General features: G+C 34.7%; 59 protein-coding genes and 1 other annotated feature (2 of these 60 running past the window's edge). Of the genes, 8 read left to right on the top strand and 51 right to left on the bottom strand.

Translation table 11 applies throughout. The annotated features are described in order from the left end of the window. The 10 genes from prmA to gpr all read right to left on the bottom strand — a co-directional run. Positions 1 to 826, bottom strand: partial view of a 50S ribosomal protein L11 methyltransferase gene (gene prmA, locus V1503_RS15675; RefSeq protein ID WP_410628090.1) — the 5' portion only. Its footprint begins 116 nt before the window's first position; 826 of the gene's 942 nt are visible here — the first part of the coding sequence; the start codon lies at positions 824 to 826; its stop codon lies off the left edge, out of view. Positions 827 to 1150: 324 nt separating this feature from the next. Then, positions 1151 to 2272, bottom strand: coding sequence for a molecular chaperone DnaJ (gene dnaJ / locus V1503_RS15670; RefSeq protein WP_410628088.1), 1122 nt, complete (start codon positions 2270 to 2272; stop codon positions 1151 to 1153). A 321-nt stretch (positions 2273 to 2593) separates the two neighbouring features. Next, positions 2594 to 4429 carry a molecular chaperone DnaK gene (gene dnaK / locus V1503_RS15665; protein WP_214480320.1) on the bottom strand — a complete coding sequence of 612 codons (1836 nt, stop codon included), beginning with the start codon at positions 4427 to 4429 and terminating at the stop codon, positions 2594 to 2596. 50 nt (positions 4430 to 4479) lie between these two features. Then, on the bottom strand, positions 4480 to 5040 hold the full coding sequence (gene grpE, locus V1503_RS15660) for a nucleotide exchange factor GrpE (protein WP_320257144.1): 561 nt from the start codon (positions 5038 to 5040) through the stop codon (positions 4480 to 4482). A gap of 172 nt (positions 5041 to 5212) precedes the next feature. Further along, on the bottom strand, positions 5213 to 6244 hold the full coding sequence (hrcA, locus tag V1503_RS15655) for a heat-inducible transcriptional repressor HrcA (protein ID WP_214480323.1): 1032 nt from the start codon (positions 6242 to 6244) through the stop codon (positions 5213 to 5215). A 116-nt stretch (positions 6245 to 6360) separates the two neighbouring features. Continuing rightward, complete coding sequence (gene hemW, locus V1503_RS15650) at positions 6361 to 7497, bottom strand: radical SAM family heme chaperone HemW (protein WP_410628085.1); 1137 nt, start codon at positions 7495 to 7497, stop codon at positions 6361 to 6363. A 183-nt stretch (positions 7498 to 7680) separates the two neighbouring features. Next, positions 7681 to 9507 carry a translation elongation factor 4 gene (gene lepA / locus V1503_RS15645; RefSeq protein ID WP_214480326.1) on the bottom strand — a complete coding sequence of 609 codons (1827 nt, stop codon included), beginning with the start codon at positions 9505 to 9507 and terminating at the stop codon, positions 7681 to 7683. A gap of 1153 nt (positions 9508 to 10660) precedes the next feature. Then, entirely contained in the window at positions 10661 to 11011 is a 351-nt protein-coding gene (locus V1503_RS15640; protein ID WP_496113369.1) for a YqxA family protein, read from the bottom strand. Between the two features lie 316 nt (positions 11012 to 11327). Beyond that, entirely contained in the window at positions 11328 to 12527 is a 1200-nt protein-coding gene (spoIIP, locus tag V1503_RS15635; RefSeq protein WP_410628083.1) for a stage II sporulation protein P, read from the bottom strand. Between the two features lie 119 nt (positions 12528 to 12646). After that, complete coding sequence (gene gpr, locus V1503_RS15630) at positions 12647 to 13765, bottom strand: GPR endopeptidase (RefSeq protein ID WP_410628081.1); 1119 nt, start codon at positions 13763 to 13765, stop codon at positions 12647 to 12649. A gap of 184 nt (positions 13766 to 13949) precedes the next feature. On the opposite strand from gpr, the gene rpsT reads away from it, so the two are divergent. Beyond that, positions 13950 to 14216, top strand: coding sequence for a 30S ribosomal protein S20 (gene rpsT, locus V1503_RS15625; RefSeq protein WP_214480331.1), 267 nt, complete (start codon positions 13950 to 13952; stop codon positions 14214 to 14216). 346 nt (positions 14217 to 14562) lie between these two features. On the opposite strand, the gene holA is transcribed toward rpsT, so the two are convergent. Next, the gene (gene holA / locus V1503_RS15620; protein ID WP_214480453.1) at positions 14563 to 15582 is read right to left on the bottom strand and encodes a DNA polymerase III subunit delta; all 1020 of its coding nucleotides are present in this window, start codon (positions 15580 to 15582) and stop codon (positions 14563 to 14565) included. Between the two features lie 299 nt (positions 15583 to 15881). Between holA and V1503_RS15615 the strand changes: the two genes are divergently transcribed. After that, positions 15882 to 16016 carry a YqzM family protein gene (locus V1503_RS15615; RefSeq protein WP_214480333.1) on the top strand — a complete coding sequence of 45 codons (135 nt, stop codon included), beginning with the start codon at positions 15882 to 15884 and terminating at the stop codon, positions 16014 to 16016. A 164-nt stretch (positions 16017 to 16180) separates the two neighbouring features. Here V1503_RS15615 and V1503_RS15610 read toward each other — a convergent pair whose 3' ends face one another. The 3 genes from V1503_RS15610 to V1503_RS15600 all read right to left on the bottom strand — a co-directional run bounded on the left by V1503_RS15610 (position 16181) and on the right by V1503_RS15600 (position 20099). Next, positions 16181 to 18490, bottom strand: coding sequence for a DNA internalization-related competence protein ComEC/Rec2 (locus tag V1503_RS15610; protein ID WP_410628078.1), 2310 nt, complete (start codon positions 18488 to 18490; stop codon positions 16181 to 16183). Positions 18491 to 18624: 134 nt separating this feature from the next. Continuing rightward, positions 18625 to 19194, bottom strand: a complete 570-nt coding sequence (locus V1503_RS15605; protein WP_214480335.1) for a ComE operon protein 2 — start codon at positions 19192 to 19194, stop codon at positions 18625 to 18627. 296 nt (positions 19195 to 19490) lie between these two features. Next, a complete protein-coding gene (locus V1503_RS15600) occupies positions 19491 to 20099 on the bottom strand; it encodes a helix-hairpin-helix domain-containing protein (RefSeq protein ID WP_214480337.1) in 609 nt (202 codons plus the stop codon). A gap of 89 nt (positions 20100 to 20188) precedes the next feature. On the opposite strand from V1503_RS15600, the gene comER reads away from it, so the two are divergent. Next, entirely contained in the window at positions 20189 to 21007 is an 819-nt protein-coding gene (comER, locus tag V1503_RS15595; RefSeq protein ID WP_320256811.1) for a late competence protein ComER, read from the top strand. 100 nt (positions 21008 to 21107) lie between these two features. Here comER and V1503_RS15590 read toward each other — a convergent pair whose 3' ends face one another. The 8 genes from V1503_RS15590 to V1503_RS15555 form a co-directional block, all read right to left on the bottom strand. Continuing rightward, the gene (locus V1503_RS15590) at positions 21108 to 21848 is read right to left on the bottom strand and encodes a class I SAM-dependent DNA methyltransferase (RefSeq protein WP_410628075.1); all 741 of its coding nucleotides are present in this window, start codon (positions 21846 to 21848) and stop codon (positions 21108 to 21110) included. Next, the gene (gene rsfS / locus V1503_RS15585) at positions 21845 to 22201 is read right to left on the bottom strand and encodes a ribosome silencing factor (protein ID WP_214480343.1); all 357 of its coding nucleotides are present in this window, start codon (positions 22199 to 22201) and stop codon (positions 21845 to 21847) included. Before rsfS ends, V1503_RS15590 begins: the two co-directional genes overlap by 4 nt. Beyond that, positions 22188 to 22775, bottom strand: a complete 588-nt coding sequence (gene yqeK / locus V1503_RS15580; RefSeq protein WP_320256809.1) for a bis(5'-nucleosyl)-tetraphosphatase (symmetrical) YqeK — start codon at positions 22773 to 22775, stop codon at positions 22188 to 22190. Before yqeK ends, rsfS begins: the two co-directional genes overlap by 14 nt. Then, complete coding sequence (locus V1503_RS15575) at positions 22765 to 23334, bottom strand: nicotinate-nucleotide adenylyltransferase (RefSeq protein ID WP_410628072.1); 570 nt, start codon at positions 23332 to 23334, stop codon at positions 22765 to 22767. Before V1503_RS15575 ends, yqeK begins: the two co-directional genes overlap by 11 nt. Before the next feature lie 12 nt (positions 23335 to 23346). Next, positions 23347 to 23640, bottom strand: coding sequence for a ribosome assembly RNA-binding protein YhbY (gene yhbY / locus V1503_RS15570; protein ID WP_320207845.1), 294 nt, complete (start codon positions 23638 to 23640; stop codon positions 23347 to 23349). Beyond that, positions 23634 to 24476 carry a shikimate dehydrogenase gene (gene aroE, locus V1503_RS15565; protein WP_214480348.1) on the bottom strand — a complete coding sequence of 281 codons (843 nt, stop codon included), beginning with the start codon at positions 24474 to 24476 and terminating at the stop codon, positions 23634 to 23636. Before aroE ends, yhbY begins: the two co-directional genes overlap by 7 nt. A 339-nt stretch (positions 24477 to 24815) precedes the next feature. Next, positions 24816 to 25922 carry a ribosome biogenesis GTPase YqeH gene (yqeH, locus tag V1503_RS15560; protein WP_214480349.1) on the bottom strand — a complete coding sequence of 369 codons (1107 nt, stop codon included), beginning with the start codon at positions 25920 to 25922 and terminating at the stop codon, positions 24816 to 24818. A 4-nt stretch (positions 25923 to 25926) separates the two neighbouring features. After that, on the bottom strand, positions 25927 to 26442 hold the full coding sequence (locus V1503_RS15555) for a YqeG family HAD IIIA-type phosphatase (RefSeq protein ID WP_410628068.1): 516 nt from the start codon (positions 26440 to 26442) through the stop codon (positions 25927 to 25929). 591 nt (positions 26443 to 27033) lie between these two features. Between V1503_RS15555 and V1503_RS15550 the strand changes: the two genes are divergently transcribed. Both V1503_RS15550 and V1503_RS15545 read left to right on the top strand, forming a co-directional pair. Continuing rightward, entirely contained in the window at positions 27034 to 27174 is a 141-nt protein-coding gene (locus V1503_RS15550) for a sporulation histidine kinase inhibitor Sda (RefSeq protein ID WP_410629448.1), read from the top strand. Between the two features lie 657 nt (positions 27175 to 27831). After that, positions 27832 to 28194, top strand: a complete 363-nt coding sequence (locus V1503_RS15545) for a VOC family protein (RefSeq protein WP_410628066.1) — start codon at positions 27832 to 27834, stop codon at positions 28192 to 28194. Positions 28195 to 28374: 180 nt separating this feature from the next. On the opposite strand, the gene V1503_RS15540 is transcribed toward V1503_RS15545, so the two are convergent. After that, positions 28375 to 30165: a M3 family oligoendopeptidase gene (locus V1503_RS15540; protein ID WP_410628064.1), complete on the bottom strand. Its 1791-nt coding sequence runs from the start codon at positions 30163 to 30165 to the stop codon at positions 28375 to 28377. Between the two features lie 203 nt (positions 30166 to 30368). On the opposite strand from V1503_RS15540, the gene sigK reads away from it, so the two are divergent. Continuing rightward, positions 30369 to 31082: an RNA polymerase sporulation sigma factor SigK gene (sigK, locus tag V1503_RS15535; protein ID WP_214480356.1), complete on the top strand. Its 714-nt coding sequence runs from the start codon at positions 30369 to 30371 to the stop codon at positions 31080 to 31082. Between the two features lie 74 nt (positions 31083 to 31156). Here sigK and V1503_RS15530 read toward each other — a convergent pair whose 3' ends face one another. Together V1503_RS15530 and V1503_RS15525 are read right to left on the bottom strand one after the other, a co-directional pair. Beyond that, positions 31157 to 32047, bottom strand: coding sequence for a DUF4349 domain-containing protein (locus V1503_RS15530; RefSeq protein ID WP_410628061.1), 891 nt, complete (start codon positions 32045 to 32047; stop codon positions 31157 to 31159). A 586-nt stretch (positions 32048 to 32633) separates the two neighbouring features. After that, positions 32634 to 33098, bottom strand: a complete 465-nt coding sequence (locus V1503_RS15525) for a 2-thiouracil desulfurase family protein (RefSeq protein ID WP_410628059.1) — start codon at positions 33096 to 33098, stop codon at positions 32634 to 32636. A gap of 209 nt (positions 33099 to 33307) precedes the next feature. Between V1503_RS15525 and V1503_RS15520 the strand changes: the two genes are divergently transcribed. Beyond that, positions 33308 to 33730 (top strand): DUF4064 domain-containing protein, encoded by a 423-nt coding sequence (locus V1503_RS15520; RefSeq protein ID WP_320256802.1) that lies wholly within the window; start codon positions 33308 to 33310, stop codon positions 33728 to 33730. A 72-nt stretch (positions 33731 to 33802) separates the two neighbouring features. On the opposite strand, the gene V1503_RS15515 is transcribed toward V1503_RS15520, so the two are convergent. The 21 genes from V1503_RS15515 to mtnN form a co-directional block, all read right to left on the bottom strand. Further along, a complete protein-coding gene (locus V1503_RS15515; protein WP_410628057.1) occupies positions 33803 to 33931 on the bottom strand; it encodes a hypothetical protein in 129 nt (42 codons plus the stop codon). A gap of 493 nt (positions 33932 to 34424) precedes the next feature. Next, on the bottom strand, positions 34425 to 36113 hold the full coding sequence (gene argS, locus V1503_RS15510) for an arginine--tRNA ligase (protein WP_410628055.1): 1689 nt from the start codon (positions 36111 to 36113) through the stop codon (positions 34425 to 34427). Between the two features lie 256 nt (positions 36114 to 36369). Beyond that, positions 36370 to 36616: a binding site (T-box leader), on the bottom strand. A gap of 59 nt (positions 36617 to 36675) precedes the next feature. Continuing rightward, entirely contained in the window at positions 36676 to 36810 is a 135-nt protein-coding gene (locus V1503_RS15505) for a hypothetical protein (protein WP_410628053.1), read from the bottom strand. 284 nt (positions 36811 to 37094) lie between these two features. Next, positions 37095 to 37613: a TlpA family protein disulfide reductase gene (locus V1503_RS15500; protein ID WP_410628051.1), complete on the bottom strand. Its 519-nt coding sequence runs from the start codon at positions 37611 to 37613 to the stop codon at positions 37095 to 37097. A 135-nt stretch (positions 37614 to 37748) separates the two neighbouring features. Continuing rightward, positions 37749 to 37877: a CcmD family protein gene (locus V1503_RS15495; RefSeq protein ID WP_214480365.1), complete on the bottom strand. Its 129-nt coding sequence runs from the start codon at positions 37875 to 37877 to the stop codon at positions 37749 to 37751. 194 nt (positions 37878 to 38071) lie between these two features. After that, the gene (locus tag V1503_RS15490) at positions 38072 to 38809 is read right to left on the bottom strand and encodes a cytochrome c biogenesis protein (RefSeq protein WP_410628048.1); all 738 of its coding nucleotides are present in this window, start codon (positions 38807 to 38809) and stop codon (positions 38072 to 38074) included. Positions 38810 to 38812: 3 nt separating this feature from the next. Continuing rightward, entirely contained in the window at positions 38813 to 39496 is a 684-nt protein-coding gene (locus V1503_RS15485) for a heme exporter protein CcmB (protein WP_410628046.1), read from the bottom strand. A 1-nt stretch (position 39497) separates the two neighbouring features. After that, on the bottom strand, positions 39498 to 40196 hold the full coding sequence (locus V1503_RS15480; protein ID WP_320256797.1) for an ABC transporter ATP-binding protein: 699 nt from the start codon (positions 40194 to 40196) through the stop codon (positions 39498 to 39500). 15 nt (positions 40197 to 40211) lie between these two features. Beyond that, a complete protein-coding gene (locus tag V1503_RS15475) occupies positions 40212 to 40610 on the bottom strand; it encodes a hypothetical protein (RefSeq protein ID WP_410628044.1) in 399 nt (132 codons plus the stop codon). A 1-nt stretch (position 40611) separates the two neighbouring features. Then, positions 40612 to 40998 (bottom strand): hypothetical protein, encoded by a 387-nt coding sequence (locus tag V1503_RS15470; protein ID WP_214480369.1) that lies wholly within the window; start codon positions 40996 to 40998, stop codon positions 40612 to 40614. A 12-nt stretch (positions 40999 to 41010) separates the two neighbouring features. Beyond that, positions 41011 to 41529 carry a cytochrome c-type biogenesis protein gene (locus V1503_RS15465; RefSeq protein ID WP_410628042.1) on the bottom strand — a complete coding sequence of 173 codons (519 nt, stop codon included), beginning with the start codon at positions 41527 to 41529 and terminating at the stop codon, positions 41011 to 41013. Further along, positions 41519 to 43501 (bottom strand): heme lyase CcmF/NrfE family subunit, encoded by a 1983-nt coding sequence (locus tag V1503_RS15460; protein ID WP_410628040.1) that lies wholly within the window; start codon positions 43499 to 43501, stop codon positions 41519 to 41521. Before V1503_RS15460 ends, V1503_RS15465 begins: the two co-directional genes overlap by 11 nt. Positions 43502 to 43517: 16 nt before the next feature. Beyond that, on the bottom strand, positions 43518 to 43958 hold the full coding sequence (locus tag V1503_RS15455) for a cytochrome c maturation protein CcmE (protein ID WP_214480371.1): 441 nt from the start codon (positions 43956 to 43958) through the stop codon (positions 43518 to 43520). A gap of 12 nt (positions 43959 to 43970) precedes the next feature. After that, positions 43971 to 44945, bottom strand: a complete 975-nt coding sequence (locus V1503_RS15450; RefSeq protein ID WP_410628037.1) for a hypothetical protein — start codon at positions 44943 to 44945, stop codon at positions 43971 to 43973. Positions 44946 to 45689: 744 nt separating this feature from the next. Further along, positions 45690 to 47141, bottom strand: coding sequence for an ammonia-forming cytochrome c nitrite reductase subunit c552 (locus tag V1503_RS15445; RefSeq protein ID WP_410628035.1), 1452 nt, complete (start codon positions 47139 to 47141; stop codon positions 45690 to 45692). Between the two features lie 5 nt (positions 47142 to 47146). Next, positions 47147 to 47668 (bottom strand): cytochrome c3 family protein, encoded by a 522-nt coding sequence (locus V1503_RS15440; RefSeq protein WP_214480374.1) that lies wholly within the window; start codon positions 47666 to 47668, stop codon positions 47147 to 47149. Positions 47669 to 48461: 793 nt separating this feature from the next. Then, on the bottom strand, positions 48462 to 48602 hold the full coding sequence (locus V1503_RS15435; protein ID WP_214480375.1) for a YrzI family small protein: 141 nt from the start codon (positions 48600 to 48602) through the stop codon (positions 48462 to 48464). A 378-nt stretch (positions 48603 to 48980) separates the two neighbouring features. Beyond that, complete coding sequence (locus V1503_RS15430) at positions 48981 to 49217, bottom strand: YrhC family protein (RefSeq protein WP_320256790.1); 237 nt, start codon at positions 49215 to 49217, stop codon at positions 48981 to 48983. Between the two features lie 217 nt (positions 49218 to 49434). After that, positions 49435 to 50571 (bottom strand): bifunctional cystathionine gamma-lyase/homocysteine desulfhydrase, encoded by a 1137-nt coding sequence (locus V1503_RS15425; RefSeq protein WP_410628030.1) that lies wholly within the window; start codon positions 50569 to 50571, stop codon positions 49435 to 49437. Position 50572: 1 nt separating this feature from the next. Continuing rightward, the gene (locus tag V1503_RS15420; RefSeq protein WP_214480378.1) at positions 50573 to 51496 is read right to left on the bottom strand and encodes a PLP-dependent cysteine synthase family protein; all 924 of its coding nucleotides are present in this window, start codon (positions 51494 to 51496) and stop codon (positions 50573 to 50575) included. A 329-nt stretch (positions 51497 to 51825) separates the two neighbouring features. Continuing rightward, entirely contained in the window at positions 51826 to 52521 is a 696-nt protein-coding gene (mtnN, locus tag V1503_RS15415) for a 5'-methylthioadenosine/S-adenosylhomocysteine nucleosidase (RefSeq protein WP_320256789.1), read from the bottom strand. Between the two features lie 448 nt (positions 52522 to 52969). On the opposite strand from mtnN, the gene V1503_RS15410 reads away from it, so the two are divergent. Beyond that, a complete protein-coding gene (locus tag V1503_RS15410) occupies positions 52970 to 53176 on the top strand; it encodes a YrzA family protein (RefSeq protein ID WP_214480380.1) in 207 nt (68 codons plus the stop codon). Positions 53177 to 53460: 284 nt separating this feature from the next. Here the strand turns inward: V1503_RS15410 and V1503_RS15405 are convergent, their stop codons facing one another. The 5 genes from V1503_RS15405 to V1503_RS15385 form a co-directional block, all read right to left on the bottom strand. Further along, positions 53461 to 54276, bottom strand: a complete 816-nt coding sequence (locus V1503_RS15405) for a YrrS family protein (RefSeq protein WP_214480381.1) — start codon at positions 54274 to 54276, stop codon at positions 53461 to 53463. Between the two features lie 78 nt (positions 54277 to 54354). Continuing rightward, positions 54355 to 56121, bottom strand: coding sequence for a peptidoglycan D,D-transpeptidase FtsI family protein (locus tag V1503_RS15400; protein WP_410628027.1), 1767 nt, complete (start codon positions 56119 to 56121; stop codon positions 54355 to 54357). Between the two features lie 49 nt (positions 56122 to 56170). Then, positions 56171 to 56647 carry a transcription elongation factor GreA gene (gene greA, locus V1503_RS15395; protein WP_214480383.1) on the bottom strand — a complete coding sequence of 159 codons (477 nt, stop codon included), beginning with the start codon at positions 56645 to 56647 and terminating at the stop codon, positions 56171 to 56173. A gap of 185 nt (positions 56648 to 56832) precedes the next feature. Continuing rightward, a complete protein-coding gene (gene udk, locus V1503_RS15390; protein ID WP_320256787.1) occupies positions 56833 to 57468 on the bottom strand; it encodes a uridine kinase in 636 nt (211 codons plus the stop codon). A 1-nt stretch (position 57469) separates the two neighbouring features. Further along, a protein-coding gene (locus tag V1503_RS15385; RefSeq protein WP_410628024.1) for a peptidase U32 family protein crosses the window boundary here: on the bottom strand, positions 57470 to 57671 show its 3' portion. 1070 nt of this gene lie beyond the right edge of the window; 202 of the gene's 1272 nt are visible here — the last part of the coding sequence; the start codon falls outside the window, past its right edge; the stop codon is at positions 57470 to 57472.

Genomic DNA, 57671 nt, shown 5'->3' with positions numbered 1-57671 from the left:
TACCTGACGTAATGAACATGCCACCTGGTTTTAAAAGGCGATAGGCATCTTTAACAAACCTAAGTATAATTTCAGCTAATATGTTTGCAACAATGATGTCTACTTTGGTTTCAATTCCATCTAATAAGTTATTTTGCTCAACTATGACATTATCACTTACTTTATTCAATTTCGTGTTGATTCTTGCACTTGCAACTGCTACTTCATCTAAATCATAAGCCAACACTTTGTCAGCACCTAGTAAAGCTGCTGCTATACTTAGTACTCCAGAACCTGTACCTACATCAAGTATTTTGTCATCTTGCTTTACTGTTCGCTCAAGTGCTTGAATACACATGACAGTTGTTGGATGTGTCCCGGTCCCAAATGCCATGCCAGGATCAAGCTCAATAATTAGCTCATCACTGCTCACTGGCGTATACGTTTCCCAAGTTGGTACAATCGTGAACTTCTCAGAAATTTTAACAGGATTATAATACTTTTTCCAAGCAGTTGCCCACTCTTCTTCATTTACTTCACTAATTGTAATTCTGTTACTTCCTATATCAATATCATATATTAATAACGTATTAATAGCTTCTTTAATTTCCTCTACTGTTTCCCCTAAAAAGCTGTTAACAGGTAAATATGCTTTAATGACTACGCCCTCTTCAGGATAATCATTAGGGTTGAGTTGGTAGATTTCACCGTATGCAGTTTCTCTTTCCTTTGTTAAATCGTGTAGATCTTCTATAACTACACCACCTGCACCTGCTTCATGTAAAATGTTAGAAATAGGTTCGACAGCTTCCTGTGTCGTATGAATAGAAATTTCAGACCATTTCATATCTACCAACTCCATTAATAATTATTTAGATTCTTCGTAATCTTCGATGTTAATTGTTACTTTTTAGTTGAGTACTTACTCTTTATAGGAACGTTAATTAAGTAAGTTATATTATCATAACAAAAGATTCATTTACAATCATGAAATGAATCAATAATTCCATTGTTGAATACCTTTTGATGATATTTAGTTCCCTTAAATCATACCCTTGATAGATAATATAACAGTTATAATAAAAGTCTAGGTCATATTTACAGCTTGTAAACATATTAATCAGGTGAGGTAAAAACCCACCTGATTAATATGTTTAATTTGAATCGTGGGTTAATCCCCCTTAAAAGCTCTCTTAACTTTTGCAAAAAAGCTGTCATCATGTTCGTCAGGAGCTTCCTGATTCCCCAGCTCATTAAACTCTCTTAACAATTGTTTTTGTTTTTCAGTAAGCTTTGTTGGTGTAATAACTCTAACTTGAATATGCTGATCACCTTGACCATACCCACGAACATTTGGTACACCTTTACCACGAAGACGGAACTTTGTTCCTGTTTGAGTACCTGCTGGTATTTTTAGCTTAACTTTTCCGTGAAGAGTAGGAACTTCAATTTCGTCACCCAGAGTACTCTGAGCAAATGTAAGCGGCATTTCACAATAAATATCGTCACCTTCACGCTCAAAAAATTCATGTGGTTTCACATGAAAGACAATATAGAGATCACCCGCTGGTCCACCGTTTATACCGGCTTCCCCTTGACCTGTTACACGTAGTTGCTGACCATCATCAATTCCAGATGGAATTTTCACGTGTATTTTTTTTCTTTTCTTTACTTTTCCAGCTCCATTACAAGTTGAGCATTTTTGGGTCACTTTTTTCCCTGTACCTTCACAATGATGACAAACACGTCTATTAACTATACGGCCAAACGGTGTATTTTGTTCAACACTTAGCTGACCACTACCATTACAATGTTTACACGTTTCAGGTTTCGTTCCTGGTTTTGCTCCCGAACCATGGCATGTTTTACATTCTTCTTCTCTTGGAATTTCAATGTCAGTATCTTTACCAAAAACTGCTTCTTCGAATTTTAATGTCATTGTATATTGAAGGTCTGCCCCTTGTTGGGGAGCATTTGGATCACGACGGCGTCCTCCGCCACCAAAGAATGTACTAAAAATATCTTCAAAACCACCGAAACCACCAAAGTCACCACCACCACCAAATCCTTGATTTGGATCTGTATGACCAAACTGATCATAATGGGCACGCTTTTGATCATCACTCAAAGTTTCATATGCTTCTTTTACTTCTTTAAATTTATCTGCAGCGTCTGGTTCTTTATTAATGTCAGGGTGATATTTTTTGGAAAGTTTGCGGTAGGCTTTCTTAATTTCATCTTGTGAAGCACTTTTACTAATCCCTAGCACCTCATAGTAATCTCTTTTACTCATTTAAAAATCCACTCCCGGTTCATTCACATAAAGATAATTCTATCATCTATCATAAGAAAAGCGCAAGCGCTTGTTTATCACCGACAAGACTAATGTCATTTCAGTTGAAGGAGCTTTTTACCTTCTAGTGAAATGGCGAAGTGACCTCAATGGGATAGGCGCTGGAGCTAGACAATTAGAAATGCATAAGCGCCTTGCTCATCCCCGATAAGCACAAGCGCCATTTTCCATTCAACTGATCATAATGGGAATTAAATATAGTTTCGGCTTCCTTATAAAAAAGTCAAAGTCATATTATGACTGACTTTGACTTTGTGAAGCTTATTTATCGTCTTTTACTTCTTCAAATTCCGCATCTACTACATCGTCACCTTTAGGACCTTCATTGTTACCAGCTTCAGCACCTTGTTGAGCTTGAGCTTGTTGAGCTGCTTCCTCGTAAAGTTTCATTGATAGCTGTTGAACAATTTCTTGAAGAGCATCTTTCTTAGCACGGATTTCTTCTAGCTCATTACTTTCTATAGCTGCTTTCAGAGCATCCTTCGCTTCGTTTACGTTGTTCACTTCAGCTTCATCAACTTTTCCTTCTAGGTCTTTCAAAGTCTTTTCAGCAGTAAATACTAGCTGATCCGCTTCATTACGAAGTTCAACTTCTTCTTTTCGTTGTTTATCTGATTCAGCATTGTCTTCCGCTTCTTTAACCATGCGTTCAATTTCATCATCAGATAGCCCTGTTGAAGATTTAATCGTAATCGTTTGTTCTTTATTAGTTCCTAAATCTTTTGCACGCACATTAACGATTCCATTTTTATCGATATCAAATGATACTTCAATTTGTGGTACACCACGTGGTGCTGGTGGAATATCTGTTAATTGGAAGCGACCTAATGTTTTGTTATCTGCTGCCATAGGTCTTTCTCCTTGTAGCACGTGAATATCAACTGCTGGTTGATTATCTGCTGCAGTTGAGAAAACTTGTGACTTACTAGTTGGAATTGTAGTATTACGATCGATTAATTTTGTAAATACTCCACCCATCGTTTCAATCCCTAAAGATAACGGTGTAACATCCAATAATACTACGTCTTTAACATCTCCTGTTAAAACACCGCCTTGAATAGCCGCACCAGAAGCAACTACTTCATCAGGGTTAACACCTTTATGAGGCTCTTGTCCTACAGCTTTTTTAAGAGCTTCTTGAACAGCAGGAATACGAGTAGATCCCCCAACTAAGATAACTTTATCTATTTCACTTGCAGATAGACCTGCATCAGACATCGCTTGACGAGTAGGTCCCATTGTACGTTCAACGAGATCTGCGGATAACTCATCAAATTTCGCACGCGTTAAGCTTACCTCTAAATGTAACGGTCCTGCTTCACCAGCAGTAATAAACGGTAATGAAATTTGAGTTTGTGTAACACCTGATAAATCTTTCTTAGCTTTTTCAGCTGCGTCTTTTAAACGCTGTAAAGCCATGTTGTCTTTTGAAAGGTCGATACCATTTTCTTTTTTAAATTCAGCAACTAAATGGTCAATAACTACTTGGTCGAAGTCATCTCCACCTAGACGGTTATCACCTGCTGTAGATCTAACTTCAAATACACCATCACCTAGCTCTAAAATAGATACGTCAAATGTACCCCCACCAAGGTCATAGACGAGGATAGTTTGGTCTTCCTCCATTTTATCTAATCCATAAGCAAGAGCTGCTGCTGTAGGCTCGTTAATAATACGTTCTACTTCTAAACCAGCAATTTTACCAGCATCTTTTGTTGCCTGACGTTCGGCATCGTTGAAATATGCAGGAACAGTAATAACAGCTTTAGTAACAGGCTCTCCTAAATACTCTTCTGCATAAGATTTTAAATGCTGTAAAATTATAGACGATACTTCTTGTGGTGTATACTTTTTACCCTCTACTTCTACCGTGTAATCTGTTCCCATATGACGTTTAATCGAAATGATTGTATTTGGGTTTGTAATTGCCTGACGTTTAGCAACTTCACCAACTTGTCTTTCACCATTTTTAAATGAAACAACTGACGGAGTCGTGCGATTACCTTCTGGATTAGGAATTACCTTTGCTTCTCCACCTTCCATCACAGCAACACATGAGTTAGTCGTCCCTAAATCAATTCCAATAATTTTACTCATTTTCTTCGTTACCTCCTAAAAATTATAAATATGTAATAAATCTTTATTTGCTACCCATTCACTTTTACCATCGATGGTCGAACAACTCGGTCTTTAAGTTTATAACCCTTTTGCAGCTCTTCTACAACAGTATTTGGGTCATGCTCAGCATCTTCTACTTGCATGACAGCTTGATGTAGATGCGGATCAAATGACTCTCCAGCAGCTTCAATTACTTCTACACCTTCTTTTTGTAGTGCATCGAATAGCTGACGGTAAACCATTTCCATACCTTGTAGTATAGATTTTGTTTTATCATCATCTGCTTCTACTTGGAGTGCTCTTTCAAAATTATCTAATACTGGTAAAATATCAGACACTAAATTAAAGGCTCTATATTTTTCAGCTGCTTCACGATCAAGACGTGTGCGGCGACGGAAATTATCAAAATCAGCTTGTATCCTAAACGTGCGATTTTCTGCTTCATCAAGTTTTTTCTCTAAATCATTAATTCTTGGGTTTACACTTGATTCCTCGCTCGTTTCTTCAGGATTCTCATCTGATTGATTGTCATTATTTTGAAGATCAACTTTATTTTCTTCAACTTGGTCAACATTTTCACTTTCATTTATACCCTTATCTTCAGTTACATTACTATCATTAACCAATGATTTCACCTCCCTTAAAATAAAACAAACCTCACCTAAAACTAATTAAAAGTTGGAATACAGGTCTTATTTTCTATGAAGTGGTCATACGAAATGGATGGGATCATACTCCCATCCTTATTCAATATTTCCACTGTTAATTATTTTGATACAGCTTAGTCAATACCTTTGATAAGTCAGTAGAAAGTAATGATAACAAGCTAATCACACGTGAATATTCCATCCTTGTTGGGCCTAAAATAGCTATAGATCCAAGCTGTTCGCTACCAATGGAGTACGTTGCTGTTATCAAGCTACAATTTTCCATCGCAGACAGCTTATTCTCTTTGCCAATTTTTATGCTTAATCCAACATTGTTAGGCCTAATCAAGTCATAAAATTCTTTTTCTTGATCAATCATCGTAAGTAGCGTACGAACTTTATGAATATCGTGAAACTCTGGTTGACTTAGCATATTTGTCTTACCGCTAAAGTAAACCTCATTTTCTTTCTTTAAAGATAGTGAATTCAAGATTTCATTTAATAATCTGTCATAGCTATCCACTTCAGTACGTAATAAGTTCGATACTTCCATGACGATTCTATCATGTAACTCGATTAATGGTACACCAACTAATCTCTCGTTTAACAAATTAACCATTTTTTCAATATCACTAGGGTCGATAGAACTTGTAAATGATATCGTGCGATTTTCTACATGACCTGTGTCTGTAATGATAATAGCGACAGCAGTCTCACTATTGATCGGAACGATTTGAATACGTTTTAATTTATGTTCAAAGACCTTTGGCCCTAAAGCAATCGCTGTATAATTTGTCATTTCTGACAAAATTTGAGATGATTTTTTAATGATTTTTTCCAATTCATAAATATGGTCTGTAAAAATCGATTTCACATTCCCTACGTCTTCCTTGGTTAACAATTGAGGTGACAGTAAATTATCTACATAATAACGGTAGCCCTTTTCAGATGGAACTCGTCCTGATGAACTGTGTGTTTTTTCAATAAAACCTAACTCTTCAAGATCAGCCATTTCATTTCTAATTGTCGCTGAACTATACATGATTTCATCTTTTTTCGACAACGTTCTAGAGCCAACTGGTTGGGCAGATTGAATAAAATCATCAACGATAACTTGCAAAATTAATAACTGACGGTCTGTTAGCATCTGTACTCACCTCTGTTAGCAACTGTCATCACCTCTGTTAGCACTCTGTCTACCCGAGTGCTAAATCTAATAATAAATTACCAAAACAAATGCGAGATGTCAATCATTTAGAATACTTATATAAATGCTTGAAACACTTCATTACCTAATAACATGCCTCTATGAGTTAATCTAATATAATGTTCATCTTCTTCTAACAAGCCTTTTCGTTGTTGCTCAATAATTTGACTATGGAACCTATCATGAATATCTTCATTAAATTTATTGAAAAAGGCTCCTTTTGACACCCCTTTTATTTTACGCAACCCGAGAAACATTTCTTCTTCCATTTTTTCCTGTTGCGTTACTTCATGACTCTCTGTCACTCCTTGTCCATGTCTAGCCACTTCTGTGATATATTTATTTAGTGGGCCTGCATTGGTTATTCTTTTCCCATCAATATAACTATGAGCACCAGCACCAAATCCATAATATTCCTCATTATTCCAATATGTTAGGTTATGCACACTCTCCATACCAGGCTTAGCAAAATTACTAATTTCATATTGGTTATATCCATGTTTTTTCATTTGTTCTATGACATGCTCAAACATTGTAACTTCCTCTTCTTGAGATGGAAGGTGTAATTTCCCTTTTTTTTGCAAGTTAAAGAAAACAGTTTTTGGTTCAACAATTAAGGAATATGCCGAAAAGTGGTCTACATTTAGAGAGAATGCCTCTTGTAAAGTCTCTTCCACTTGAGAAATTGTTTGTCCTGGTAAACTATACATTAAATCAAGGTTAACGTTGTTAAATCCTATCTCTTTAGCCCAATCTACTGACTTAAAGATATCTTCTTTGCGATGGGCTCGCCCGATCTGTTGTAAAATCTTATTATCAAATGACTGCACTCCAAAGCTGATTCTATTTACGCCAGCATCGTATAACAATTTTATCTTTTCCTTTGTTAATGTTTCACCAGGGTTCGCTTCAAACGTATATTCTAACTTATCATTCACTGGATTAATATATCGCTTAATACTTTCAAGTAACCTTTCAAGTTGTTTAATATTTATGGCTGTCGGTGTCCCTCCGCCAACAAATATCGAACGAATATCATTTGAAGGGTAGCGCTCTAGAGTTTGTTGTATCTCTTCTTCTAAAGAATTTAAATACTCATTTACTGGCTGCCCCTTTAAAAAAACTTTATTAAAATCGCAATAATGACATATATGCTCACAAAAGGGTATATGAATATACACTCCAGATGCCACTTCATCACTACCTTTTCCTTTTTAAGTTCAGCTTAATAATTCGTAAGCTGTCATACCACTCTGTCTGTTAAATTTATCTATTCCTAACTTCAACTTGAGTATATAGAAAAGCCGCAGAATTTTCTGCGGCAAGTAATATTATAAAGTACATTTACCTATGTGTTCAAATGGGTTGTAGATTTGTTATTTTTCTTCATCCATCTTTAACACTGCCATAAATGCTTCTTGCGGAACTTCGACAGATCCAACTGACTTCATCCGTTTTTTTCCTTCTTTTTGCTTTTCAAGAAGCTTCCGCTTACGGGATATATCCCCACCGTAACATTTTGCCAATACGTTTTTCCGCATAGCTTTAATAGTGGAACGAGCAACTACTTTAGTACCAATTGTAGCTTGAACAGGTACTTCAAACTGTTGTCTTGGTATTAATTCCTTCAGTTTTTCAACGATAATCTTCCCACGTTCATATGCAGAATCACGGTGAACAATAAATGATAATGCGTCTACTTGCTCTCCGTTTAATAAAATGTCCATTTTTACAAGCTTTGAAGCTTTGTAACCGATGAGCTCATAATCAAACGAAGCATAGCCCTTCGTGTTTGATTTTAACTGATCGAAGAAATCGTACACAATTTCTGACAATGGAATTTCATAAATTATACTAACTCGATTTTCATCTAAATACTGCATATCGATGAAGATACCGCGCTTATTTTGGCATAGATCCATGACAGCACCTACAAAATCATTAGGAACCATGATCGTTGCCTTAACATATGGTTCTTCTACTCGTTCAATACTTTGTGGATCTGGCATATTGGATGGATTATCAACTCGCACCTCGATACCATCTGTTAAATAAACTTGATAAATTACACTCGGTGCTGTTGTAATTAAATCAATCCCAAATTCTCGTTCAATTCTCTCTTGGATGATTTCCATATGCAATAGACCGAGAAATCCACAGCGGAATCCAAATCCAAGTGCTTGAGAAGTTTCTGGTTCAAATTGCAATGCCGAATCATTAAGCTCCAATTTCTCTAATGCCTCACGAAGATCATTATATCTGGCGGTATCTATTGGGTATAATCCACAAAACACCATTGGATTCAAGCGTCGATAACCTGGAAGCGGTTCTACTGCACTGTTTTTGGCATCAGTAATTGTATCACCTACACGGGTGTCACCAACATTTTTAATAGATGCTGTTAAAAAGCCTACGTCACCAACACTCAGTTCGTCCTGTAAAACGGCTTTAGGTGAGAATACTCCTACTTCGTTAACTTCAAACTCTTTTCCAGTTGCCATCATTCTTATTTTTTGACCAGGCTTTACTGTTCCTTCAACGACTCGAATATATGCAATAACTCCTCGATAGGAATCGTATAAAGAATCAAAAATGAGAGCCTTAAGCGGTGCTTCTGGATCTCCAGTTGGTGCTGGGACAGTTTGAACAACTTGTTCAAGTATATCTTCAATACCAATACCAGCTTTAGCAGAAGCTAAAACTGCATCAGAAGCATCCAAGCCGATAACATCTTCTATTTCTTGTCTTACTTTTTCAGGGTCGGCACTCGGTAGATCTATTTTATTTATTACAGGTAGTATCTCTAAGTCATTATCCAGTGCTAAATATACATTTGCCAATGTTTGAGCTTCAATACCTTGAGCTGCATCAACTACTAATACTGCACCTTCACATGCAGCTAAGCTTCTAGAGACTTCATAAGTAAAATCAACATGCCCTGGTGTATCAATCAAATGAAAAATATATTCTTCCCCGTCTTGGGCATTATATTTCAATTGAACGGCGTTTAATTTAATTGTAATTCCACGCTCTCGTTCAAGATCCATTGAATCTAACAATTGATCTTTCATCTCACGTTGGGCTAAAGCACCCGTCTTCTCCAATATACGATCTGCTAATGTTGATTTTCCATGATCAATATGCGCTATTATAGAAAAGTTCCGTATTTTTGATTGCCTATTTACTCTTTCTTTCTTGTTCATTTTAATTCACTCCTACCATTATCGGCACAACATACACTAGCATTGATTATATCAATTGCCAAACATACATTCAACAGGAAAAGCACAAGCAGCTTGTTTATCCCCGACAAGCACTGGAACTATTGCATATGAAAGCGTACTTTGCCTTCAGATGCAATAGTGAAGTGACCTCGAGGGGATAGGTGCTGAAGCTAGACATCAGGAAAAGCAGAATGCGACTGTTTATCGGCGACAAGCATAAGGCGAAACGGCTGGAAGGTCGCTTTATAACCTTCTGGACGGATTGACTTATGACCTCGAGCCGATGGCGCCTGGAGCTAGACTACAGGAAAAGCGGAAGCGCATCGTTCATTCCCGACAAGCACTGGAGTAAAATCACATGAAGGCGGTGTTTGCCTTCGGGTGATTTGGCGAAGTGACCTCGAGGGAATATGCGCTGGAGCTAGACTACGAAAAGCGCAAGGCGACTGTTTATCGGCGACAAGCATAAGGCTAAACGGCTGGAAGGTTGCTTTTTAACCTTCTGGACGGATTGACTTATGACCTCGAGCCTATGGCGCCTGGAGCTAGACTACAGCAAAAGCACAAGCAGCTTGTTTATCCCCGACAAGCACTGGAACTATTGCATATGAAGGCGTACTTTGCCTTCAGATGAAATAGTGAAGTGACCTCGAGGGAATATGCGCTGGAGCTAGACTACAGGAAAAGCGCAAGGCGACTGTTTATCGGCGACAAGCATAAGGCTAAACCGCTGGAAGGTTGCTTTTTAACCTTCTGGACGGATTGACTTATGACCTCGAGCCGATGGCGACTGGAGCTAGACTACAGGAAAAGCACAAGCAGCTTGTTTATCCCCGACAAGCACTGGAACTATTGCATATGAAGGCGTACTTTGCCTTCAGATGAAATAGTGAAGTGACCTCGAGGGGATAGGTGCTGAAGCTAGACATCAGGAAAAGCAAAAGCGCATCGTTCATTCCCGACAAGCACTGGAGTAAAATCACATGAAGGCGTTGTTTGCCTTCGTGTGATTTGGCGAAGTGACCTCAAGGGGATAAGGAAAGATCGGAAGGTACTTATTAATTCGCCACAAAGAAAAAACCATTCTTAATGTGAGATGGTTTAGTAATTGTACTTGACATGAAAAGCACGGTTACCGTGATTTACCTTCCATAATTTTCGCAAAGAGAGTATCAATCATTTGTAATATTTTCTGAAATGTATTACTTACCGCTTCCGCAATTGTTTTCCCCATTGATGAAAATAGATTAAAGGCTTTGATTTCAGCTAATTGCTGTTGTTTTTGTTTCAAATCATGACTCGTTGCTTCCAAACCTAGAACACTTGCCTCAAATTCCCCATTAGAGGTTTCTACAATTTCTAATGCACCTCGAAATGAAGGATCATCATACCCTTTCATCTCAATAATCCCACTATTGGCCTTCTGCATTCCTATCAAAACACCAAAAAGAAGGACCGTACATAAAAGAAAGCACTTCATCATGAATTTCCACATGATACTCACCCTCACAGACTTATTACGGAAGCACCGCTAAGCTCATATATAATAATCTAACTTCACCAGGATTAATGGTCTCACACTTAAGAACGTAAAACACTAATAAGGCTGTTTCCTCATCGATTTATCATGACATAAATACGTACATAACTAGAGTACGCGGCATCTTTTTTTCTTTACAACGCTAACTAACAATGTAAAACCACTTTTTTATTACTAATTTGATGACAATAGCAATAAAGTTTACAAAGAAATTTCTTTCATGAGAACGATGATTTAATGAACAATTAGATTGCATAAATTACTGTGCAGTTGTATCTGATTCGGTAGATACTTTCTCAGCTTGCCAATAATACTCACTGAAAACATCAGCAATAGCTGCTGCAGTACGGTTCAATTCCTCAAAGGTGTTGTCCACGCCGCCAAATTCTATAAGCATAACATTGTCCGATAGGTCCTGATTATACATGCCATTTTGTCCTTCTCCACTCCATTCAAATACCCCTCTACTTAGACCAGGATATTTTTGCTGTAACAATTGATGTAGGTCATCAGCGAGCTTAAGGTTACGTTCATAACGAGCATTATTTCCTCCAATAACAAAAGCGGTCTTAGCATATGATTTCCCATTAATCACATGTGTTGTTTGTTCTTTCCTATTAGCATCACGATGTATATCTATAAAATACTGCAAATCACGGTTATTTGTCATTGCACTTTGCACTAAAGGTTTGGATTGGTCATATGCCTGAAAGAACTTCAACTTGTTAGCGATTAATTGCCCCATTATGTCTGTCTGATCTAGCTGAACGCCTATCCCTCTTTTTTCCAACTCAGATGCAAGACGCTCACCAACTAAGGTAACATTAACTTCGGAATGATAAGCTTTATCCGGATCAGTTACCCCTTCAAGATGAGGCAAGTACGATTCACGACTATGTGTATGATAAATATAGACAACGTCTTTGCCGTTTGTTGTTAATACTGGGGGAGTTACTTTTTCAGTTCCTTCAGTTCCACCTTCCATTTCTTCCATATTTTGAACAGAAGCATCTCTTTCTGCTAATAATACCTCTATCGGAGGCGCTGATTCATAAGGTAAATTTGTATAATTAGTTCCATCACCAGCGACAATTATTTTACTGTCATACAATGCATAACCAGGTAATTCACTACCAAGCAAGCTCCGTGGGTCATCAAGGTTAATGCTCGTTGCCATTTCAAAAAGTAGAGAAGGGAAATTTGTTTCTGGTTTAGTTGATAAAATTTGAGAAAAATAATGATTTTCAAGTGATAATAAGTAAAGTAATGATTCACTAGTAAGGCTAGTTGTTAAATCGTTGATGGAAGATGACGAAATACGATATTTTGGCTTTAGCGATGTCAGTATTGCAGTAACCGAAAATATCATCATGCAGCCTAACATCATGATGATTATTGTTTTTTTTATATTAGATCCCTTTATTGTCATAACCATTCCTTGACCTCGCTCAAATCTCATGGGCATATCCCTCCAAAGCTTGTCTACTTAATCAGTATGAACAAACCTTGAGAAATAGAACCTTCCCCACCTTGAAGTGCATGTTTAAAGCTCAGTTTCTTTCGTACCATAGAACTTCCTCAATGTGTATACGCTCCTGCATTATCCTGATCAACCTGATCATGTAAAGCAGCATTTAAGCCTGATGCAATAACATTTGCCATATCTTCAATAAATACATCTACTTCTTTCGGAGTGACCATTAAGTTATGCCCTAGTGGTGATAGCACCTCATGAATTAATTTTCGCTTCTCATCTTCGTCTAGAGTACCAACCATCCCCATAAACGTTTGTCGATGCGTATCTTCCGGTAAATCTTCTTCTGTCAGCTTTCGTCTTTCCCCAAACGTCATTCCCGCAGGTGCGAGTGAACGAGATGGACGGCTTCCCTCTTTCATTTCTCTGCCAAAGTGTTTCAATATAAAGTCAACGGTGTCACTAGTAATTGAAACTGCATCAACAACTGTTGGGATACCAATTGCTATAACAGGAATGCCCAACGTTTCAATACTCAGTTCTTTACGCTTATTACCCACACCAGACCCAGGGTGAATGCCTGTATCAGAGATTTGAATTGTAGCATTTACACGTTCAATTGACCTTGCAGCTAATGCATCAATTGCAATAACAAAATCTGGTTGTGACTTTTCGATAACCCCATGAATAATATTACTCGTTTCTATCCCAGTTAAACCCATTACACCTGGCGCGATGGCACTTACTGATCTAAAGCCACCCTGGATACTTTCAGGTTGCAGCTTAAATAGATGTCTAGTTATTAACAAGTTTTCTACTGCTATAGGTCCTAACGCATCAGGAGTAACATTCCAGTTTCCTAAGCCAACGACTAAGCAACTAGCGTCTTTTTGAATGTTTAACTGCTGTAAAAAATTACTGAATTCATTAGCGAAAACTTCTTCAACATGCTGTTGTAACTCAGTATCCTGTTGTCTGATCCCTTCTGCTTGAAGAGTGACATAACATCCAGCTTTTTTTCCTACCGCCTTAGCACCGTCATTATTTATATCAACTTTCGTAACCTTTACACCGCCGATATCATTCTCTTTTACTACCACTCCATTGATTGATGATTGTTCCTTTGTCGCTTCTTCCCTCGCATTGCTTTCTAATGCCATTTCATGAGCTTCTATTGCTAAATCGGTTCGCACAGAATACTTACTTACGTCTAATTGAGACAAAAAGAATGCACCCCTTTTTTTCAAATCGATTTATAATCTAGTTTTACCACCAGTCAATAGAAACATTCATTGTCGAATAAGTATTGCATTATTAGTCCTCGTTTGATAGAATATCATGTGTTCTAATGTAAGTGATATGTCGAGTTTACATCATCTCGATTGTTATTTTTGGGAGGTGAAATACATGCCAAATATTAAATCAGCTATTAAACGTGTAAAAACAGGCGATAAGCGTCGTGCTCATAATGCTACACTTAAATCTGCAATGCGCTCTGCTGTTAAAAACTTTGAAGTACTTGTTGACAACAAAGACGTTGAAAATGCGCAAGCTGCATTTGTATTAGCTTCTAAAAAGCTAGATAAAGCTGCAAGCAATGGGATTATCCATAAAAATGTTGCATCCCGTCAAAAGTCTCGCTTAGCAAAAAAATTAAACAGCATTACTGCTTAATAACATGCGATCCTTTTAAAGGGTCGTTTTCTTTTATAAAGGCTCTTTGCTCAAGGTTAATAAATAGCCATTTATAATACTTTGAATGCTAGTTTAAGCATAGGGGTGCAGTCCCCATAAAAAACAAGCTTGACCATCTTATACACGATGTCAAGCTTGTTTTTCGTAAACTTTGTTGCTAGCTGCACTAAACATGATTGGGAAGTATGTTTTATAAGATTTTTTAGCCTTTATATCAGAAAAGATGCCACGAGTGATGCTGTATTTGTGTTTATTTCCTAGAAAAACAGCCATCGTTAAAAATACTCTATGAATGTATGTTATGTAGAATCAGCTGTAAATGCGTTTAATGTATTTGCTCTTGTAATGACATAATAAATAGTTCTAAAATCAATTGTTTATCTACATTACCAACTTTCATATTGTAGTCTGCTTCTGCTAGTTGACCGATAATTCCTTTTAATTCTTGATCCCCAAAGAGCTTAGCCTGTCCAGCAGCAAGCTTTACGCGATATGGATGAACTTTTATAATAGATGAAATTTTTTGTTGGTTATAGCCTTGCCTAGCTAATTCTTTCACTTGATATATTAAGCGAAACTGGTTTGATACTAAAGACAATATTTTTATCGGTTCTTCCTTTTGCTCGATTAAATCAAATAAAATTTGCATTGCTTCAGCTGGTTTTCTCTGAACAATAAAATCTATTAGTGTAAATATATTTTGTTCAAGTGTTCTAGCTACAAGTAATGTTACTGTTTCATGTGATATATTTCCACCAGGTCCTACGTATAATGCTAATTTATCAATTTCAGTTGTTAGTAGCATAAGATTCGTACCTACTAAACGTAGCATTTCTTCCACGGCCTCATTTTGAATGAGCACTTGAAATGATTCTGCCCTTTCCACTATCCATTTTTGAAGCTCTTGTTCTGTCAACGTGTTAGCTACAAGTAATTCCGCTTTTTTCTTTAGTAATTTAGTAAGCTTTTTTCTCTCATCTAATTTTTCATATGGAGCATAAAATACTATAATTGAAAAATCTGCTGGCTGATTTATAAAAGATTCCAGTTTTTTTAAATCATGTTCGATTTTACTCTTCTCACTAGTCAAGAAAGTAGGATTGTTAAATATGACGATTTTTTTGTCACCAAAAAACGGATATGTTTCTGCATCTTCTATCCCAGCTTCTATAGGAGTTTCCTCTAAATTATATGTAGACAAGTTAAATTCTCTTTCTTCATTCTTTAACCCGTGAGATATAAGTAATTTTTTTGTCTCATTGAGTAAATATGTCTCTTTTCCATATAATAAGTATAAGTTGTTAATATTCTCTTGTTTAATTTTCCTCCATATGTCAAGTGCCATTTTTTCTCTCCGATCTACGTTCGAAATGGTTCTCTTCATATGGTAAAAGTATTTTCCCACTTTTACAAGTGGCAATGGGAACCGATCTCCCAAAACGACCAATTCCCAGTTTATATGAACGTTACAGCATAAGCCCCGAGTCACTTATATTGTAACGATATTAATTTGTATGAATATCATTCCCGTATAAATTAAGAACTATTTGTGACAACTCTTGTCATTGTAGGAAAACAAACTAATGAATGTAGATTTTTTATGAACTTTCGCTTATACTATTATTGAATTAGGGGGGGTATTTTGTGAATCAATTTGAAGAAAATGTCCAAAGTAAGCGAAACGATGCTGTAGATTCAGGAGTTGGGTTTATCGTATCTTTCGGATTTTTTGCAACTATGTTTATCATTGCTACTGTAATCAAACTTGTAGGTTCTTAATAACCACCTCATCACACTTGAGACTGTCGTATGACAGTCTTTTTTTGAGGCTGTGTTCGCATTGATTTTTTTCGTACATAGAAATAAACAGCTTACTTTAAAATAACTGTTAAGACTGCTTAGAAGAGATAATATTGGAGCGGCCTACGTTTTCTTAATTTATGTTATGGTAATGTTGTGTAAAAGGTTCCAGTTTCATTTGTATATGTGTATATGATTGCTCCGTGTTTATCTGTTCTAAATATACGAATATTTCTTATAGCTAAACGATCTATTACCTTTTCATGCGGATGATTAAATTTATTATTTTTGCCAGCGGATATTAATGCAATTGATGGGTTGATGACTGAAAGGAATTGTTCTGTAGTTGAAGTATCGCTACCATGATGACCAACTTTCAATACGTTACTTGATAAATTCGGAAAGGATCTAATAAGTGACAACTCTCCTTCCGCCTCTAAATCTCCAGTAAAAAGCCAATTTAAACCACCGATAGAGGTGAAAATCACAATTGATTGATTGTTCTCATCTATTTCTGTTCCACTTGGTGATAATACATAAAATGTATACCCATGATCTAGCCATTGATCACCTTTTTTCACTAAAGTTATATGTGCATTTGAAGATAGTGCTTTTGCAACTAATTCCTTTTCAAAATTAGTGACAAGCTTTGTATTAGACAATACTACTTCGTCTATGTCGATGTTTTCAAACAACGTAAACGCTTCTCCTGCATGATCCATGTCACTGTGAGTTAAAATTAATTTATCAATTTTTCTAATACCCTTTGCTTTTAATAAAGGTAATATTACATCTTCACCTACTTGAAAGTTGTTACTCTTCTGTTGCCATAATTCTTGAGTAAATGGAATAGAACCTCCTGTATCAATTAAATAAACCGACTTTCGATTTGGAAGTGTAATTAATATACTGTCGCCTTGACCAATATCAAGCATTATGACTTCCCCTTGGCTGCTAAAAAAATACCAGTTCCAGTTAAACAATACTACAATGAAAAATATACAAACCGGAACGGTTAACCTTCTCCAAGTCCCTTCTTTCTCTAAATATGTAAAGAACAGAATAATACTAAATGCATACCCAAACATAACGATTGTAGTTGGTCTTCCAAATGTAAGAGATGATATTGAAATACTGGATAACAAAGAAACAAACTCATTTGCATTATTTAGAGCAAAAGAAAGGCATAAATCAAGCAACTTACCTATTGATGGATAAATGAAAAAACTGGTTAATGTTATAAATGACAAAGGGAGAATAAACAAAGAAAAAAATGGTACGAATATAAGGTTTAGAAGGATACTAAGGGGAGATAATTCATAAAAATTATATACAATAATTGGTAATGATGATAATTGAGCAATTACTGACACACATAATAATTGGGATATCCTATTCTTTCTGCGCCCGATAATTTTGCTGGCTGAAAAAATCAATGAATAAGTAACGATAAATGACAACTGAAACCCAACTTCAAGTAACTGATACGGATCGATGAGTAACATACATAAACAAATGATACTTAGAATATTGATGATGTGGACTTTTAATGACAATTTAAAGGCTAAGAATACACACCATGCCATTAAACCTGCCCTCATTACCGAAGGTGATCCTCCTGCTACAATAATGTATACAGGGATGATAATTAGTAGTAAATTAGTCATTGTTTCACGTGTTATGCCAATCCTCAAGCCTATTAAATATATGAAACCTGTCACAAACCCAACGTGTAGTCCTGAAATGGCTAACAAATGAACGATACCTAATTTCTGATAAGAGGATAACACTTGTTCATCTATAGCATGTCGATATCCATATATTAATGCTGTAACGAACCCTGACGATGCGGTAGAAAGATTGTCCATCGTAAACTTGATACCTTTTTGTCTCATTGATAACATGTGATCATACACCGTCATACCATCTGTGGAGCATTGAGTTAATTGAATGCTTTTTGGTTTAAGAATCCAATGCACTCTGTGGCTTCGCAAATATGATTTATAATTAAATTCATAAGGATTTCTACCATTAGCTGGTTCTTCAAGTGTCCCTTCTAAATAGCACTTCATACCTATTTGTATAGAAGATAAAGCTTCCTTCTCCATTTTAGAGCTTATTTTATATCGTAATAACAGTTTTTCCTTATTTGGAAGTTTGACTGTTGTCGTTAACTGGTTACCATTAATTTGAATATCCGAAGTAAATTTAATAATAAATCCGGTAGCTGTTGAAGAGATGTTACTTTTATTTTGTTCATCTATATAAGTTGAATAAAGGAAGAAAAAAATGTACAGTGCGAAGAAAATAACGGCTGTAGTAAATTTCTCTCTAATAAATACGTAAACAACATAAAGGAGTAAACAAAACAATACGGTAGGATGTAATGTGTGATATGAGGTTAATATCCCTAATACAGCTGCTATTAAAGCATATATGTAACTTTTGTTCATAAATACCTCCTTAATACGAAGGTGTTATTAATAGCTCATAACATTCTAGCTCTTAGATACAAATACAGGTGGAGAGCGGTCTCCACCTACTACGTTCTCCATTTGTGTCTGACTGATTTTCAAGGCTTGGCTATTTACACATATGAGGTAAACAGCTTATTTGTCTCATCATGTAGCTTACTAATTTCTTTATTATCTAAACCTTCATCAGCCAACCTCTTAATTAACGAGGTGACGAATAACAGTTTTTCTTGATTTTTTAAATCAATAATCATTTCATCTACTTCAACTTGATCGACCAATATATTAGACTCTTTAAACATTTCTAGTGCATACGGATGGTTTTTATAATCGTTCGCATAATATACTGCCTTTATTCCACTTTGTATAAGCGCTTTACAGCACTGTAGACATGGAAAATGTGTAACATAAATTTCAGCACCTTCTGTAGGAACCCCAAATTTAGCACATTGTAAAATAGCATTCATTTCTGCATGAATCGTCCTCACACAGTGGTTATCAATTACATAACAACCCTCATCAATACAATGTGTGCCACCTGCTATAGATCCATTATATCCACCAGCAATTATCCTCTTATCCCTTACAATTGTGGCACCTACAGCAAGCCTTGTACAAGTACTTCGCAATGCTAGTAAATGACTTTGTGCCATAAAATATTGATCCCATGAAATGCGTTCCATAAAGACTCCCCCAATATGTTCAATATATCAATAGTGTAATGAAAGATGTGTAGATTCGTCAATTTTCGATATCATGCTTTTTGAATACTAATAACAATCAATCGTAGAAAGTATTTTTATAAACAGTAAGCTTCTCAACAGCTTTTTCTGTTGTTTTTTGTGGTTGTTTTTCTACTAAGAAATTCGAGCCAGTAATTCTACTTTAAAATGCTGATCATTGCGTAACAACCTCGTATAATTATTTAATACAGCAATCATAAAATAATTTATGATAAGGTCATCACAATTTCATCCATTTACCTCACTACTACGTATTCAAGCAACTTTTCTAATGATTTTTCACCAATTCCAGATATTTTTAACAAATCTTCAACCGCTTGAAATGAGCCGTACTCCTCACGATACGATATAATCGCCTCAGCCTTTTTACCTCCAATTCCTGGCAAAGATTCTAATTCAGCCATCGTGGCACGATTTAGATCTACTTTATCTTTTTCTTTTTCCATTAATGAATATTGTAAATCATACCCCTCCTCCCCTTGCTTAGGTACATAAAGAACCATTTCATCATAAACCAATTGTGCCAAGTTTACTTTAGACATGTCTGCTAACTCTAATGCTCCTCCTGCCTGTTCAATAACATCCATTACCCGAGAGCCTTCTGCCATTTCATAGACGCCCTCCGATGTGACGGCTCCTTTTATATCGACATATATCACATGAGATACTTCCGTGCTACTTTCTGCAATCGGTTTGTCTTGTTGCTCCAAAAAAGATGGTAAACTACTGTCAACGATAGCTGTTTCATCAGGTCTCGTTATCATATTAACAACAATACCAGTCAAAATAATTAAAATTATTAAAGCAACAAACCAATACTGCTGATATTTTCTTAGAAATTCCATTATTAAGCTCCTTTCAATTCAGTCATAAATTAAAAATAAAAATCATATTGTATATGAGAGATATTGTTACGTCAGGAGGGGATATTACAATGAATGTAGGGATTATCGGTACCGGAAATATGGGCAAGGTGTTAATTGAGGCATTTATTGAATCAAAAGCTCTATTACCATCAAAACTGTGTATATTCAATCGAACGATTGAAAAAGCAGAAAAAATTAAGATAAACTTCCCTGAAATAACAGTTACTTCTGATGCTGAAGATGTCATAAACCAGTCAGATATCATTTTTATTTGTGTTAAGCCACTACAAATTCACCCCCTTTTACAACAAATTTCACCTTGTTTAACACATAATAAATGTCTCGTTTCAATAACTAGTCCAATATCAGTACATCAAATTGAATCTATGGTAAACTGTCAAGTTGCAAGGGTTATTCCAAGTATTACAAATCGAGCGTTTTCTGGAATTTCATTAATATCCTTTGGCGAAAGTTGTAGCCAGCATTATATATCCTATATTAATTACTTATTTTCAAATATATCTGAACCCGTTCTCATTGAAGAACAAGTGACCAGAGTAGCATCTGATATAGTAAGCTGTGGACCAGCATTTTTCAGTTATTTAATACAGAGATTTATCGATGCGGCTGCAAATGAGACGGAGATTACGAGAGAGCAAGCAACTACTTTGGCGACAGGAATGATAATTGGGATGGGTGAGCTTTTACAAAAAGATATTTTCACTTTACAAACGCTTCAGGAGAAGGTATGTGTAAAAGGCGGTGTTACTGGGGTAGGTATCGCAGTATTAGAAAAAGAACTAGGCGACATGTTTGAACATTTATTTCAAAGCACCCATGACAAGTTTTGTGAAGATATAGAGGATGTTCATAACCAATTCATTTAATTATTCTACATTTTAAGCAAAATCCCTTCAAAATTTTTTCATTTGGTTTCAAAGGGTCAGACTGTATTCAGTCTGACCCTTTGATTGTATGTAACAAGTTTTATTTTTTTGCCACAAAAAATATTCTTTCTGTCTGTTCATTCACTGGTTCAACGGTAAAATCTCCACTGATAGACAGTACAGTAAATCCTGCTTGAACAAGCCACTGTTCATATTGATCTATTAAAAACGTACGTTGCGTATGAGTTTCATCATAGCGTGCATATAACTCTGTATCTTCTTCCCTCACAAAAAAGGCTAGGTCGTGCTCTACACTATTCGCAAGTTCACCATCAAAACACTGCCAAATATAACTAATGTCTTGTTCATGGTGTGCAAAAGTGTGTGTTGCTATATAGTTACTGATTTTACTTACAGAGTGAACATCAAACATTAACAAACCACCATCTTCTAGTTGATTATATACATGGTGGAAGGTTTGTTCAACGTCTTGTTGTTCTATTAAATAATTTAAAGAATCACAGAATATAAGAACGCAATCAAATAACGGGAACCCTGATAATTCCTTCATATCTTTTTGTATAAATGAGATCGAATGTTTATTGGACAATGACTTCTCCAAAGCTACAGCTAGCATATCCTCTGACATATCTACACCCGTAACATCGAATCCTTCATCTGCTAATCGGATGGATAATTCCCCCGTACCACAAGCCAAATCAAGTATTTTGGGACCAATTCTATACTTTGTTATATTTTCTTTCGCGAACTTCAGCCATAAATCATAGGGGGCATCTTTCATTAAGCGGTCATAGTAATATGCAAAATGATTGTATGTCATTGACTTAGCTCTTGTTGTAGGTCTACCCTCTGTGCATCTCCCCAAAGCTTTTCAAGATTATAATAGCTTCTTTCATCCTTGTGAAAAATGTGCACTACAACATCTCCAATATCTATTAAAACCCATCGAGCTTCATCATAGCCCTCGAGTCGTTTAACCGTATAGTCTTGTTCTTCAACAAGATCTTTAATTTCCTTTGCAATTGCTTGTATTTGTTTTTCAGAATTCCCTTGGCAAATTAAAAAATAATCAGCAATAAGTGAAATACCTTGCATATTTAAAGCTACAATTTGCTCTGCTCTTTTATCATCTGCACCTTTGGCAGCAAGTAATAACAAGTCATGATTTGTCATATTTTTGGTCCTCCGTTTTTTTCATAAGTAAATCGTTATACGTTAATAATGTATCCGGATAAATTAACTGTTTTTTGTTCATTAAAAACATCATCGTGTTATGCAAAGCCTGAATGACAGCATCATCTAAATTTTGAGAAGCTATAGCTCTTACTTCTTCTACACCAGGAAAATGCCTGCCAGGTTCAATATAGTCAGCCAAAAAGATAATTTTTTCAAGTAAAGTCATATTTTCTCTACCAGAAGTATGATATTTTATCGCATCAATGATAGCTAAATCTTCAATACCTACTTCTGTTTGTACTAGATAAGCCCCTACTGGTGCATGCCATAGTTCATTATGAAAGTGCAATAAATTTTGATTCATTTTTTGCTCAATGATGATTTTTTTCATTTCTTCTTTCGATCTAAATTTTGCATAGTCATGAAAGATAGCAGCTAATTCACACTGCTTTTGATCACAATCGTACCGCTTTGCTAATTTAAGTGCAGTTTCCATAACGCCAATCGTATGTAGATAACGATGCTCAGTTAATTGTTCTTTTACAATTTGTAAAGCTTCTTCACGTTTCATATAACCTATTCTCCGCAATATATTGTCTAACCTTACTCGGCATAAGATAGTGAGTCGTCTTGCCTTCTTTTAATCTCTGTTGCAGCAATGAAGAAGAAACATCAAACTGTGGAATTACTACTTGTAGTATAGGGTAATTCGTGTTCAAATCATATTGCTCCCTTTTGACACCTACAAATGTTACTAACTCCAGTAGATCATTGATTTTATACCATTTAGGCAAATATTCCACCATATCAGCACCAATAATGAAATAAAACTTGTAATCACTATACTTTTCAATCAATGTCTTCATTGTATCATACGTATATGATACTCCTTGTCGGTCAATTTCAATCGTATTTAGCTTAAATAACGGGTTATCTTCAATTGCGAGTCGCAGCATCTTAAGTCTATCTTCACTACTTGATATATATTTATGTTGTTTATGTGGAGGTGTATACGTTGGCAAAAACCAGACCTCTGATAAATGTAGCTTATCTAAAACTTCATTTGCTATTAATAAATGTCCATTATGAGGAGGATCAAATGTCCCACCAATAATTCCTACTTTTTTCATACGTAACTAACCCTATGAAGGCAGTTTAATTTGCTTGTTATCTCTTGATTCTTTATATAATACGATCGTGTTACCTATTATTTGAACTAATTCAGCCTTTGTACCATTCACTATATCTTCAGCAACTACGTTGCGATCATCTTCACAATTTTGTAGTACACTTATTTTTAATAGTTCTCTTGCTTCTAGTGCTTCACCAATTTGTTTATTCATGTTTTCATTAACCCCACCTTTACCTACTTGAAAAATTGGAGTTAAATGATGAGCTTTTGAACGTAAAAATCTTTTTTGTTTTCCTGTTAGCATGTTGTTCCTCCTAGTTTATTTAACACAATATTTTTCATGCGATCTGTATTTGGAAACATACTGGTCCACGTTTCAAACGCTAGGGCGCCTTGGTAAACAAACATATCTACGCCGTTTTGGACCACTGCTCCATTGTTTTGTGCTTCTGTTAACAATTTTGTTTCAAGTGGATTATAGATAATGTCAGATACGAAATGGTTCTTATTAATGTTTTTTGTACTTATAGGTACAGCATTGGTTTGGGGGCTCATACCTACAGATGTAGTATTAATAATAATGTCATAATGATGTATGCGTGTTTCGGCTTCATGTAAAGTCAACGCCGATGATTGTACATCAAACTGACATTGTTTTACTAACTCTACTGCGGTAGTCATCGTTCGATTGCAAATGTCTATGGTCTGCACTCCATGTTTTGCGAGTGAAAAATAGATCCCTCTAGCAGCTCCACCTGAACCAATGATTAATATCTTTTTGCTATTTAATTGTGATGTAACCATATTAGCTAAAGCACGAACATAGCCTGGTCCATCGGTATTATATCCAATTAATCTTCCATTATTATTTACAACTGTATTTACAGCGCCTATTTGCTCAGCTAGTTGATCAATATCATCTAAGTACTTCATGATACTTACTTTATGTGGTATTGTAACATTAAAACCAGCAATTTGTAGAGCTTTACACCCTAATATTGCATTCTCTAAATTTTCTGGTTCAACATGAAACGCTTGATACTTTGCATCTATCTCTAAATTAGCAAAAGCATCATTATGCATTTGTGGTGACAATGAATGAGCAACTGGACAACCAATTAGTCCAAATAATTTTGTCACTTTTCCTCATCCCCTATTAAAATCTATTTTTAAAGCAGGCTGTATTTGCATTTGTTGTTTGTCGTCGTAAGAAATTGCCACATACATAACAAGCGTTCGTAGCATCCTTTTCTGTAAAACAATGACATGAGCAACAAAGTTTACGAAAAAAGACCCTAAATTAAAGTTTAAACACAACATAGTCTATTAGCATCATTTTATCTTGGTTCAAAAACTGTTCTATTTCAGTAACGAATACAACAAAGTTTGTGAAATATACTTAATGTTTAAAGATTTATATTCATTTCGCATTAACTGTTTCATGTGCAACTTCACATAAATTAAAGCAATTGTCAATGATTATATTAGTGACTTTCTAATTGATACACCCACACCTTTCGGTACATGCGCACAAATTGTTAAGCCTGGCTCATCTATAGTTATCCAACCTAAACCAGAAAATACTATATCCATTTTTCTTTCTTTAATCGTAAATTCATGAGCGATTAGGGGTGGAAATTCATCAACATGTTCCTTTCGCGGAGGTTGTAAAAGGTCCCCAGCATGCTTTTTATATAAATCATCTGCATTTTCAAGCTTTGTTCTGTGTATTGCTAAATCATTGGAAACGTAACAAACAAATGATGTTCTATTTCCTTTTATAAAGTCAAAGCGTGCTAGACCTCCAAAATATAAAGATTGGCCCTCATTAAGCTGATAAACCTTTGGTTTGATTTCTTTTTTAGGCGAAATAATCTTTAAATCTCGCTTATCAACAAAATGAGCCATTTGATGATGATTTATAATTCCAGGTGTATCGTATAGAGAAGAGCCATCATCTAATGGTACTTCTATCATATCTAATGTAGTTCCAGGAAATTGAGAAGTTGTTATGACATCCTCATCTCCACTAAACTCTTTAATTACTTGATTAATGAATGTAGATTTACCTACATTTGTGCAACCGACAATATATACATCTTTACCATTTCTATATTGTTCAATCATTTCTGCAACTTCACGCACACCGTGACCTTTTGTAGCGCTAATTAAATACGTGTCAATCGGCTGCAAGCCTAATTCTTTAGCTGATTGCTTCATCCAATTGATCACCTTAGTATGTTTCACAGACTTTGGTAATAAATCAACTTTATTACCGACTAGTAGAATATTTTTATTGCCCACAAACCGGTGTAACCCAGGTAACCAGCTGCCGTTAAAATCAAAGATGTCAACAATTTTCACAACTAATCCATCTGTTTTACTAATTCCATTTAGAATATTTAGAAAATCATCATCTGTTAAGGATACATCTTGAATTTCATTATAGTGTTTTAACCGAAAACATCTTTTACAAATAATATTTCCTTTATTTAGTGCACCCTTTGGTGCATAACCGATTCCATCAGGATCAATTGTTTGAATGGTTACGCCACAGCCGATACAGCTAATCCGTTCATTTTCCACTTATTTATTCCTCCCAATAAAGCATGCCTTTTCGCTTCATCCAAGCTAAAAGTTGTCTTTCAATTTTACGATTAATTCTAGTGAAAAAACCATCTGTTTGTGCAACAGGTACGACAAGAATCGTGTGATAGCCTCCTCTATTCCCACCTAATATATCTGTTAATAGTTGATCTCCAATAACAACAGTTTCTTCTTTTAAAATCTCCATGCTTTTTTGCGCTTTTCCAAATGCACGTTTTAAAGGTTTCCTTGCTTCAAATATGAATGGAATATGCAAAGGATCTGAAAAAGATTTTACCCTTTTTTCATTATTATTTGAAACGATTGTAACTTTAATGCCGCTTTCCTCCATATCATTAAACCATTCAATTAACCTCGGTGTTGCATTCGGACGGTCCCATTCCACTAATGTGTTATCTAGATCCGTTATCACACCTTTAATTCCTTTTTCCTGAAGGTGTTGCGCTTTAATATCTAATACACTTTTCACGTGTTCATTAGGTAGAAAATGTCTAAGCAATTCAGATACCACCTTAATCTTTTGATTGTCTCTATATAACCTTATTATCATACCTAATTTTGTGTTTAGTTTCAAAACAATCTTTTATTGACATTTTGTCAAATGTTGTTTTATTCAATAATTAGCAAAAAACTTTTCGACAAAATATTCCCAATAAAAAATGTGGATAATTTTATACACATTATACATACTGATTTAACGCCCCTAAAGAAACTTATGAACAACTTACCCACAGGTTGTCCACCTCAAACTGTGGATAACAGAACGGTTGTTCTCTACATTTATTCATGTTAAAGTGAAGATAATCTAATCAACTTACCATAATATGTTTACTCCACATCATTTAGAACTCCAAAAACTATTTTCCTTTAAGCGTTTGTAAAAACGATGACTACTATACCTACTTACATTTAATAAAGGCTGTTTTCACATTGATGACCGCTGTTCGTCTTTAGAAAATCACAACCAACATCTTTTAAAGATGAAAGTCGCATTCGCATCACCTTGCTGTTTTACTAGGCTAAAAGTTTACAAAAGAGCCTAAAAAAAGATGACTTGTTTAGGAGGTGACATGCCAATTTGGCAGCTGATATGAAACGTTTATCAGATGAACTTTTAATTCAATCTTATATTAAAGCGATGGACCTTAAACTTAGCAATGAATTTATCCATTTAATTAAACTCGAAATAAATCGTAGGTCATTGAACAACAAAATAAAAATTCCCTCATAAGAGCAAGCAAACTCCTAGGTCTTAGTTGAACCACTAAGATGCCATTCACTTTCTTGGAAAGTAGAAATTTTGAAGCTGTGTAAACAGTAAGATTTCTTAATATAGGAATATTTGATTAATGGCTCATATATAATCTCGGACGTTGACACCCCTATAAAATCTAGCTAGGATAGCACTTCTTGCTAATCTCCTCTCTCTTTGCTTTTGATGCTAACTTTGGATTTTTCTTTTCGCAATGGGCTGTTTTCAAATTGATTGTTGTTTTTCGTATTAAGGAAAAAACACGTACACAACTAGAGACATCTTTTCTTCTCTATAGACTTTGAGTGTAACTTACAACACGTCAGTTACTTACTCAAATGTAAGTGTAAAAAAGCAACAATGTAATACGAAAAGAACCTTAAGTAATATCGGCCACCTAAATGAATTTAATTTTACACAGTAACCATCGATAATGTTAAAGACATAGAAGTAAAAACATTAGAATGGTTTGAAGAAAATCATGACAACAATAAGTAATACTTATCAAACATCATAAATAACAAATATTTTACTTATCGTATATAGATTTATAAAATAAAAGAGAATTTAGCAACTTCTATGATTATAAAGTTGTAGAAAATATATAAATTTTTATTAATAATGGGAGTGGGTTTTATGATCCTTGGTTTACATCACGCTCAGATAACTATTCCAAAAGGGGCTGAAGAAGAGGGAAAAAACTTTTATTGCGGGATTCTTTGTTTACCTGAGAAAGAAAAGCCTGAATCGTTAAAAGGACGTGGAGGGTTTTGGGTAACAGTAGGAGATAGAGATGTACATATAGGTACAGAAGATGGTTTTGACCGCTTATCAACAAAGGCTCATTTAGCTTATCAGGTAGAGAATATATCTTATTGCCGAAACGTGTTAGAACAATATAACATTCAGATCATTGAAGGAGTACCTATTCCAAATTTTGAGCGTTTTGAATTTAGAGATCCGTTCGGAAACAGAGTAGAGATGATTCAAGAAATTTAGGTTCCTTTTTAATTCATATTAGTATTTAGATGAAGAAAACAAAGAGCTTAGGGGTTTCCCCTAAACTCTTTGTTGATAAGAATTCGCTTGGTGATTAATTGCGATTACGATGAGAAATGATTGTGTTTTCTCGATCTGCACCTCAATTTCAACACGCTGAACTTCAACAAAACCCCTATGTTATTCAGTTAATTCCATAAATTGCTTGACATCTTCAATAGAGAGTTTTACTGCTTGCTCCCAAAAATCTCTTTGTGTCAAATCAATTCCTAAGTGTTTATGTGCCAACTCTTCAACAGTCATCCTTGCTGTATCTTGTAAAAGAGCGATATACTTTTCTTCAAATTGTTTACCTTCTTCTTGAGACTTTTTATAAATTCCAAGTGAGAATAAATAACCAAATGTATATGGAAAGTTATAAAATGGCACTCCTGTAATATAAAAATGTAGCTTAGAAGCCCAAAAATGCGGATGATATTGCTCTAATGAGTCACAATAAGCTTCTTTTTGTGCTTGAAGCATTAGTTCATTTAGTCGTTTTGTACTAACCATACCCTTTTTACGCTCTTCGTAAAACGCAGTTTCAAACATAAATCTAGCATGTATATTCATATAAAAGGCTACACTTCGCTGAATTTTATCCTCAAGTAAAGCAATCTTTTCTTCCTTTGAATTTGCCTGCTGCACTGCTGCATCTGCCACAATCATTTCAGCAAAGGTTGATGCTGTCTCAGCAACATTCATTGCATAACTTTGATTTAGTGGATGTACATCACCCATCGCATGTTGATGGAAAGCATGTCCTAGCTCGTGTGCCAAAGTTGATACATTTGATGGTGTACCAGAGAAAGTCATAAAAATACGAGATTCATCACTATCAGGAAAACTTGTGCAAAAGCCACCTGGTCGTTTTCCTGATCGATCTTCTGCTTCAATCCATCTATTATTAAATGTTTTTTGTGTAAAATTAGTAATTTGTTCCCCAAACAAGCCAAATTGTTTTAAGATGAACTCTGCACCTTCTTGATAAGTAACTGTTGAGTCAGTTTTACCAACAGGTGCGTCCAAATCACTCCAGCTTAGTTTTTCTACATTTAACAGTTTTGCTTTTCTATTTAAATAGTCGACAAATGGTTGCTTAAGATCTGTAATAACTGACCACATCGTATCCAATGTTTGTTTGCTCATACGATTAATGTCAAGCGGTTCTTTTAAGACATCATCCCAACCTCTTTTGTTGTATACTTGTAAGCGAAAGCCTCCTAAATGGTTTAATATTTCGCTATAAAAATCAGCTTGCTCTCCCCAAGCTTGCTCCCATTTTTCAAACATGCTCTCCCTTGTATCTTTATCCTTACTTGAAAATTGATTGGCAGCTTGACCTATTGATAAATTTTGGAGTTTTCCATCTACTTCAAATGGGATTTTCATCTTACCAACAGCTAAATTATACATTTGTCCCCAAGAGTGATAACCGTCAACAGATAAAGAATTTATAAGCTCTTCTTGTTCAATGGGTAGCTTTTCACTTGCACGTTTCCTGCGTTCAGTTAATACATATGACAGTTCTGCTAATAATGGATCTAATAGTAATTGACCCCACACTTCATCACTTATTGACACAAGATGTTCATCAAAGTGTGTAGTAATCGTTGCAAAAGCTGCATTCAATTGGGTAATTTCACCACGTAATATGTTAGCTTTCACATCAGAAGTATCTTGTGCCTGAAGACAGCTTACAAATGCACCCGTCTGTCTAATTTTCTTTGCAACTGATTGAAAGAGATGAATAAGATTATGTAAACCTTCTACATCATTCCCGCCGCTAGGTGATTCAAATGCCTGTACGGCATTTTGAAACTCCTTCATATTTATTTCAATTTGTTCAATATAATTTTGTAAGTCCTCAGAATCACTTCCACCTTTAAAAATAGACTCTAAGTCCCATGTATCTAAATAAGCATTATTCATTCTGACATACCTCTCCTCTATAAAATTATTATATCTTCATATTATTTTATTCTATAAAAAAATTCAAATAACTTAATTCGCTACTAATAGCATTTATAATTGTTTAAATTGCCTTTTTTGCTGGGACAGACACAAAATCCACATCACGCTCATAAGAATTATTAATAGGCTTTTGCCTAGAGAATGAATGTGGAGGTGATTGGGTGACAGAAATTTTATCTGCATTAGGTTATTTCATAAAGGAGTTAGTTTTTTTAGTATCACATGTAAAAAACAATGCCTTTCCACAACCGTTGTCTCCCTCTGAAGAAAAAAAATATTTACAGCTCATGGCGAATGGTGACGAACATGCAAGAAACATATTAATTGAACATAACTTACGTTTAGTTGCACATATTGTGAAAAAATTTGAAAACACTGGTGAAGATGCAGAAGATTTAATTTCCATCGGTACGATAGGTTTAATTAAAGCAATCGAGAGTTACTCTTCAGGAAAAGGAACAAAACTTGCGACATATGCAGCTAGATGTATTGAAAACGAGATACTTATGCATTTAAGAGCTTTGAAAAAAACTAAAAAAGATGTCTCACTTCATGATCCAATTGGGCAAGATAAAGAAGGTAATGAAATTAGCTTGATTGATGTATTAAAATCAGAAGCTGAAGACGTGATTGAAACGATTCAATTAAATATGGAGTTAGAAAAGATTAAAGAATATATCGATATACTTGATGAACGAGAAAGGGAAGTCATTATTGGACGGTTTGGTCTAGATCTAAAAAAAGAAAAAACTCAACGGGAAATTGCAAAAGAATTAGGTATATCTCGAAGCTATGTTTCTCGCATTGAAAAAAGAGCATTAATGAAAATGTTCCATGAATTTTATCGAGCTGAAAAAGAAAGAGGGAGAAAATAAAACAACGAAATTTATTACACCTACGATAAGCCTACAACTATAGAGTAATATTTTCGTTGTCCTTGCCACTGTGATTATTTTTGTTTATCTTTTTGCAGTTTTCTATTTTTGAATATCTTCCCTATATAAAAAACACCAATAAATATAGTAATGATCAAGAGCCATATTGGAGAGTAACCAATAATAAGCACAAGCATTGTAGAGGCAAAACTGATCAGTCCATTAATACTTTCTACAAATTCTTTTTTTACTTTATCCCAAGTGTTTAACCCGTCGTTATCAATATTAGCTATAACGACTTTGTTTTCAATCATTGACACAGTCACTGTCGATAGACTAGTTTGGTTATCTAAATATTTAATCCTACCAACAAGATGCTCGATTTCCTCTTGAACTCTCTCTAAGTCTTGTGAGATGGCAAGTACATCTTTTGTCTCCTTGGCATCTTTTAAAAATTGTAATAATCTATCCTCTACAATCCTTTTTGACTTTAATCTTGATTGTAAATCGACATATTCTTCTGTCACATCTTCGCCAGAGATATTTTTTGAATAAACTTTCACGCTTAATTGTTCAAGTTTATCTAGAAATGAGTAAAAGTTATTTTGAGGAATCCGTAATACTACTGCACCTTCAAGCTGTTCTTTATGTTCGTTATACACATTTGATTGAACGATATAACCCCCGATAGCTTCAGCATCAATTTGAATTTGCTTAAACGTTCGTTCATAATCCTCCACTTCCATCCTTATATTAGCTTGATAAATAACCATTCTGTCTTGGTTTGGATTATTTGTTATCTCTGTTTCGTTTGGTGCAGATTCTTCTGATGTGGTTAAGTCCATTGCTATTTCAGCTGTATTTTCATTTGATAAACTTGCTTTACCTTCATTGTACGAGCTACAACCAAATAATAGTAAATTGATAAAAACAACCATACAAAGCTTTTTAAATATATGCTTCAAGACTACCACCCTCACCTGTTATTGATAGACTATCTCGTAAACTCTGTTGTTAGCTATATAAAAAAATCTATGATGAAGTAGTGGTGTTAGGTTTACATCGTTTTAAAGAAAGTAAACCAAAATCTAGTTGTTGGTGTTTTTTTACTATTTAAGAAAGGGCTATTTTCATATACTTTGTAGCTTTTTTCACTTTTATTTGAGTAAATGGTGCATTTGATATGATTTATAGATTTTTGAGAAGTAAGGAGACCACGAACGCAATAAGTATACGTGTCTATATCTAAGAATCAAAAACAACAGTCAATGCGAAAACAGCCTAAAAAACAACGAGCTATTAGAAAACAGTCTATTAAAAGCATAGACGAATTTTCGAACCATTTTGTTACATTTATACATCTGAAAAGGTTGTTGTCGCGTTGAACACTATGATATAAGCAAGCATTCAGGGTATATTTCATCTTTAATAACGATAATAGCTGTATCATCCCTCGAGCCGTTCTAAATTAGTACAATTAGCAAAAAAGTTTCGAAAAAAGCACCTACAATCATGGTTTGATATATTAAGCTACATTTCTAAAGCAAGGTTTTATTTCTGATTGAGTAGTTCACCGAAGTTATTTTCTGAGACGACTTTGAATCCATGGCTCTCCAACAATGCAGCTGTAACTCCGTTACCAGCTATTTTCATCCCATTAAAATCCCCATTGTAAATGTATGTGGAACCACAAGAAGGGCTATTTTCCTTCAAGACTACAGTAGATGCTTTATATTGTTTAGCGATTTTTAACGTATCGTAAGCACCCTTTATAAATTGTTCAGTAACATCCTGTCCTGAAATTGATAGTACTTTTGCATCTCCACTAAGAACATCTTTGCCACAGCCACCGACAATTTCAGCTGGTTCCCTAGGAGTAGCTAAGCCTCCTAACACTTCTGGACATACCGCTACAGCCTTTTTCTTATCAACTAAATCTTTTATTATATGATGTAAACTATGATTTCCATCATAACGACACTCATTTCCTGCTAAACAAGCGCTTACTAATATCATTTATATGCGGCCTCCCTATGAAAATGTTCATCCTTACTATTTATTTTACCACATGAACTTGTCATGATTTTAAAAGTGATAACACATATCAATATTTATACTGTAGAGGTTGTAATTTATAAATATATGAAAAAGTGTTATAGTTAACTGAAACTTTACGTAAATATGCTCGTATTTATAAAGTGATAACAATAAGGGGGAACCTACTAGTGAAGCGAACAGGAGAAATAGTTTTAAGTATAATCGGAGCCGTACTTAGTGGCTTTTTAGCAATTATAGGAGGGGCATTTACTTATTTAATGACCAATGAAGCATTTTTACAGGAGTTAGAGGCACAATTTGCTACTGACCCTCAGCTTGCTACATTCAATATCGCAGACTTAATGGAAATTATAGGTAATACTGGATGGATTGTTGTAGCTGCCGGTATGATTGGTTTAGTATTAAGTATCATTGCAGCCTTTTGTTTAAAAGGAAATAATAAGCCAAAGCTTGCTGGGACTTTATTAATTATTGCTGCATTATTAGTCGCCTTAATGACTGTGTTATTTGCATGGCCAATCGCTCTACTGTTCTTAATTGCAGGGATTATGAGTTTAGTACGTAAGCCCAAGCAAAACATATACGATTAAGATTTTTAGCCTTATGACCGATTTCCATTATAAAAAAAGAATTAGGTGTGACCACCTAATTCTTTTTTATAATTAAATTTCTTCACTAATTTCAGTACCAATTACTATGCCGACAACAACGGTAATCGTGATGCCCATTACGATTGCAAACATACGCTCACTCCCCTTTGTAAAAGAATGACCCAATATCTCTATATTCAATTTACCACATATTTAACTTTAATAAATTTAGTAACTGTGAAAGTTCTGTTACTGATTTTTCAGCATTCTTGTTAAATACAATAATACTATTACAGCTAGTAGAAAGGGGGAGCATGAAACCTATGGCTTTGTGCTCACTCTTCCTGATCGTATATACCCGCCAATAATCTGTTAGTTTCGAAAGGCTCATGTCGAACAATCTTCTGCTATATATAATTCATAGGCTTTTCTCGTAGACTTATGAAATTCTAACAAAAGGGAATTAAAGCTATTCTCATCGTTGTATAGAAAAAAAGATGCCACAAATGATAGTTGTATACGGGAGTGCATTTCCTAGTACGAAAAACAACAATCGATGTGAAAACAATCAATCTATATGTTATTATCGACTGTCGAGCCGCGAATTCAAGTTGTAAACTGAATAACCATAAAATGCAAAACAGTCAATTTTTTAACTTAATATTTTAATTACGGAGTAATAGTTCTACAATCATTACATTTCCTCTGGAGCTTCAATTCCCAACAATCTTAAGCCTTCTTGTAAAACGATCATTACTGAAGTTACTAGTCCAAGTCGAGATATCAGCTCGCTATCTTTGACTAACACCTTCACATTACCGTAATATTTATTAAATTCTTGTGCTAGGTCAATTAGGTATTTTGCAATTTGGGATGGTTCAAATTTTTCATAGCTTCTCTTAATTACATTTGGAAAGTCTATTAACAATTTAATGACTGACCAACTAAGTTCATCAGCTAAACCTTCTATATTGTGTACCTGTTCTTGTCCCGATTTTCTTATCAAAGAGTTAGCTCTTGCATGAGTGTATTGGACGTAAGGTCCTGTCTCCCCTTCAAACTTTAACATCTCTTCCATTGAGAATTCTACATTATTTAATCGTTCATTTTTTAAATCGTGAAAAATAAGTGAACCGATAGCAACCATTTTAGCTACTTTGTCTTTATTTATTAGTTTTGGGTTTTTCATTTCTATACTGTGTTTAGCTAGACTGATTGTTTCGTTTATAACCTCCTCAAGTAGAACAACTTTTCCTTTTCTCGTCGACATCTTCTTACCGTCTTTTAAAATAAAGCCAAATGGAATGTGAACGAGATTGTTCGACCATGTAAAACCTAGCTTTTTTAAAACAGCAAAGACTTGATTAAAATGCAGACTTTGTTCATGGCCAACAACATACAATGCCTTGCTAAACTGATACGTTTCTTTTCTATATATAGCAGCTGTTAAATCTCTCGTTGCATATAGAGTTGCACCGTCAGATTTTTTGATTAAACACGGTGGATAATTATACTCACTTAGATCAACAACATCTGCACCTTCTGATTCGGAAAGTAACCCAGACTTCACAAGTAAGTTCAGCGTTTCTTCCATTTTATCATTGTAAAAAGCTTCGCCATGATAAGAATCAAACTTGATACCTAGTAAATTATAAATACTCGAAAATTCTTTAAGTGATTCATCACGAAACCAATTCCATAGTTCGATTGCATGTTCATCTCCATCTTCAAGTTTCTTGAACCACAATCTTGCTTCATCTTCCAAGTGTTTATCTTTTTCAGCCTCATCATGAAATTTGACGTACAATTCCAATAACTGTTTAATTGGATTCTCTTTTACTTTCTCTTCATTTCCCCAGTGTTTATAAGCAACTATTAATTTACCAAATTGTGTACCCCAATCCCCTAAATGATTAACTTTAATGGATTGAAATCCACATTTTTCTGCTATAAGTGCCAGTGAATTTCCTATAACTGTTGATCTTAAATGTCCCATAGAAAATGGCTTAGCGATATTTGGGGATGAAAAATCAATAACTACATTTTCACCATTTCCAATATTTAAAGTTCCAAAATGATTACCTTGCTTTAGGATTATAGCCATTACTTCTTTACTAACTTCCTTTTTATTTAAAAAAACATTTACATATGGACCATCAGCTACAACTTTATCAAATAATGTGTGGCTAACCTGTTCAGCTATTTCTTTAGCAATATGATTTGGAGATTTTCGAAACTTTTTGGCTAAGGAAAAGCACGGAAAAGCAATATCACCCTGAGTATGAAACTTTGGTCTTTCAATTATCTGTAACGTCTCTTCATAAGTTATAACATCCTTTAAAACTTGTGAAATTTCCTTAGCATATATTTCTGAATAATTCATTTTCTTCATCTCCTACCTGTTATTTTCATCAGTACGTTTACTGTCCAAGTCTCTATGTCTACTGTCCATACTAGGGAATGTGAAATAGTGTTTCAAAAGGGTATACCTACAGTAATGTGTGGTTAACTATGTAACTAGAGCAGATCATATTCTTTCCGGAACTCTTGTAGCTTGATTCTTAATAGCAGGAAAAATATGAATTACCTTTTTTATTTGGTACACCCCTTCTGATAAAACTAAAAAAATCCCGCCTCTTAAAAGAGACGAGATTTTCCCCGCGGTACCACTCTAATTGTTCAAATTGAACCATCTTAATGTCATTGATAACGGTTGATTAACCGGCATACCCTACTTGTACAAGGTTATTTAAATAAAAATAACGCTAATACTTTTTCGGACTGCTTCTCCGAAGTACGTTTCATTATGAATAATCGATTAGGCTTTCACCATCCCTAACTCGCTACACGTATATTCAAAATTACTGTCTTCTTCAACGAATGAATTATTTTTACAAATTATAAATAAAGTTTAGAAATATTTCAAGGTTATTTATTCGGTAAATTTATATATTCCCATTTATTTTTTCTACATCATGTTGTAAAATGTTTTGTATTTTATCTAAAAATGCTAGTTGTAATTCGTACTGAGAATAAATACTTTCAAATGTGGCTTTAGTAATCAGAGATAGCTCACCCATCCCTTTCTCCTTATGTTCTTCTCCTTCTCTTAAAGCTGTACGTTTTACACTATTGGATAGCTAGTCATTTTGATTTGGCAATATAATGTGTAAGTCCCACAGTTAACAAAGGCTGCAAAATAGTTTAACGAATGAATAGCAAGATCTTTTCGTAAACTTTATTGGTAAATTTTACAAAATTAAAAAATTGATTGCTATTTGTTAATAGAAAAGTTGTAAGGAACAACCAGTTGAATACGTGCTGATGCCCTACAATAGATGAGCCACAGCAATTTGGCTGTGGCTTAGTTTCCATTTAATTTTAACAAACTAATTTTCCCTGCTAAAGTTTCTGCTGTCGTTGGACCAACTATTTTTTCTCGTATAATGCCGCTTGGGTCAATGATAAAAGTTTCAGGCTGGCCAACTACTAAATAATTTTTTGAGACATTATCATCTGTATCAAATAAATACAGTGTTGTTGAATTATGTTCTTTTATAAATTTTTCAACACGACTTTTGGGTTCTCCACGGTCGATAATAAGAAGCTTATACTTATCTCCATATTGTTGATGAAAGGCTTCGAGTTCAGGTTCTTCATCTACACACGGCTTACACCATGTAGCGAAAAAATTTAATACAACGAATTGCCCCTGATAGTCAGATAAAGTATGAGTATCTCCATCTAAATCCTCTAGTGTGAAATCATAAGCTGAGTCACCAACCTTAACTCCTTTGACTCCTTGTATTCCTGAAGCTAAAAAGAAAAATACGGCTGCCACCAAGCATAGTACTATGATTTGAATCATTCTTCTTTTGTTCATACAAATCATCCTCTAAACTGGATTTATCATCATTAAGAGTTACGTTCTACCAGTTGATGAATACAGTTAACAGCACAATCAAAAAGGACGTGTACTGTTAATTCAATACTAATATTGAAGTTTACTAGAACGAGCTTATTGCTTCTCTAACTCTTGTATATAATCTAATTCTTTTTCTAGTTTTCTTTGCCGTTTCCCAAGCATAACTACATATCCAGCAATTAAGACCCATGCAATTGTGTATGCACTAAATAAATATCCCATTTTCAGTTCCTCCTCTTTATTGTTTATTTACTATTCCATCGTACGCATAGCACCTTTAGCTATGAAAGTACTTTCCCTAGTCGCCTACCCTATACCAGACAGGAAATAATCTCCCCTGCAAATAGTTAAATAAGGCCTAGTGAATTTGGATTCTGAAAACCTACATATGCTACGGTATTTTTCGTTACTACCTTTTACGAAATTTTATTCATTAACTTCTCTTGAATAGCTTTCTTATTTTGAGCGATCGCAATTTTTGCTTTTTCTATATAAATACCTTTTTGGAGTAAAACAATATACAACAAAGTAATAAAACCTAGCGTAAATAACAATGTAAATAACATTTCAGGCTCAATTCCGCCTCCTTGTTGTGTCGGACCATCACCAAACACGATTGGATGAAGCTTTGAGTTCCACCAGCGTATTGCCATAAATACAATTGGAACATCAATAAAACCGATAATTCCAAATACTGAGGCTAATCTTGCTTTCTTTTCCCATGCTCCGTCCATACGACGAACCATAATATAAGATACATAAATAAACCATAAAATCAATGTCGTTGTTAATCTAGGCTCCCAAGTCCACCATGTATTCCATGCACTTCGTCCCCAAATAGGTCCAGTTGTTAAGACAATAGTTGTAAAAACAACACCAATTTCAGCAGAAATTCCTGCAATGATATCATAAATTCTCTTCCTTTTTATAAGGTATAAAATACTATAAACAAACACGACTCCAAAAGCCAAAAACGCAACCCAAGCTGAACCTACGTGAAAATAAAATATTTTTTGTACTACGCCCATCGTAACTTCGACTGGAGACCATATAAATATTAAAAACATTGTTACTACACCTATTGGAATTGTTAGCCAAAAAAGTATTTTATGAAGTTTTGATTCTGATTGCCAAACCACATTATTCTTTGTCATTTTTCACACCTCCATCACATATTCAAATAATAAGAAACAAATAACAAAAAACACAAGATCATACCCAATCATCAATTGCATCCACGATATAGCACTTGATAAATTCTCAAGATTAACTAGCAATATTTTTGTTGCCTGCACAGCTGCAATAATAATCGGACTAACTATAGGAAATAAGACAATTGGTAATAGCATTTCACTACTCCTTGAATTAGCAGTTAATGCAGCTAAAAATGTACCAATGCTTATAAAACCAAAAGTTCCTAAAAAGATAACTGCTAAAAATAAGGGAATGTTTCCTAGTAAGCGAAAATCAAATAAGATAAATAATAATGGTATAGAAATCAATTGAACTAATAACACAAAAATGAAATTAGCGAGCATTTTGCCAAAATAAATACTTGAAGGATCAATAGGTGCGACAATCATTCCATGTAAGCTATCTTGATTTTTTTCAGCTAAAAATGAGCGGTTCAACCCTAATATTCCAGCAAAGATAGTAATGACCCATACCATTCCAGGTACCACTGCTTTGACAGCATTACTCGTAGGGTCAAATGCAAAGCTAAAAGTCACAATAACAAGCCCTGAAAAGATTAACATAGTACTTAATAGTTGTTTTGTTTTCCACTCAGAATATAGATCTTTCCAAGCGATAATCCATGCAGATTTAAGTAGTTTAATCATGTTAACTCACCAGTCCTGCATACATTTCTTTGATATCTTTCACGTTTTTTGCACCTGAAATAGCAAAATCATCAATTAACAATCCTTGTTTCATAACGATTGCTTTATCACATGTTTCAATGAGTTGATGGAAATCATGTGTAACCATAATTATAGTTGTACCTTCCTGCTTCAATTGCAAAATAACATTATTTAAAATTGAAACTGCCCGTTGATCTAACCCAGTATGTGGTTCATCTAGAAGTAGAATACTAGGTGAATGAATAATCGCTCTAGCAATCGCAATTCTTTGTAGCATTCCTCTTGAAAATGAGCGAACAGGCTCATGCATAAATAAGCTTAAACCTACCATAGAAATGAGTTCTTTTGCTCTTACCTCAATATCTTCTACATCATAGAGTTTTCCGTAATAAACTAGATTCTCAATCGGTGAAAAGTGATCATATAAGTAACTGCTATGTGATAAGAATCCAATTGTTTTCTTAATAACCTCTTCGTTCGCTTTTAGCTTCATATTATTTATCAAAACATCACCAGATGTCGCCTCCAGCAATCCACTAATTATTTTTAATACTGTACTTTTCCCTGCTCCGTTGGGACCTAGTAAAGCGGTCGTTTCCCCTTCTTTTACTGTTAGATTGACTCCACGTAGAATCTCTTTCTCCCCTATCTTTTTCGTTAGCAAAGATGTTTTTATCACGCAGATCCCTCCAATCTATTCAGTCATTTGTTTTATATTAAATTTCACTTTAATTAACATATCTTTATAAGCATTAAACTGTTCATGGAACTTATCTTCAGATATTTTTCCTGCTTTCAGTTCATCTTCTAAATCGATCATTTTCGTCATAATTGCATCGCGCTTTCCAAGCAATTGTTGAAAAATCTTCTCCTCTTTATCCTCGGTCAAAGAAATTTGCCTATTCTGGTCTTTTTGACGAAAGTAAATGAAAAACAGCCCTCCTCCAATTATGATTACACCAAGAATAATTAATAATATATGTGGGTTAAATTGTCTTAATGGTGAATCAAACCACATTCGTAAATGTCCTGGATTATGAAAGCTTGGAGAAGTTTGTGTGACTGCAGCACTCATCATATAAATGCTTTTCATCTTACTTCCCTCCCCGCTGTTTTCTCGTTTGATCAAGTTCATTAGCTATTTCATTTTCTATATCCTTTTTAACTTGTTCAGGCATATTTTTTATTGTATTAGCAACATGAACATCGTCTACTAACGTTTCCTCCGCCATAATAGGAAGAAGCATTTTTTCGTAGTTATTTTTTAATTTCTCATAATCTTCTGTCGATAATTTTTTCATGTTATAATCCATTTCGAGTTCATTTAGTGTCGCAAATATTTCTTCTTTTTTTATGATATCTACTTCATCTATCATGCTTTCATGAAAAGTTACATTCTTTTTTGACAGCAGTGGAGATATTACTAAATAACTACAAACTACTACTAATAATGTGGCTGTTATAATTGAGACTAGATCCATATCAATCACATCCTAGAAAAACTTTTTTCTTTCTTTATCAATCATTTCTCTTAAAACAGAATCGGTGTTCTCGTCAAGTAAAGCTTCATCAGTTGTTATTGAATGAGCACTGTTATTTTTTTTGATCCAACTACGAATAACTGTAAATACAATCACTCCAGCTACAATCAATACGATAAATGGTGTGATCCATGCAGAAAGGCTAAATCCTTGCTTAAGTGGGGCTGACAATGCCTCTTCGCCAATTTCCTCAACGTAGAAATTTAAGATCTCTTCCTTGTTCATCCCTTCTTGCATCATTTGAGCAACTTCTTCGTAATATTCTTGCTTAACAGGGCAAGTAGCCAAATCATCCCCCGCATGTCCTTCCATGGCAAGCATTGCAACAATGCTCTGAAATAGTGCCGAACTATAATCAACATCTTCTGCTGCATAGGTACCGGAAGAAAATAAAAGTATAAGAAGCCCAGTTAAAATGAATAAGCGCTTCATCATTTCCCCATCCTTTCTACGCAAACCCTTAAGATACATGTCGCCGTACCCCTTTATATCTCGGTGTAATATTGCCGTATTTTCCGCTCCAAACAGCAAATATTGCGCCTATTAAAACAACCATGCCACCCGTCCAAATCCATTTTACAAGTGGATTAATCCGAATAACAAATGTAGCTCTTAAATCTTGCTCCCAACCACTTAACACAATATAAAGATCTTCGTCCCAATTACTAATAAGAGCTACCTCAGTAGACGGTTGTTCGAATGAACCATAAAAGATTTTCTCAGCTTCAGCATATCCTAAATCTTGACCGTTTTTATTAATTTTTAGAGTGGCAAACACTACATCATTGATACCTTCACGCTTTTGTTGTAAGTTCTCATAGGTAATTGTGTACTCTGCAAGTTCAATACTTTCTCCCATCGCTAGCGTCTTCATTGTTTCAACATTGAAGTTATTTGAACCAATTATACCTACTGCCATTAGAGCTATCCCAATATGAACGATATAGCCACCGTACCGTCTGCGATTACGTGACATTAAACGGCCAAGTGCAACAATGACATTTTCTCCAGTAACTGACTTTCTAGCCTTTACCCCGCGACTAATTTCAAGAATATGAGTAAAAATCATGAATGCAACAACAGCAAAGCCGATAATCGGATAAGCTTTTTTAATACCTAGAAGTATTAGTAACATAGCAACAAGTAAGCTCAAAATTGCTGGAATTAAAAAGTTTTTTCGTAGATTTCTTACAGTTGAGCGTTGCCAAGCGATTAAAGGACAAATAGCCATAACAAACATTAATGCAAGCATGATAGGTGACATAACTGTATTAAAGAAAGGGACACCAACCGTAACCTTCGTTCCTTTAACCGCCTCAGAAATGAGTGGGAAAATTGTTCCCCAAAATACTGCAAATGTCGCACCAACAAGTATTAAATTATTGATTAAAAAACTACTTTCTTTTGATAAAAATGACTCAAACTGTCCGCTGTTTTGTCTTAATAAATGAAAACGACTCATCATTACATATAGTGCAAATAAGACTGCAAGTGCCATAAAAATTAAAAAGTAAGTACCTAAATTACTATCTCCAAAAGCATGAACTGAAGTTAAGACGCCACTTCTTACAAGAAAAGTTCCAAATAATGTTAATGCATATGAAAGAATAATCAAACTAATATTCCAAATCTTCAACATCTGCTTGCGTTCTTGAATCATTACCGAGTGTAAAAAAGCAGTAACAGTTAACCAAGGCATGAAGGATGCATTTTCAACAGGGTCCCATGCCCAATAGCCACCCCATCCGAGCTCAAGATAAGCCCAATAACCTCCGATTATATTGCCAAGAGTTAAAAATAACCACGCTACTATTGTCCAACGTCTCGTCATACGAATCCAAAAAGCGTCTACATTTTTTAGTATTAAAGCAGCGATAGCAAATGCAAAAGGTACAGAAAGTCCTACATAACCTAAGTACAATGTTACTGGATGTAAAATCATCCCTGGGTCTTGTAACATTGGATTTAAACCTTTCCCAACCTCTGGAATAATATCATTCAGTTCAAAAGGTTTCGTAGTCGTTGCTAACAAGAAGTAAAAGAAAATAATATTTCCAAGCATGATTGTTCCAATATAAGGAACCATTGGATTGTCTTTCATTTTTCTTGAAAACACAACCATCGTTGCGTACATCGTTAAGAAAAATGTCCATAATAATAAAGAACCTGCATTACCTGCCCATAATGCTGAAAGCTTATATATAAGTGGTAAATCGCTACTTGTATACGTAGACACATACTTAAATTGAAATTGACTTGTACCTAAAGCGTAGAATAAGACAAACATTGAAACACTTGTTAATAAAAAGATCGATAACACACCATTCTTCCCACTATTTATTAACTTTTGGTTTTGCTTTCTTATTCCTAATATGAGAATAATAAATGAATAGATTGAAATGACTAATGCTAAATAAACAGCTGTACTACCAATTAAATACATGGCTAATCACCTTTCTTTACTCCTCATTTTCTATCTTTTTATGAAGCTCTGGGTCATAGTCACTTTTATCTTGGTCTTCATATTTGGATGGACACTTAGTTTGAAGTTTCTCAGCAAAAAACACACCATCCTCTTGTATATACCCCTCTACAATTGCAGTTACATCTTCACTAAAATTGTCTGGTCGCACCCCTTGATAAAATATAGGAAGCTCATTACCATCTTCGTCTCGTACTGTAAAGCGAAGTTCTATATTATCTGCATTCCAATCAATTGAATCTTCAATTAATAATCCTTGGGTCATGACGAATTTATCGCTGTACTTCTCTTCATTTGCTAAAAGTTGTGTAAGTGTCAACTCTGTACCGCTTGAACCTGGTGTAGCAGCTATGAGCAATGTGAGAATAGCTATGATGATCAAACTTCCACCAAACAATACTTTTTTATTTTTGTTCATTCCATTCACCCCTCAACTTAGTTCACTCATTTTTTTGCGATACGTTTGTTCATCAATTTCACCATTAGCCAACATGTTTCTTAACTTCTTTTTATCTTGTTGTCGGTTTGTAGCTTTAATTTCGCTTTCACGTTCTTTGTGTTTCTTTTTCTGAAAAATTAACAGCATGATTGTGAATAAAAATATTAATGAAATGACAACGATTGCAATAATTGTATTTGTTGATAACCCTCCATTATTTGATGAGATAGTTTGTATTAGGACACTATTGTTGTTATTTGGTGTTATTTCATCAATTTTACTAGTTGTCGTTTCGTTGTCTTTCTTCTCATAAGACACATCAAATACTTTCTTCTCCCCAGCTGTTAATTGAATAACCTCATACAAATACATGTTAATCCCCATCGTATCTTGTGAATGCTGATCAGTTGTTGGTTGTATGGCAAAATCACTTGCCCCTAATGGTTCAAAGAAAATAATGTTTATAGCATCCATATTATTGTCAGCTACGTATTCATATGTGAAATTTTTCTTATTCCCGGTATGGTTTATATCATGATAGTAATATTCAATAACAAATTTATAGCCTTGCCCTGGATCAATAGGTTCGTCTGGCATAATCGTTACTTTGTTAGAATTCTTCTTCATTTGTACTTCAATTTCTTGAAGTGATTCTTTTGTTCCATCGAGGGTATGTGCTGCTAGCCCTATAAAAAAATTTTTCTTATTCACAGGTAATGTTAGTTCGATACCTTGGCTAATTGACTCAGAAGATTGATTTACAATAGTGCCATGATAACCAACAAGAACAGTTGGTTCATCATTATTAGCATGAGGATGATTTGTATATTCCGGCATAACGATTATTGTAATGTCTTCTATAGATATGTTGTCGTAAGATGCTAGTATAGATGGAGGAAAGAGAATACTCATTAGTACCAAAATGAATATTGGAAAACATTTTTCTTTAACATAAGGAGTCTTCATTTTTTTCACCTTATTTCCCATTTCTTTCATTTCTAATATGATTGTATTAAAAATTGCTTGGTTACAACATATTGGTAAACCTATTGTCAAAAATCATCCATATTTTAGTTCACAAAAACTTCATACCAAATTGTGACTTATGTTACAGACATTACCGAAAGATAGAATCGCACTAAGGATCATCACCCGACGAATGACAGATTCCTATCATTTAGAGATGACCTTCACACTTCAATGATTAGAGTGGTGACTTGGGGGATAGACGCTAATCCTTGACAATACCGTAATCCAACTAGGCCCAAAAGTCGTGTCTTGTGAAGGTTACTTTAATACCATTTTGGCTCCTTAGCTAGTGTATTCGAGCCACTTCGTTTTACTGAAAAGCTGTATTGAAAGATGGAACCAGCTATCTGAAATCCATTTTAAAAAATAAACCATTCAGCTTGATTCAATTAAAAATTTACAGTATATTAATAATAAACACGATTCTTGTGATTTATTTCACATATATATATTAAGACCATTGTCTTATGAAGGCTCTTATCAAAACATTTTTCTACTATTGATAAAACATCTAGATCAAATTAGTGTTATGTTTGTACAATGTCAAACATATCCTTGCACGAAATTGTTACCACCTTATAAACAATGGAAATATAGTTTTTAACTGAACAAAAATGCACCGTACAATATAGCCGTATTGTACGGTGAAAATTAGTTTGTTAATCATCGTTCTGTAAGTGCTTAATTTTTTGGTGGTTGTTGATTTGGAAAATAATCATTTATGACATGGTCTTTCTTTTTAAAGACATCTGGTTCATCATAAACAGCTTTTTTCACTTTTGCTATTTCTTCTTTTAGTTCGTCAATATTTACATCAAGTTTCACTAACTCTTCAGTTGCAATAATAATAGCTTCATTTAATGCTTCAGTAGATTTTTTCATACTATCCATTGCACCTTGAGGGTCATGGAATCCAGCAGAATTTTCTGCAGCTACAATATCAAATAACCACTGTCCTTTACGAACAAGTTGTTGTGCTTCTTCAATTTTAGACTCAGGAGCACCAGTAGTTATCATCTTATTAATATAGTAATGTGCATCAATGGATATTTCTTCGGCTTTGTGTAAGTTTTCCATATGAGCATCTTGAATGCCTTCAACCCGATCTATAAGCTCTTGCTCAGTCTTGTCTGCATGACATGTACGACATGATTGCTCAACCGTTTTTAAAGGTGAAGTCCATTGGTGACTAGTAATCTTTTTCTTACCATCTGAACGTTCGTATGGCATATGGCAATCCGAACAGGAAACTTCAGCAATTCCATGAGGGCCTTCAGACCAAATTTCGAATTCTGGATGCTGAGCTTTTAGCATTGGTGCACCTGAAACAGTATGAATCCAGTCTTGTGCAAACCCAGAATCTTTTGCTATCGTATCGTAGTATTCATACATTTCTTCTGGCTTTAATCCATTTGTCCATGGGAATGTTACTGCCTTCTTTTCTGGTTCAAAATAGTACTCTACGTGACATTGTGCACATACATACGTACGCATTTCATTTTTTGTAGGGTTTGAAATGTCTACTCCCCTTGCTTCCATAGCTGTTGCAAACATTGGACGAGTGACACGTAATTCCATCGTTTCGGGATCATGACAATCTGAACAACCGATAGGAGAATGTCCTAATTCTTCAGCACGAGGTACAATCTCGTTTCGAAAGTTTGCCGACCAGTATCCGTCTCCAAACTCGTCTTCCTCTAACAAAATAGGAACTGCAGTACTTTTACAAGTTAAACAAGAACCAATTGACTTATCCGTAATTCTAGCAATATTTACATTATCTTCAATGGCGTAAATGTGTCCACGATCTTCATTATATTCCTTTGCAAATCCGTAACCATTAAAAATTATTGGTAAATAAGGCTCTTTAGTATGATCAAATTTTGACGTTGGTACTGATCCACCGTATTTCGTATCAGACATTTCTTCATTACGCTTATAGCTTTCATACTGTAACGGAAAAATATCAGCAAATGCTTCATTATTTATTTCGTCAGCTGATAGTCCCGTATTGTATAACTTTTTAGCAGTTATACTTTCTTTCGCTTCATCTGAACCACAGGCAGCAATAATAGAGATTAAAAAAATTACTAAAGCAGTGGGAACTATAATTCTTTTGATGTTTCTATGCATTTTCCTCACCCTTTCTCAAAAGATTCGTTTCGATTATTAATGTCATAATCCGCAGGTTTAAACCATTCATCTGTCTTAAAGTTGCCATTACCATGAGGGATTTGCCTATGACAATCCGTGCAATTTTCTTTTGCATCATGTGATAAATTATTTAGTGTTCCTTCGTGACAGCTTTTACAGTTTTCTTGAATAACGTCAATGGTGGCTGTTTTCGCATGAATAACATCAGGAATCTTATCTGCCCCAAATGTATTCATGTAAATATCATGCGTTCCAGCTTTCGCTTTAAATAGTATTTTCCTTCCAAGGCTATCAGTTGGAGCATGACACTTATTACAGGCGATATTTGCATGTGTAGAGTCTGCAAAGCTACTATAGGCTGAATCCATAGGGTGACAAGTCGAACAAAATTCTGCACTATCTGTATAATGCATTGTCTCAGCACTTGCTACTGCTACAACAACTCCTAAAAATAGCCCAATTAAAATAACGACTTTTTTATCCAGCGCTTTAAGCTTTTTCACCATACCTTCCCCCTCCTCTTCTGTCATTTTTATATCTTCTTCATACAAATTAAAAGGCTAATTAGTATGTCAGCCACTTAATAAATTGACACATGTGAAAAAATGAGCAATTTGATAAATATTGATTTACCGCTTTGTGATGATAGAAAAGTATAACCATATTTCATTCACGAATAATAACAATTGTGAAAAAAAGCCTATCTATAGGTTTATTGTACCTTTCCAACTAAACATTACCATATTTTATTGAATGTTTGATAAGCCATAATTGACAAACTATTGTCTATAAAAAGGCCAAATTGTGTACATTTGGAAAAATAATTGATTCAAGTATATTTAACAAAAACGGAACAAACTGTTTCCTCTCAACAAGCATTGGAACGTTTTTGAAGAAAAAATATTTTGTTTTCTCTCAGTCAGTTATAACGCCTTGACAGGCTAGGTGAGAGAGCTAGTAAATAAAAAAAGTAGGCTTTACTAATAAAAAGTAAAACCTACCTGAATGAAAATATATGTTCGTTTTTACCTAATGGCTGTTTTCAATGTAAGATGCTACGAAAGCTCGGTTTATACGTGCTTATCTATTAGAACGAAAAGCAACAACCAATGCTAAAACAGCCTAATGTAAAGAGTCATCCTACTTAGCTGTAATGATGAAAAGATAATACACTTATAATTTGTAATGATCGTTCTTTGTTTAGTAACTACGTAAAATTTTCCTTATCAATTAACTTAACGATCAACAAATTTTTCATTATCATTTTTATCACCCTCCTGTAATTATTTGAAATGATTATTATATGATTGGGTAAGCTCTAAACGACTTTTCTCTTTCTTCATCAATCATTTTTTTTACTTGCTCTTCTCGATAAGCTTTTTCAATTGAATACGTTCGTTTATTAATTGTAATTGTGATAGACAAAATATTGAATTTCATATGGCTTCACCTCCTTTAAGTTCATTGCATACACTATGTTCAATTTGACGATAAAAAACCACAGGTAAATTTTCTATACCTGTGGTTAAAATAATCAAAATTATTTTATAAATAAGCATTAAAAGGAAAGATGCTATTTATATAAAAAGCCACAGGTATACTATTCAACCTGTGGCGTGTATGCTTAGTTAGTTATTGAAACACCCGCATTCCGACATCGGTCGAGTAGTAAGAAATACTATTTAATTTAATAAGTTTAAATAATTTGCCTAACATTAAATTCGACCTCCTTATCAGAATTTGTTTATTTCATAGGAAAGTATAACCAATTTATGATATTTTGTAAAGGGCTTTTTTGTAAAAAATAAAATAATTTTCTTATTCTAGATCACTTACTATTTTTTTATACTTAATTACCATGTTAAATAAAAGATACGCTACAAATAAAAAAATATATGTCATTGCCATTAATAAGTTGACATTAGTCGCTTCCTGAACATGTTGATTAATAACAACACCTAAATATAAAAAGACACTAATTGCAATTAAAACAAATGCAATTCTTGTAAAGTCGACAATTTTAAATTTCAAATCACGTAATTGCTTCTCATCCATTTTAAGTTTGTCACCTACTTTTCTAAGTATCTATAAATCTACTTTAACATATCTTAGTAGGTCAAAATGAATGTAACTTTAACCAATTATAGGGTAGGAACCAATCACAAAAATAAATTAACGTCACTATGGCTGTTGTGAATGGGCTCATAATCTATAGAGAATAGGTGTCTAACTGGAACAAAAAAAAGGCGAAAATACTTTCGCCTTTTTTTATTTATCCTTTAAGTGCATTAGCTAAGTCTGCGATTAAATCTTCCACATCTTCAAGTCCTACTGAAATGCGGACAAGACCATCTGTTATACCTAGCTCTTCACGACGTTCTTTTGGTATCGAAGCATGTGTCATTTTTGCAGGAACTGAAATTAAACTTTCAACTGCGCCAAGGCTTTCCGCCAATGTAAAATACTTAACTTGCTTAAGTAGTTGTTCTGCTTTTTCTTCACTACCAACATCAAATGAAACCATACCACCATAGCCTCTAACTTGTTTTTTTGCTATATTATGATTCGGATGACTACTTAATCCAGGGTAATATATCTTTTCTACACCTGGGTGATTTTGTAAAAATTCAATAATTTGTTTAGTATTTCCTTCGTGCTCTTCCATTCGTATTCCTAACGTTTTGATTCCTCTTATTAATAACCATGAATCCTGAGGGCCTAATATGCCACCTGTAGAATTTTGAACAAAATGTAGGTCTTCCGCTAATTGATTGGAATTGACTGCAACGAGACCAGCAACGACATCGCTGTGACCACCAATATATTTTGTTGCACTGTGCAATACGATATCTGCTCCAAGATTTAAAGGTGTTTGCCAATATGGTGTACTGAACGTGTTATCTACGATTGTTAACAAGTTATGTTCCTTTGCGACTTTAGAAGCTCCTCTAATATCAGTAATTTTTAGCAACGGATTTGTAGGTGTTTCAATATATATTGCTTTCGTATTTGAACGGATTGCTGTCTCTATATTTGACAAATTACTCGTATCAATAAAAGTTGATTCTATTCCTAGCTTGTTTAAAACTTTCGTCATTACACGGTAAGTTCCACCATATACATCATCAGTTAAAATGACATGATCGCCGCTGTTAAATAACATCATCACTGCTGTAATTGCTGCCATTCCAGAGCTAAATGCAAACCCTGCTGTTCCTTCTTCAAGGTCTTTAATGAGCTCCTCTAAAGCATGTCTTGTTGGATTACCTGTTCGTGAGTATTCAAATCCTTTATGCTCACCTATCCCATCTTGCTTATATGTGCTTACTTGATAAATGGGAATAGAGACAGCACCTGTTTGTTGATCATTCGGAATGCCACCATGGATTAATTTTGTCTTTGGTTTCATTTTATATCGAACCTCCATAAATCTGTTTACTTAAATAACGTTCGCTACTGTCTGGAAAAATAGTTACGATGTTCATTTTTTTCTTAGCCCGACTTGCTTCAATAAGAGCTGCATGGAGTGCTGCCCCTGAAGAACTACCAACTAAAAGCCCTTCTTTTCTTGCTAGTTCTTCTACTCTCATAAAGGCATTATTATCAGATATTGTATGAATTTGATCAAAATATTTTGTATCCATATAATCTGGAAGAAATTCCATACCGATTCCTTCTGTCTTGTGGGGTCCTATATCACCACCATTTAAAATAGATCCTTCGGGTTCAACGATGACTGTTTGTAACAAATTATTTTGTTCTTTTAAATATTTCGCAGTTCCCATAAATGTTCCACCCGTTCCTGCTCCTGCAATAAACATATCAATATCACCATCTAGTTGGCTCCACATTTCAGGTCCTAAGGTTTTATAATAGGTCATTGGATTTGCCGGGTTGTTAAATTGCTGAGGACAGTACGAGTTTGGAATCTCATTAAGTAGTTGTTGAGCTTTTGAAATTGCTCCCCTCATACCTTCACTCGTTGGTGTGTGTATAATTTCAGCACCTAGCGCTTTCATTAGCAATTGTTTTTCTATACTAAATTTTTCAGGCATACATACAATTACTTTCAGCTTATGTCTTAGTGCTGCTAATGCTAATCCGATGCCTGTATTTCCTGCAGTAGGTTCAATGATCGTACCGCCAGGTTTAATTGCACCAGACTGGAGAGCTTCTTCAATGAGCTCTTTACCTAACCGATCTTTAATACTGCCACCAGGATTGTAATATTCAAGTTTTGCATAAAGCTTTACTTGTTTTGGTAAAGGAAATTGCGTTAGCTCAATCATTGGGGTATTACCAATTAAGTCATGTACGCTGTGAACAACACGCATAATTATTTTGTCACCTCAAAAATTTTTTCTGAATGATATTTTCGCATTAATTGTTGCTTTAGAATAATAGGCTGTTTTTGTATAGAATGTTGTTTTTCGTGCTAAAAGAATAAACACGGATATGATTAGTTTGCGTAGTATCTATTTTAGGAACTATAAAAAAATTCACGAAAAGAGCCTTGTAATAAAAGCTATACACTACGACACCTTTTCTTCTCTAAATACTATAAAAAATCATACTATACGCATCAGTTACTCAAATTTACGTAACAAAAAGCAACAAAGTTTGCGAAAAGAGTCTTTTGTAATAAGTGCGAAGTTCTGTGAGTTTATTTAAGCCCTTCTACCATATTCATAACTAAATTGGCTGAATGTAAAGCAGCTGTTGGTAAAAATTGTTCGAAAGAGATATCTGATTCTTTACCAGCTATGTCTGAGAGAGAACGTATTACTACAAAAGGAACCTCAAATTGGTAACAAACTTGAGCAATCGCTGCCGCTTCCATCTCAACTGCATACAAATCGGAAAATTTATCTCGTACCATTGCTACTCGGCTAGGGTCACTCATAAAAGAATCACCAGTAGCAATAAGTCCTTTCACTGTTTGAATATTTTCAATGTTCTCTGCTGCTTTTTCCGCTACGTTCAGAAGATTATTATCTGCTAGAAAAGCTGGTGGTAATTGTGGAACTTGTCCATATTCATAACCAAAAGCTGTTACATCTACATCGTGATGGCGTACTTCTGTTGAGATCACCACATCCCCAACGTTTAATGACTCCAATAGTCCTCCAGCTGAGCCAGTATTTATGACATAGTCAACGTCAAAGCGATCAAGTAGAATTGACGTACTCATTGCTGCATTTACTTTGCCAATTCCTGACTTCAGTAATACAACTTCAACTCCATGTAAAGAACCTTCAGTGAATTCACATCCAGCAATAACACTTACTTGTTCGTTGTTAATGTTATCTCTTAAGATGATGACCTCTTCTTCCATGGCACCTATAATTCCTATTCTCATCTTGGTTTCCCTCATTTCTATATTCCTTTATTACTTATACCATTTCTCCGTGTCACGAGGATATACTAAAACTCCACTCAATATTGTAACATATTCAACAGCTAAACCATTTACTGCAATAATCTATCTCACTGCTAGTGAAAGACTTGAGCATCAGTGAAATCAGGTGGAAACTCTACTCGACCTGATTGAAATATCCCATCTATAGAAGTCGGGTTAAATTCCTTAATATAAACTTAGATCAATTCAGGTCAAAAAGCCTATTATACACATTTCTATACCCCGAATTCATTTAAGTGCTTCTAATTTATCATAGAAATTATTTCTTAGCAATTTGCAAGTATATCATCGTTAATATTATCTTAAAAGAGCAAAATATAATATTTTCGTTCACTCTCACATTTGATAAAATGGACGATACATACAATTGTGGAAGGGTGTCAGTCAAATGGATTTTTCTTTAGATATACTCAAAGATAAGGTTGAATTTTTTGAAGCGCAAGATTTAACAACATTAGAAAAAAAAGTTAATGAACAAATCGAAGTTAATAAAGCTATATTATTAGAGGTTCATCATATTTCTCATCAAATGCAGTTTGATCAAGACGGTAGAAGATATTTTAGTGCTGTTGTTCACTTTAAACGCAGCAATTAGATACATTTTTTGTTCTTACCCACCTTCACCTCTGAAAGCTTAGTAAACTTATACATTGATGAATTAAGTATATACTATTTTGATTTAAGCTCTTTTCATAAATTTTATTGTTTGTTTACTAAAATGGACAACCTGATGAGCTTTATGAGAGCTCAGTAATTGAAGTAGAAAAGGTGCTACCAACGCTAGATGTATACGTGCTTTTATACATTAGAACGAAAATGGGAAAATCATCCTTGATTTAAAATAAACCGCCTTTGCAAGTAGCAAATGGCGGTTTATACTTAATCTTCTGAGGACTCCTCGCTCGATTCTTCCTCTGTGTTTTTGTAATATGGACTATCATTCTCTTTTAATTGCTCTACTTTAGTAGGCTTCCAGCCTTCATTGTCAACCCATTCCATATATACTTTGTAAATTAAGCTAGCGTCTACATTTGAAGCAATTGTAGCAAGAGATTTATTGGGACCGTCATTCCCTAAAAACCACAAAGTATAATCTTCTTTAGCAATTCCTGTTGCATAACTTATCGTTTTTTCCATCTCAACTCGGTCTGTTGTGCCTTCGTCAAAAACGGTCACCACATGATCTGCTTGCTCCGTACCGACTGGTTGCCATGAATCACTAGTTATTGTTTTAATAATGTTAGAATCTTCGCTAGCAGTTGTTTCATCTAAATCTGTAACTGGTTCAGGTGAACTATCCTCGGCTATTTGTTCGTTAGTGTTAGAAGTATTGTTGTCATCTTCGTTAGAAACGGCTTCATTGCTTTCTTCTATACTACCTTCATTGCTCTCTTCTAGATTATTCTCGTTATTCTCTATGTTATTATTATCATCAGTTTCATCAATTGTTGAGTTAGTTTCTTGAGATTCGTCATCTTCCGTTATTCCAACAGTTGCATTACCATTATCTTGTTGCTCAATACTATCTGATGCAACTGGATCACTACCTTTGGAAAATAGTAGCTTTCCTCCAAAGAAAACAATTAACAAAATGACTATTCCAATTAAAATATTTAATAATAAATTCCCTCTCTTACGCTTTTTATTCCTTTCGTAGCGAGGTCCCTCATATAAATCTTCAATATTTCCCCTCACAAAAAGTCCTCCTCACTCTTATATGTATATGTCTCATTGTATCATTAGATAGGTAGCTATTATATAAGTTTTGCCATTTTATGAGCTGCCTTGTTCAATTTCATATATTGTTTCAATTATTTCATAGAAGACATCATTTGTCACAGCATTGTTTTCTTGTTGTTTTAAATCAACTACAACAAGTGCATATTTAGGATTTTGCACAGGAAAATATCCCGCAAACCATTTATTATGTAATTCCTCACCATCATCATTCTTAATACCTAGTTGAGCTGTTCCTGATTTACCAGCAACCTCATATGAATTCCCTTGAAATGCCCTTCCTGTTCCCTCCAAGACAACTGTACGAAGAAGTTGCTGTAATTTTAAAATTGTATAGGGTGAAAGGGGTTGATTGTCTTTAACTGTTTGTATAGGAAATGAATATAGTGTTGTTTCATTTTTATATAGTATATCACTGACTACTCTTACTTGCAGCTCTTTACCACCTCTTGCGATTGTAGCCATCATATTGGCAATAGCCAATGGTGTAACTTTAACATTTTTTTGTCCATTTGCAGTTTGTGCAATAGCTTTCGGAGATGTCTTATCAGATTCTTCAACCCAAATCGTTCCAGTCCCTACGTATGGCAGTTGGTTAAATTCTTCAAAATGAAATACATCGCCATTCCAAATTACAGGATTTATTAAGCCCAGTTTAGTAGCATATTCTTCAATACTTTGCGAGTTTAATTCCATAAGCTCTAGTGCTAATACTGAAAATGTATAATTACAACTATTAGCAAAGCTTTCTTCAAAGTTTAACATACCAGAAAGATACTGTGATTTCCCCTCTCCATACATATCCAAGTCACAATCAAATATGCGATTCGATTGCAATAAATTGTGTTCAATCGCTGCAGCAGCAATAACTGGTTTAAACACAGAACCTGGGGTTTGCACTGTTAACATTCTATTTTCTAGTGCATCATCCACGTACGGGTCTGAATGGTTAATTGATGGTACGCTTACCATTGCAACCACATCATTTGTAGCTATGTCAATTAACACGAGGCCACCATCATTAAGTTGGTGTTTGTTCACAATTTTTTCGGCTGCAATTTGAATTTCTTTGTCAATCGTCGTTTTGATAGTTACAGGGTAAAAAGGATTTGCTGGCTCAGTATATTTTACTTCTAAGCCAAACAACGGTCCATTTTTTCCATCTACATGATACAGGAGCTTAGATTCTGCTTCAGGCAAGACAAATTCATTAAACTGTTGTTGTAGACCAGAAATACCACCTTTTAGATTAATCGATTTTGCTCCGTTGACTTCTTCACTATTTACTGGTGCTTGCTCATATTCACGTACTAAGCCAATTAAATGTTCTGCAATTTTGTCTGGCATTTCATTCTGCCGGTTCACAGCAAAAACACCTGGAATCTTCAAATCATTTATCTCTGTCATTTGAGTATCTGTTAAGGTAAAAGCCTTCCCCTCTTCAAATACAATAGGTTCGTTTGCAGTTTTTACTGCCACATTTAGCTTTTCTGGAGACACATTTATTAAACGGGCAACTTGTTCGATTGGCCAGTCCATATTCTTAAGAAATGGAAATAAAATTAAACTAGGTTGATTAACATATGTTAGTGGTTCATTATTTTTATCAACAAACTTCCCACGTCCTTGGTCAATTACAACCTGCTGAGTGCGTTGTGAAACACTTGCTTCTAATAAATTGATATTGTGCTTTGAAAACTCTTCTGTTTGAATAAGCTGGATTTGTATAAGTCTAATGATCAGGACTATGATAAAAATAATTACACCAACGGATAAATTTATTGTTCTTTTTCTAACATCCATAAAAAAAACACCTCATCAGCAGTTTTGACAAGGTGTTTCGGATTAAAACCTATTGGACGGATACTATTTTCACTAACATTTCTCCACCAGGCGTTTGAACTTGTACTTCTTCACCTATTTGTTTACCAATTAGACTTTTTGCAATAGGTGAGTCATTTGAGATTTTCCCTTCAAATGGATCAGCTTCAGCACTACCTACGATCGTATATGTTTCTTCTTCACCATCCGGTAGTTCAACAAATGTAACAGATTTTCCTATAGAAACCATATTTGAATTACTGGAGTCTTCTTCAATAATTTTGGCATTTCTAATCATATTTTCAATTGTTGTAATTCTACCTTCAACAAATGCTTGTTCTTCCTTTGCAGAATCATACTCTGAATTCTCAGAAAGGTCACCAAAACTACGCGCAATTTTTATACGTTCAACTACCTCTTTACGACGTACTGATTTTAAATATTCTAATTCCTGCTCTAATTTTTCCTTACCTGCTGCTGTCATTGGAAATATTTTTTCAGCTGCCATTCCCTTCACTCCTCTTGTTATTAACGATCAAAGTTTGAATTATTCTTACATATGTACAATTACCATTTACGAATATCTTAAAGACGACAATTTTAATGATAATTAATCACGTATCATTAAAATTGTCATGCCAAAGATATGAATATTATACAATGATTGCATTTACATTTATCTATGCTATCGTATTACAAAATAGACTTTTGTTCAAGAATTGTTTGAATTTTTGTTACCATTAGGTCAATCGCAACATGATTGCGTCCCCCTTCAGGGATGATAATGTCAGCATAACGTTTCGATGGTTCAATAAATTGATTGTGCATAGGGCGTACTACAGACACATATTGATCAATGACTGAATCTACAGTTCGTCCTCTCTCCTTAATATCCCTCAATATTCGACGGGTAATCCTTATATCTGCATCAGTATCTACATATAGCTTAATATCCATATAATTCCTTAAGCGTTCATCTTCTAAAACTAACATGCCTTCAAGAATAATGACATCTTTTGGTTCAACAGGGATAACCTCTTCTGATCTTGTATCAATCGTAAAATCATATACTGGCTTCTTAATGCTTTCAAATGCAAGCAGCGATTCTATATGATCAATTAATAAATCATTGTCAAATGCTAATGGATGATCATAATTTGTTTTACGTCGTTCTTCTATAGATAAATGACTTTGGTCTTTGTAATAGTAGTCTTGCTCAAGGATTAAAATCGAATGCTCTTTCAAATGCTCGTAAATTGCTTTAGTAACACTTGTTTTACCAGAGCCAGAACCTCCTGCTACACCTATTACTACCGGTTTCTTCCCCATCTTAGTTCTCCTTTCGCATCATGTTGTTCGGGAAGACATCCTTGTCCACTTTAAATTTAATGATTTGTAATGGATGTCTTGCTGCATCCAGAACGTTCCCATCCTCATCCCAAATTTCTTCGATTTTTTGAGTGAAATTTTCAATTTCTGGTCCAAAAAATTCGACTTCTTCTCCTGGCTTAAAATGATTACGTTGCTGTAAA

Source organism: Nanhaiella sioensis (genome assembly GCF_046557775.1).
Taxonomy (GTDB): Bacteria; Bacillota; Bacilli; order Bacillales; family SM2101; genus Nanhaiella; species Nanhaiella sioensis.
Note: the sequence above shows the minus strand (reverse complement) of the source record. Positions and strands in the feature narration are given on the sequence as shown.

Excerpts from the sequence above, each read along its gene's own strand:
- V1503_RS15605 (WP_214480335.1), bottom strand. The coding sequence starts at position 19,194 with ATGGAACGCATTTCATGGGATCAATATTTTATGGCACAAAGTCATTTA.
- V1503_RS15485 (WP_410628046.1), bottom strand. The coding sequence starts at position 39,496 with ATGATTAAACTACTTAAATCTGCATGGATTATCGCTTGGAAAGATCTA.
- V1503_RS15400 (WP_410628027.1), bottom strand. The coding sequence starts at position 56,121 with ATGGATGTTAGAAAAAGAACAATAAATTTATCCGTTGGTGTAATTATT.
- V1503_RS15525 (WP_410628059.1), bottom strand. The coding sequence starts at position 33,098 with ATGATATTAGTAAGCGCTTGTTTAGCAGGAAATGAGTGTCGTTATGAT.
- V1503_RS15430 (WP_320256790.1), bottom strand. The coding sequence starts at position 49,217 with ATGGATGAGAAGCAATTACGTGATTTGAAATTTAAAATTGTCGACTTT.
- V1503_RS15435 (WP_214480375.1), bottom strand. The coding sequence starts at position 48,602 with ATGAAATTCAATATTTTGTCTATCACAATTACAATTAATAAACGAACG.
- yhbY (WP_320207845.1), bottom strand. The coding sequence starts at position 23,640 with ATGCTAACAGGAAAACAAAAAAGATTTTTACGTTCAAAAGCTCATCAT.
- V1503_RS15540 (WP_410628064.1), bottom strand. The coding sequence starts at position 30,165 with ATGAATAATGCTTATTTAGATACATGGGACTTAGAGTCTATTTTTAAA.
- spoIIP (WP_410628083.1), bottom strand. The coding sequence starts at position 12,527 with ATGAGATTTGAGCGAGGTCAAGGAATGGTTATGACAATAAAGGGATCT.
- V1503_RS15610 (WP_410628078.1), bottom strand. The coding sequence starts at position 18,490 with ATGAACAAAAGTTACATATATGCTTTAATAGCAGCTGTATTAGGGATA.
- V1503_RS15420 (WP_214480378.1), bottom strand. The coding sequence starts at position 51,496 with ATGCGTGTTGTTCACAGCGTACATGACTTAATTGGTAATACCCCAATG.
- V1503_RS15550 (WP_410629448.1), top strand. The coding sequence starts at position 27,034 with ATGAAACGTTTATCAGATGAACTTTTAATTCAATCTTATATTAAAGCG.
- dnaK (WP_214480320.1), bottom strand. The coding sequence starts at position 4,429 with ATGAGTAAAATTATTGGAATTGATTTAGGGACGACTAACTCATGTGTT.
- V1503_RS15600 (WP_214480337.1), bottom strand. The coding sequence starts at position 20,099 with ATGGAATTTCTAAGAAAATATCAGCAGTATTGGTTTGTTGCTTTAATA.
- comER (WP_320256811.1), top strand. The coding sequence starts at position 20,189 with ATGAATGTAGGGATTATCGGTACCGGAAATATGGGCAAGGTGTTAATT.
- V1503_RS15470 (WP_214480369.1), bottom strand. The coding sequence starts at position 40,998 with ATGGATCTAGTCTCAATTATAACAGCCACATTATTAGTAGTAGTTTGT.
- V1503_RS15450 (WP_410628037.1), bottom strand. The coding sequence starts at position 44,945 with ATGAAGACTCCTTATGTTAAAGAAAAATGTTTTCCAATATTCATTTTG.
- V1503_RS15575 (WP_410628072.1), bottom strand. The coding sequence starts at position 23,334 with ATGAAAAAAGTAGGAATTATTGGTGGGACATTTGATCCTCCTCATAAT.
- V1503_RS15475 (WP_410628044.1), bottom strand. The coding sequence starts at position 40,610 with ATGAAAAGCATTTATATGATGAGTGCTGCAGTCACACAAACTTCTCCA.
- V1503_RS15465 (WP_410628042.1), bottom strand. The coding sequence starts at position 41,529 with ATGTATCTTAAGGGTTTGCGTAGAAAGGATGGGGAAATGATGAAGCGC.
- V1503_RS15505 (WP_410628053.1), bottom strand. The coding sequence starts at position 36,810 with ATGGGTGAGCTATCTCTGATTACTAAAGCCACATTTGAAAGTATTTAT.
- greA (WP_214480383.1), bottom strand. The coding sequence starts at position 56,647 with ATGGCAGCTGAAAAAATATTTCCAATGACAGCAGCAGGTAAGGAAAAA.
- V1503_RS15445 (WP_410628035.1), bottom strand. The coding sequence starts at position 47,141 with ATGCATAGAAACATCAAAAGAATTATAGTTCCCACTGCTTTAGTAATT.
- V1503_RS15490 (WP_410628048.1), bottom strand. The coding sequence starts at position 38,809 with ATGACAAAGAATAATGTGGTTTGGCAATCAGAATCAAAACTTCATAAA.
- V1503_RS15425 (WP_410628030.1), bottom strand. The coding sequence starts at position 50,571 with ATGAAACCAAAGACAAAATTAATCCATGGTGGCATTCCGAATGATCAA.
- mtnN (WP_320256789.1), bottom strand. The coding sequence starts at position 52,521 with ATGAGAATAGGAATTATAGGTGCCATGGAAGAAGAGGTCATCATCTTA.
- udk (WP_320256787.1), bottom strand. The coding sequence starts at position 57,468 with ATGGGGAAGAAACCGGTAGTAATAGGTGTAGCAGGAGGTTCTGGCTCT.
- V1503_RS15545 (WP_410628066.1), top strand. The coding sequence starts at position 27,832 with ATGATCCTTGGTTTACATCACGCTCAGATAACTATTCCAAAAGGGGCT.
- hrcA (WP_214480323.1), bottom strand. The coding sequence starts at position 6,244 with ATGCTAACAGACCGTCAGTTATTAATTTTGCAAGTTATCGTTGATGAT.
- rpsT (WP_214480331.1), top strand. The coding sequence starts at position 13,950 with ATGCCAAATATTAAATCAGCTATTAAACGTGTAAAAACAGGCGATAAG.
- V1503_RS15455 (WP_214480371.1), bottom strand. The coding sequence starts at position 43,958 with ATGAACAAAAATAAAAAAGTATTGTTTGGTGGAAGTTTGATCATCATA.
- V1503_RS15410 (WP_214480380.1), top strand. The coding sequence starts at position 52,970 with ATGGATTTTTCTTTAGATATACTCAAAGATAAGGTTGAATTTTTTGAA.
- argS (WP_410628055.1), bottom strand. The coding sequence starts at position 36,113 with ATGAATTATTCAGAAATATATGCTAAGGAAATTTCACAAGTTTTAAAG.
- lepA (WP_214480326.1), bottom strand. The coding sequence starts at position 9,507 with ATGAACAAGAAAGAAAGAGTAAATAGGCAATCAAAAATACGGAACTTT.
- yqeK (WP_320256809.1), bottom strand. The coding sequence starts at position 22,775 with ATGAAACGTGAAGAAGCTTTACAAATTGTAAAAGAACAATTAACTGAG.
- V1503_RS15640 (WP_496113369.1), bottom strand. The coding sequence starts at position 11,011 with ATGATGAAGTGCTTTCTTTTATGTACGGTCCTTCTTTTTGGTGTTTTG.
- V1503_RS15590 (WP_410628075.1), bottom strand. The coding sequence starts at position 21,848 with ATGACATACAATCATTTTGCATATTACTATGACCGCTTAATGAAAGAT.
- holA (WP_214480453.1), bottom strand. The coding sequence starts at position 15,582 with ATGGCACTTGACATATGGAGGAAAATTAAACAAGAGAATATTAACAAC.
- V1503_RS15440 (WP_214480374.1), bottom strand. The coding sequence starts at position 47,668 with ATGGTGAAAAAGCTTAAAGCGCTGGATAAAAAAGTCGTTATTTTAATT.
- V1503_RS15495 (WP_214480365.1), bottom strand. The coding sequence starts at position 37,877 with ATGGGATATTTATTTAGTGCATACACAATTGCATGGGTCTTAATTGCT.
- V1503_RS15460 (WP_410628040.1), bottom strand. The coding sequence starts at position 43,501 with ATGTATTTAATTGGTAGTACAGCTGTTTATTTAGCATTAGTCATTTCA.
- rsfS (WP_214480343.1), bottom strand. The coding sequence starts at position 22,201 with ATGACAAATCATGACTTGTTATTACTTGCTGCCAAAGGTGCAGATGAT.
- V1503_RS15500 (WP_410628051.1), bottom strand. The coding sequence starts at position 37,613 with ATGAACAAAAGAAGAATGATTCAAATCATAGTACTATGCTTGGTGGCA.
- dnaJ (WP_410628088.1), bottom strand. The coding sequence starts at position 2,272 with ATGAGTAAAAGAGATTACTATGAGGTGCTAGGGATTAGTAAAAGTGCT.